At 46.8% G+C, this 52658-nt stretch carries 50 protein-coding genes and 2 pseudogenes; 28 read left to right on the forward strand and 24 right to left on the reverse strand.

Annotation, left to right across the window (positions count from 1 at the left end):
- Nucleotides 1-314 precede the first annotated feature (314 nt).
- Together QUA04_RS12070 and QUA04_RS12075 are read left to right on the forward strand one after the other, a co-directional pair.
- Nucleotides 315-461, forward strand: a pseudogene (locus QUA04_RS12070) (element excision factor XisH family protein); the annotation flags it as partial.
- Nucleotides 449-784, forward strand: a complete 336-nt coding sequence (locus QUA04_RS12075) for a XisI protein (RefSeq protein WP_333257201.1) — start codon at nt 449-451, stop codon at nt 782-784. The pseudogene QUA04_RS12070 and the gene QUA04_RS12075, both read left to right, overlap by 13 nt.
- Before the next feature lie 69 nt (nt 785-853).
- On the opposite strand, the gene QUA04_RS12080 is transcribed toward QUA04_RS12075, so the two are convergent.
- The 3 genes from QUA04_RS12080 to QUA04_RS12090 all read right to left on the reverse strand — a co-directional run bounded on the left by QUA04_RS12080 (nt 854) and on the right by QUA04_RS12090 (nt 3633).
- Nucleotides 854-1396, reverse strand: coding sequence for an S-layer homology domain-containing protein (locus QUA04_RS12080; protein WP_445242316.1), 543 nt, complete (start codon nt 1394-1396; stop codon nt 854-856).
- A gap of 70 nt (nt 1397-1466) precedes the next feature.
- Entirely contained in the window at nt 1467-2210 is a 744-nt protein-coding gene (locus QUA04_RS12085; protein ID WP_333257203.1) for a DUF3747 domain-containing protein, read from the reverse strand.
- A gap of 430 nt (nt 2211-2640) precedes the next feature.
- A complete protein-coding gene (locus QUA04_RS12090; RefSeq protein ID WP_333257206.1) occupies nt 2641-3633 on the reverse strand; it encodes a ribose-phosphate pyrophosphokinase in 993 nt (330 codons plus the stop codon).
- Nucleotides 3634-4242: 609 nt separating this feature from the next.
- Here QUA04_RS12090 and QUA04_RS12095 point away from each other — a divergent pair.
- From QUA04_RS12095 to QUA04_RS12110, 4 genes are all read left to right on the forward strand, one after another.
- Entirely contained in the window at nt 4243-4701 is a 459-nt protein-coding gene (locus QUA04_RS12095; protein WP_333257208.1) for a GatB/YqeY domain-containing protein, read from the forward strand.
- A gap of 374 nt (nt 4702-5075) precedes the next feature.
- The gene (locus QUA04_RS12100) at nt 5076-6758 is read left to right on the forward strand and encodes a protein kinase domain-containing protein (RefSeq protein WP_333257211.1); all 1683 of its coding nucleotides are present in this window, start codon (nt 5076-5078) and stop codon (nt 6756-6758) included.
- Nucleotides 6759-6818: 60 nt separating this feature from the next.
- A complete protein-coding gene (gene bioD, locus QUA04_RS12105; protein ID WP_333257213.1) occupies nt 6819-7526 on the forward strand; it encodes a dethiobiotin synthase in 708 nt (235 codons plus the stop codon).
- A gap of 256 nt (nt 7527-7782) precedes the next feature.
- On the forward strand, nt 7783-8997 hold the full coding sequence (locus QUA04_RS12110) for a M20 family metallopeptidase (protein ID WP_333257216.1): 1215 nt from the start codon (nt 7783-7785) through the stop codon (nt 8995-8997).
- A gap of 128 nt (nt 8998-9125) precedes the next feature.
- Here QUA04_RS12110 and QUA04_RS12115 read toward each other — a convergent pair whose 3' ends face one another.
- The 3 genes from QUA04_RS12115 to QUA04_RS12125 form a co-directional block, all read right to left on the reverse strand.
- Complete coding sequence (locus QUA04_RS12115) at nt 9126-10106, reverse strand: aldo/keto reductase (protein WP_333257219.1); 981 nt, start codon at nt 10104-10106, stop codon at nt 9126-9128.
- 209 nt (nt 10107-10315) lie between these two features.
- Nucleotides 10316-11707 (reverse strand): glycoside hydrolase family 10 protein, encoded by a 1392-nt coding sequence (locus QUA04_RS12120; protein ID WP_333257222.1) that lies wholly within the window; start codon nt 11705-11707, stop codon nt 10316-10318.
- On the reverse strand, nt 11698-11931 hold the full coding sequence (locus QUA04_RS12125; protein WP_333257225.1) for a hypothetical protein: 234 nt from the start codon (nt 11929-11931) through the stop codon (nt 11698-11700). The genes QUA04_RS12120 and QUA04_RS12125 overlap by 10 nt, the downstream gene beginning before the upstream one ends.
- An 8-nt stretch (nt 11932-11939) precedes the next feature.
- Here QUA04_RS12125 and QUA04_RS12130 point away from each other — a divergent pair, with 8 nt between their 5' ends.
- The 3 genes and pseudogenes from QUA04_RS12130 (at nt 11940) to QUA04_RS12140 (ending at nt 14947) form a co-directional block, all read left to right on the forward strand.
- Nucleotides 11940-13205: an FAD-dependent oxidoreductase gene (locus tag QUA04_RS12130; RefSeq protein ID WP_333257228.1), complete on the forward strand. Its 1266-nt coding sequence runs from the start codon at nt 11940-11942 to the stop codon at nt 13203-13205.
- Nucleotides 13206-13355: 150 nt separating this feature from the next.
- Nucleotides 13356-13995, forward strand: a pseudogene (locus tag QUA04_RS12135) (DUF2834 domain-containing protein).
- 199 nt (nt 13996-14194) lie between these two features.
- Complete coding sequence (locus QUA04_RS12140; RefSeq protein WP_333257231.1) at nt 14195-14947, forward strand: gamma-glutamyl-gamma-aminobutyrate hydrolase family protein; 753 nt, start codon at nt 14195-14197, stop codon at nt 14945-14947.
- 4 nt (nt 14948-14951) lie between these two features.
- Here QUA04_RS12140 and QUA04_RS12145 read toward each other — a convergent pair whose 3' ends face one another.
- The 6 genes from QUA04_RS12145 to QUA04_RS12170 all read right to left on the reverse strand — a co-directional run bounded on the left by QUA04_RS12145 (nt 14952) and on the right by QUA04_RS12170 (nt 19203).
- Nucleotides 14952-15140, reverse strand: a complete 189-nt coding sequence (locus tag QUA04_RS12145; RefSeq protein WP_333257234.1) for a CPXCG motif-containing cysteine-rich protein — start codon at nt 15138-15140, stop codon at nt 14952-14954.
- Nucleotides 15124-15585, reverse strand: a complete 462-nt coding sequence (locus QUA04_RS12150; RefSeq protein ID WP_333257237.1) for an SRPBCC family protein — start codon at nt 15583-15585, stop codon at nt 15124-15126. The genes QUA04_RS12145 and QUA04_RS12150 overlap by 17 nt, the downstream gene beginning before the upstream one ends.
- A 12-nt stretch (nt 15586-15597) precedes the next feature.
- Nucleotides 15598-15948 carry a transcriptional regulator gene (locus tag QUA04_RS12155; protein WP_333257239.1) on the reverse strand — a complete coding sequence of 117 codons (351 nt, stop codon included), beginning with the start codon at nt 15946-15948 and terminating at the stop codon, nt 15598-15600.
- 43 nt (nt 15949-15991) lie between these two features.
- Nucleotides 15992-17620 (reverse strand): radical SAM protein, encoded by a 1629-nt coding sequence (locus QUA04_RS12160; protein ID WP_333257242.1) that lies wholly within the window; start codon nt 17618-17620, stop codon nt 15992-15994.
- A 205-nt stretch (nt 17621-17825) separates the two neighbouring features.
- Nucleotides 17826-18338 carry a signal peptidase II gene (gene lspA / locus QUA04_RS12165; RefSeq protein ID WP_333257244.1) on the reverse strand — a complete coding sequence of 171 codons (513 nt, stop codon included), beginning with the start codon at nt 18336-18338 and terminating at the stop codon, nt 17826-17828.
- A gap of 286 nt (nt 18339-18624) precedes the next feature.
- Nucleotides 18625-19203, reverse strand: coding sequence for a biotin transporter BioY (locus QUA04_RS12170; RefSeq protein ID WP_333244950.1), 579 nt, complete (start codon nt 19201-19203; stop codon nt 18625-18627).
- A 382-nt stretch (nt 19204-19585) separates the two neighbouring features.
- Here QUA04_RS12170 and pstS point away from each other — a divergent pair, with 382 nt between their 5' ends.
- The 4 genes from pstS (at nt 19586) to pstB (ending at nt 23805) form a co-directional block, all read left to right on the forward strand.
- Nucleotides 19586-20770, forward strand: a complete 1185-nt coding sequence (pstS, locus tag QUA04_RS12175; protein ID WP_333257247.1) for a phosphate ABC transporter substrate-binding protein PstS — start codon at nt 19586-19588, stop codon at nt 20768-20770.
- Between the two features lie 258 nt (nt 20771-21028).
- Nucleotides 21029-21985 carry a phosphate ABC transporter permease subunit PstC gene (pstC, locus tag QUA04_RS12180; RefSeq protein ID WP_333257250.1) on the forward strand — a complete coding sequence of 319 codons (957 nt, stop codon included), beginning with the start codon at nt 21029-21031 and terminating at the stop codon, nt 21983-21985.
- A 34-nt stretch (nt 21986-22019) separates the two neighbouring features.
- Nucleotides 22020-22913 (forward strand): phosphate ABC transporter permease PstA, encoded by an 894-nt coding sequence (pstA, locus tag QUA04_RS12185; RefSeq protein WP_333257253.1) that lies wholly within the window; start codon nt 22020-22022, stop codon nt 22911-22913.
- 91 nt (nt 22914-23004) lie between these two features.
- Nucleotides 23005-23805 carry a phosphate ABC transporter ATP-binding protein PstB gene (gene pstB, locus QUA04_RS12190; protein WP_333036858.1) on the forward strand — a complete coding sequence of 267 codons (801 nt, stop codon included), beginning with the start codon at nt 23005-23007 and terminating at the stop codon, nt 23803-23805.
- A gap of 230 nt (nt 23806-24035) precedes the next feature.
- On the opposite strand, the gene QUA04_RS29945 is transcribed toward pstB, so the two are convergent.
- Nucleotides 24036-24299, reverse strand: coding sequence for an NblA/ycf18 family protein (locus QUA04_RS29945; RefSeq protein ID WP_445242317.1), 264 nt, complete (start codon nt 24297-24299; stop codon nt 24036-24038).
- A gap of 135 nt (nt 24300-24434) precedes the next feature.
- Here QUA04_RS29945 and QUA04_RS12200 point away from each other — a divergent pair, with 135 nt between their 5' ends.
- From QUA04_RS12200 to QUA04_RS12215, 4 genes are all read left to right on the forward strand, one after another.
- Nucleotides 24435-25031 (forward strand): phycobiliprotein lyase, encoded by a 597-nt coding sequence (locus QUA04_RS12200; protein ID WP_333139497.1) that lies wholly within the window; start codon nt 24435-24437, stop codon nt 25029-25031.
- Between the two features lie 279 nt (nt 25032-25310).
- On the forward strand, nt 25311-26069 hold the full coding sequence (locus tag QUA04_RS12205; protein ID WP_333257257.1) for a phycobilisome rod-core linker polypeptide: 759 nt from the start codon (nt 25311-25313) through the stop codon (nt 26067-26069).
- A gap of 143 nt (nt 26070-26212) precedes the next feature.
- Nucleotides 26213-26350 (forward strand): hypothetical protein, encoded by a 138-nt coding sequence (locus QUA04_RS12210; protein ID WP_333257260.1) that lies wholly within the window; start codon nt 26213-26215, stop codon nt 26348-26350.
- A gap of 39 nt (nt 26351-26389) precedes the next feature.
- Nucleotides 26390-27067 carry an NERD domain-containing protein gene (locus QUA04_RS12215; protein WP_333257263.1) on the forward strand — a complete coding sequence of 226 codons (678 nt, stop codon included), beginning with the start codon at nt 26390-26392 and terminating at the stop codon, nt 27065-27067.
- 234 nt (nt 27068-27301) lie between these two features.
- Here QUA04_RS12215 and QUA04_RS12220 read toward each other — a convergent pair whose 3' ends face one another.
- Both QUA04_RS12220 and QUA04_RS12225 read right to left on the reverse strand, forming a co-directional pair.
- Nucleotides 27302-28267 (reverse strand): RluA family pseudouridine synthase, encoded by a 966-nt coding sequence (locus tag QUA04_RS12220; protein WP_333257266.1) that lies wholly within the window; start codon nt 28265-28267, stop codon nt 27302-27304.
- Between the two features lie 195 nt (nt 28268-28462).
- The gene (locus tag QUA04_RS12225) at nt 28463-29911 is read right to left on the reverse strand and encodes an ATP-dependent DNA helicase RecQ (protein ID WP_333257269.1); all 1449 of its coding nucleotides are present in this window, start codon (nt 29909-29911) and stop codon (nt 28463-28465) included.
- Between the two features lie 168 nt (nt 29912-30079).
- Between QUA04_RS12225 and QUA04_RS12230 the strand changes: the two genes are divergently transcribed.
- Nucleotides 30080-30889 carry a phytanoyl-CoA dioxygenase family protein gene (locus QUA04_RS12230; RefSeq protein ID WP_333257272.1) on the forward strand — a complete coding sequence of 270 codons (810 nt, stop codon included), beginning with the start codon at nt 30080-30082 and terminating at the stop codon, nt 30887-30889.
- Between the two features lie 166 nt (nt 30890-31055).
- Here the strand turns inward: QUA04_RS12230 and QUA04_RS12235 are convergent, their stop codons facing one another.
- Complete coding sequence (locus tag QUA04_RS12235; protein WP_190657649.1) at nt 31056-31436, reverse strand: hypothetical protein; 381 nt, start codon at nt 31434-31436, stop codon at nt 31056-31058.
- 33 nt (nt 31437-31469) lie between these two features.
- Here QUA04_RS12235 and QUA04_RS12240 point away from each other — a divergent pair, with 33 nt between their 5' ends.
- Complete coding sequence (locus QUA04_RS12240; RefSeq protein WP_333257276.1) at nt 31470-31655, forward strand: hypothetical protein; 186 nt, start codon at nt 31470-31472, stop codon at nt 31653-31655.
- A 264-nt stretch (nt 31656-31919) separates the two neighbouring features.
- Nucleotides 31920-32474 (forward strand): M23 family metallopeptidase, encoded by a 555-nt coding sequence (locus QUA04_RS12245; protein WP_445242318.1) that lies wholly within the window; start codon nt 31920-31922, stop codon nt 32472-32474.
- 204 nt (nt 32475-32678) lie between these two features.
- Here QUA04_RS12245 and ftsH read toward each other — a convergent pair whose 3' ends face one another.
- Nucleotides 32679-34613, reverse strand: a complete 1935-nt coding sequence (gene ftsH, locus QUA04_RS12250; protein ID WP_333257281.1) for an ATP-dependent zinc metalloprotease FtsH — start codon at nt 34611-34613, stop codon at nt 32679-32681.
- A gap of 326 nt (nt 34614-34939) precedes the next feature.
- On the opposite strand from ftsH, the gene QUA04_RS12255 reads away from it, so the two are divergent.
- Nucleotides 34940-35485, forward strand: coding sequence for an NADPH-dependent FMN reductase (locus QUA04_RS12255; protein ID WP_333257322.1), 546 nt, complete (start codon nt 34940-34942; stop codon nt 35483-35485).
- 159 nt (nt 35486-35644) lie between these two features.
- On the opposite strand, the gene QUA04_RS12260 is transcribed toward QUA04_RS12255, so the two are convergent.
- On the reverse strand, nt 35645-35875 hold the full coding sequence (locus QUA04_RS12260) for a hypothetical protein (RefSeq protein ID WP_333257284.1): 231 nt from the start codon (nt 35873-35875) through the stop codon (nt 35645-35647).
- A 132-nt stretch (nt 35876-36007) separates the two neighbouring features.
- Here QUA04_RS12260 and psb32 point away from each other — a divergent pair, with 132 nt between their 5' ends.
- Complete coding sequence (psb32, locus tag QUA04_RS12265) at nt 36008-36730, forward strand: photosystem II repair protein Psb32 (protein ID WP_333257287.1); 723 nt, start codon at nt 36008-36010, stop codon at nt 36728-36730.
- Nucleotides 36731-36789: 59 nt separating this feature from the next.
- Here psb32 and QUA04_RS12270 read toward each other — a convergent pair whose 3' ends face one another.
- The gene (locus tag QUA04_RS12270) at nt 36790-37173 is read right to left on the reverse strand and encodes a DUF4346 domain-containing protein (RefSeq protein ID WP_190734275.1); all 384 of its coding nucleotides are present in this window, start codon (nt 37171-37173) and stop codon (nt 36790-36792) included.
- A 28-nt stretch (nt 37174-37201) separates the two neighbouring features.
- On the opposite strand from QUA04_RS12270, the gene QUA04_RS12275 reads away from it, so the two are divergent.
- Together QUA04_RS12275 and dcm are read left to right on the forward strand one after the other, a co-directional pair.
- Nucleotides 37202-37363 (forward strand): hypothetical protein, encoded by a 162-nt coding sequence (locus tag QUA04_RS12275; protein WP_333257290.1) that lies wholly within the window; start codon nt 37202-37204, stop codon nt 37361-37363.
- Nucleotides 37364-37512: 149 nt separating this feature from the next.
- The gene (gene dcm / locus QUA04_RS12280; protein ID WP_333257293.1) at nt 37513-38544 is read left to right on the forward strand and encodes a DNA (cytosine-5-)-methyltransferase; all 1032 of its coding nucleotides are present in this window, start codon (nt 37513-37515) and stop codon (nt 38542-38544) included.
- A 376-nt stretch (nt 38545-38920) separates the two neighbouring features.
- Here dcm and QUA04_RS12285 read toward each other — a convergent pair whose 3' ends face one another.
- Complete coding sequence (locus QUA04_RS12285; protein ID WP_333257296.1) at nt 38921-40729, reverse strand: aspartate kinase; 1809 nt, start codon at nt 40727-40729, stop codon at nt 38921-38923.
- A gap of 305 nt (nt 40730-41034) precedes the next feature.
- Complete coding sequence (locus QUA04_RS12290) at nt 41035-41787, reverse strand: Uma2 family endonuclease (RefSeq protein WP_333257299.1); 753 nt, start codon at nt 41785-41787, stop codon at nt 41035-41037.
- A gap of 111 nt (nt 41788-41898) precedes the next feature.
- Here QUA04_RS12290 and QUA04_RS12295 point away from each other — a divergent pair, with 111 nt between their 5' ends.
- Both QUA04_RS12295 and QUA04_RS12300 read left to right on the forward strand, forming a co-directional pair.
- Nucleotides 41899-42558, forward strand: coding sequence for an HAD family hydrolase (locus tag QUA04_RS12295; protein ID WP_333257301.1), 660 nt, complete (start codon nt 41899-41901; stop codon nt 42556-42558).
- A 407-nt stretch (nt 42559-42965) separates the two neighbouring features.
- On the forward strand, nt 42966-46307 hold the full coding sequence (locus QUA04_RS12300) for a PAS domain S-box protein (RefSeq protein ID WP_333257304.1): 3342 nt from the start codon (nt 42966-42968) through the stop codon (nt 46305-46307).
- A 626-nt stretch (nt 46308-46933) separates the two neighbouring features.
- On the opposite strand, the gene QUA04_RS12305 is transcribed toward QUA04_RS12300, so the two are convergent.
- Nucleotides 46934-49144, reverse strand: a complete 2211-nt coding sequence (locus QUA04_RS12305) for an iron uptake porin (protein ID WP_333257307.1) — start codon at nt 49142-49144, stop codon at nt 46934-46936.
- Nucleotides 49145-49315: 171 nt separating this feature from the next.
- On the opposite strand from QUA04_RS12305, the gene QUA04_RS12310 reads away from it, so the two are divergent.
- Together QUA04_RS12310 and QUA04_RS12315 are read left to right on the forward strand one after the other, a co-directional pair.
- Nucleotides 49316-50047 carry a sucrose-phosphate phosphatase gene (locus QUA04_RS12310; RefSeq protein ID WP_333257310.1) on the forward strand — a complete coding sequence of 244 codons (732 nt, stop codon included), beginning with the start codon at nt 49316-49318 and terminating at the stop codon, nt 50045-50047.
- A 517-nt stretch (nt 50048-50564) separates the two neighbouring features.
- Nucleotides 50565-50930: a DUF6464 family protein gene (locus QUA04_RS12315; protein ID WP_333162698.1), complete on the forward strand. Its 366-nt coding sequence runs from the start codon at nt 50565-50567 to the stop codon at nt 50928-50930.
- Here the strand turns inward: QUA04_RS12315 and QUA04_RS12320 are convergent.
- Entirely contained in the window at nt 50917-51267 is a 351-nt protein-coding gene (locus tag QUA04_RS12320; protein WP_333257313.1) for a late competence development ComFB family protein, read from the reverse strand. The genes QUA04_RS12315 and QUA04_RS12320 overlap by 14 nt on opposite strands.
- Before the next feature lie 74 nt (nt 51268-51341).
- Nucleotides 51342-51650: a DUF1830 domain-containing protein gene (locus QUA04_RS12325; RefSeq protein WP_333257316.1), complete on the reverse strand. Its 309-nt coding sequence runs from the start codon at nt 51648-51650 to the stop codon at nt 51342-51344.
- Between the last annotated feature and the right edge of the window lie 1008 nt (nt 51651-52658).

A 52658-nucleotide genomic window follows, 5' to 3' on the forward strand; every position in this document is an offset into this window, starting at 1 on the left:
AATTTTATATTATCGCTCTATCCAATGGGTATTTCTAAACCCGGTACGCTATATCTAGTGGTCGTGCGTAAGTCCTGATCAGGATTGGAAGTCCGGCTGTTGCTCCGAAACGGCGAGGAAATTCAGACGGATGGCAAATAGGACAACCTCGCACTCCAAGATGTCGGTATCCTGTGGTCAAAAAGGGTAAAGGTCGGTTTCAAAACTCGTCCAAATCGATTAGTTAACCTCTCTACCTCTGTCTAAACTCACAAAATTTACACTCAACTTCTTCTGAGTGAATTTTTGCTTAGTCTAAACTCCAAGTTGAACCCAATCGCAAATTGTACTTGGCAGTACCATTTGAAGTGTATAGAACATTTTTTCAATACGAGTTTACTCAAATTGCGGTACAACAGTATCAGGCGTTGCTAATCGTATACGATCCAACAAATGAGGTAATTATGCAATGGACAAACTAGCTCAATATCGTCAATACGTTCAGACATCAATCACCCGTTATGCCGAAGATGATGTTTCCGATGATGAAGTCGAAGTGCAACTAATATTAGACACAGAACGAGATCATTATCAGTGGATGAATGTCGGCTGGGAACACTTAACCCGGATTTATCGAAGCATCATTCACATTGACATCAAAGATGGAAAAATCTGGCTTCAGCAAAATTTAACCGACCAAAATCCTGCCGAGGAATTAGTTGCAATGGGAGTACCGAGAGAGGATATTGTTTTGGGATTGCAACCCCCATACAAGCGGCCCTATACTGATTACGGTGTAGCGTAAAATGTCCAGCTAAAAAAACAAAATACTCAGATTCCCAACTTCTTGAAGAAGTCGGGTATCTAATTCGCCCTACTTAGCCTTAACGCTTTTCAGCCTCCGCAAAGTAGCAGCGGCGTAATTCTGCTTTGCAGAATCATCGAAAACATACCGATTGCCAATTTCGTTAATAGCGGCAGCAACAGAACAATAAGCAGACAGTTGATTAATAATAGAAGCAGCCCAATAATTCTGAGTGTTTAAAAAAGTTTTAGACGGCTTTTTAGCAACTAAATTCGGCTGAATTCCCCGCGCAGACCAACCAAATTCCGCCGCTATTGCCAGCACCCCTATATATTCAGCGCGAGTGACGGGCTGCGTAGGTTTAAATGTTCCATCTTGATAGCCGCTAACTATCTTTTTGTCCCGCGCAAATAGAACTTTTCCGGTACTCCAGCGAGAAATAGGAAGGTCGCTATAGGGACGGATAGAAACATTGCTAGGAAATGTGATATTAGCATCTTGTATTCCTTTCCAGGATTCCAATACTAAAGATACCAATTGCTCTCTGGTAACAGCAAGTTGCGGTCGAAAGGTATTATTTTGAGAAAACCGGGCTACAAACCTAAAGCCCACAGCTTCTTTAATTTCGGAAGCGTAGATATCATCGGTAGCTATCTCCGCATTGTAGAAAAGCCAGTATTGCCTACGGTATTGGTATTTCCTGCGGTATTGGCTGCGGTATTGGCTGCGGTATTGGCTGCGGTATTGGCTGCGGTATTGGCTGCGGTATTGGCTGCGGTATTGGTATTGGTATGGGCTGCGGTATTGGTATTGGTATGGGCTGCGGTATTGCTTGGGTATTGCCTCCGGTATTGCTTCCGGTATTGCCAATTTCTTCCGGTGCGGGTTGATTAGTAGTGAAATAAAAATGACCTAATGTACGACCTTGGTAAGCTCTTTTACTCAAGTGCCAAGCAGGATCGAGAGTGATTTTCATGAAATCGTTAACATCGCCATTTGTGCGACCGATAACCACAGATTTTCCTTGGTAATCTACCGGAGTTCCTATTAGTAGAACATTGCCCTCAACACTTTCCAAAGTTAGGGTATATTTTAATGCTAAATCTGTGCCTGCCATGCGAATTGAAAAGCCGTTGCTGTCTGTTGCGCGGCCACAAATACCGGTGAAATCAAAATTAACTAATAATGGATCGACTTTCACGGGATTAGAGCCACTTTCGCTCCAGCATTTTCGCTTGTCAGATACTTGTTCTAAAATTAGCAATTGGTAGCCGCCGTAAGGGCGGGGTTGGGCGATCACAATTACTCGGTCTTGGTTAATTTCGGTTTCGTCAAAAGTAAATGCTTTAGCCGAACCGATCGCGCCAAGTGTTAAAATTGCTGAACCTGCCAGTGCGGCCACTGTTCGTACAAGTGAATGTTTCATGATTTTTTCCTATTGGCTCCTTATTGTGATGAGACTTATCTAGAATATAAAAAAGTCGCGCTCTTCAGACAACAAGATAGAATTTTAGCATCTCTTGTTCCGGTGTTACCAAGTGCGATCGAGGGCCGAGCGTCACATTGGTTCGTAGTGAGAACTAAAGTCCGAGCGAATTTTTATCAGGACTTTAGTCTTCACTACAAAGTTATGACCGTTATTTTACCGAGGAACTTTGATAAGCTGTTCGGCATCTAAATTGTATTTTCCGGGCGGGAAGCCCACTCCATAAGAATTTGATGCGACTTGACAGTAAAATTTAGATTAGCCTGGGCTTATTACTTGCGGGACACGATCGCACTATTGAGCAAAAAAACGGTGCGTTACACTTGGTTAACGCACCCTAAAACAAACATTCAAAAAGCGCCTTTCCTGTCTAGCGGAACATACTGCTAACAGAACTATCTTCGTGAATCCGCCAAATAGTTTCTCCGAGCAAATTCGCTACCGAAAGCACTGTCAACTGCTCAAAACGGTTCTCTTCCGGCACAGGAATTGTATTCGTAACAATTACCTCTTCCAAAACCCCGCTAGACAAACGCTCGATCGCCGGAGGCGAAAACACCGCATGAGTAGCACAAGCATAAACCTGCCTCGCACCCTCGCGGCGCAACAATCTCGCACCTTCAGAAATCGTGCCGGCAGTATCGATCATGTCGTCTACCAACACAGCAGTTTTGCCCCTGACATCACCGATAAGATTCATCACTTCTGCCACGTTGTGAGCTTGGCGGCGCTTGTCAATAATTGCTAGGGGAGCATCACCAAGCTTTTTGGCAAAAGCTCTCGCCCTAGCGACTCCGCCAACATCCGGCGAAACCACAACAATATCCGTCAATTGCTTGCTCGCCAGATAATCCAAAAGCACCGGCGAACCGTAAACGTGATCGAAAGGAATGTCAAAATAACCTTGAATCTGAGCCGAGTGCAAATCCATCGCCAAAATGCGACCAGCCCCAGCTTCCGTAATCAAATTAGCCACTAATTTTGCAGTAATCGACTCTCTTCCGGCCGTTTTGCGGTCAGCCCTAGCATATCCGTAATAGGGAATGACAGCAGTAATTTGTCTGGCCGAAGCGCGGCGACAAGCATCGATCATAATTAACAATTCCATGAGGCGATCGTTTACCGGACAGCAAGTTGGCTGAATCAAGTAAACATCGCAACCCCGAATCGATTCTTGAATTTGAACGTAGAGTTCCCCATCAGCAAACCGCTTGCGAACCATCGGCCCCAAATCGATCCCCAGATAGCGAGCCACCTCTTGGGCGAGGGGAATATTAGCAGAACCGGAGAACAGCCGCAGACGGTCATGCGCGGAAATTGGCGGCTCGGGAAGCGGAAGCGGTAAAGTAGCAGAACGGATCACAGCAGGCCTCTTGCAGGACGTTTATTCCATCGCTATCTTACCATCTGAAACTAGAAATATTCAGCCAATTTTTTAATACATTTAACATTCGGGGCGACCACAAGTGTGAAGTTAGGCGAATTGAATAGGACTTGCAGAAATATGCCCGAGAAACCGGGTTTCTAGCCCACTTTCGGCACCCTTAACGGTCACAATCGGTTTTTACTTATTTTTGTCCACTAATAAAACTATAAGTTATACGAGAATACCGTACATTAACGGATAAATTACTTTTTAAAGGCATAATTTATTACTGTAAAGATAGAGCAGTCTGCGTAATTATGCTGTGTGACACCCCCAGGGTGTGGAATGTGGGTTCTAGCGAACTCTGTACAGGCAGAAGTACGATCGCACTTGTGTCCCTGCGTCTAAAAGTTCTAGCGTGAGTCAATTTGGGGCTGAGGCTGCAAGTGCAGCCACCCCAAATTCAGTCGAAAGCCAAAGGCATCCGGGTTCAATGCGATAAAAAAGCCACCAACAGGCAATAAACTTGAAAAATACTGTAAAAAAAGTTAAGAATCGGAAGCATACTTCAGATTTTTGATATCGGGCAAAGCAAGGTAGAAATCGATGAGCTTAAGAGAACGCATTGACGCAGAAATCAAAGCAGCCATGAAGTCCAAGGACAAAGTTCGCTTGGAAACTGTTCGCGGCATCAAGAAATTTATTCTCGAAAAAGAAGTCAGCCTCCGTCCCTCCGGCCAAGACACGCTGACAGAAGCTCAAGAAATGGAAATTTTGATGCAAATAGCCAAACAGCGCCGGGATTCGATCGAACAATACCGCAAAGGTGGCCGCGAAGATTTAGTGGCACAAGAGGAGGCGGAGTTAGCAATTGTTGAAGAGTATTTGCCACCCCAGATGTCAGACGAAGAGGTGAGTCAAGTCGTTGACGAAGTAATTGCCTCGGTTGGCGCTACTTCTGCAAAGGATATGGGCAAGGTGATGGGCAAGGCAATGCAGCAGCTTAAGGGCAAAGCAGACGGTAACAGAATTCAAGACATGGTGAAAGCAAAGCTTAACAGCTAGTTAGCTTAAACTCCAATCTTGCAGCATTGGCGATCGGCATTTCAGGGGCGGGCTATTCGCGCCACAAAAATATTGAACTTTGAACCCAACAGGAATCCGGGCTGTTGCTCAAAGTTGCTCAAACAGTCCAGGACTCATCAACACTAAAGAAACCGGGTTTTTGATCGGATCTGCGGGTTGCAACCTGTGTATTTTCGTGAAAAAACCCGGTTTCTGACCATCATTGCGTCCAAGAATGTCAAAAAAATGTAAAATACTAACTTTGGTCGGGACTGGGGACTACAGAGAGTGAAGTATGCTCAAGAGCATTAAAGACCTAGCATTACTAAGTCTGTGAGCGATCGTCTATTTTTAAACATTGTCTACTTAAACTTATGCAGCCACCTATTGCTATTGGAACTCTCCTACAAAACCGCTACCGCTTGGTGAATATTTTAGGTCAAGGAGGATTTGGCCGGACTTATTTAGTAGAAGATTTGGGACGGTTTCAAGAACGCTGCGCCCTGAAGGAATTGATTCCGGTGCAAAGCGGGCCTTACGTTTTGGAAAAATCGAAGGAATTGTTTCAAAGAGAGGCGGCAATACTTTACCAAATTGGGCACCCACAAATTCCCCAGTTTCGGGCAATATTTGAAGAGAACCAGCGTTTGTTTTTAGTGCAGGATTACGTGGAAGGGATGACTTACCGCGAACTGTTGCTCGATCGAACTTCAAATGGTCGCACCTTCACCGAAGCCGAAGTCTTGGTATTTATCCGGCAAATGCTGCCGGTACTGGCTCACATCCACGCCCGCGGCATCATCCACCGCGACATCTCCCCAGAAAATATAATTCGGCGGGAAAACGACCAAATGCCGGTGCTGATTGACTTTGGAGTGGTGAAGGAACTCGCCACCAAAGTTCAGTCTCCCGAAGGAACAGCCCACGCGACAACTGTCGGTAAAATCGGCTACGCGCCGATGGAACAGTTGCAAAGCGGGCGGGCAACAGCCAGCAGCGACCTCTACGCTTTAGCTGTAACGGCGATCGTCCTGCTGACAGGCAAAGAACCGCAGGAATTGCTCGATCAAACAACGCTGCATTGGAATTGGCAGCAGCAAGCGCAGGTGAGCACGGGTTTGGCTTTGGTGCTGAATCGGATGTTGAGCCGGTCTCCAGGCGATCGATATCAATCTGTCAGCGAAGTCGCCCAAGCACTCGACGCCCAAACTAATCCTAAACCTAGCCAGCCAACTGTACCGCCGGCGCCAGCAGTGGTACAGACAAACCCTTCGCTAATAGCAACAGTGGCCGTGGGCAGGCCGCCGGAGCCCGCCGCCCAGAGTTCCCACCCGCAAAACCAGCCAGACCCGTTAATTGAGCCTGCTGGCGGCTCTTTTTGGGACAATCCCATCGCTGCGATCGGACTGCTGGCGGGCTTAGTAATCTTGACTGGCTTTGGTTCCTGGGCTTTAGTCGGCTCATTTCTCAACAATTCGCGGCCCAAACCCACTCCGACAGCGCCAGCAGTCACCAGTCCGACGCCGACACTAACTCCGGTACCAAACCCGCTACCTTTGCCAACCCCAACCCCGCAACCTTTGCCAACTCCAACCCCGCAACCTTTGCCAACCCCAACCCTAGAACCTTTGCCAACCCCAACCCTAGAACCTTTGCCGGAACCGAGCCCAGAACCCAGCGCAGAACCAAGCCCAGAACCCAGCGCAGAACCCAGCGCAGAACCAAGCCCAGAACCCAGCGCAGAACCAAGCCCAGCGCCAACTCCGACGCCCAAACCGACGCCCGCGCCCAAACCGTCGCCCAAACCGTCGCCCAAACCGTCCCCAACACCAGCACCAACACCAGCACCAACTCCCGCGCCGTCGCCCGCACCCAAACCAACTCCCGCGCCGTCGCCCGCACCAGCACCAACACCCGCGCCGTCGCCAACACCAGCACCAACTCCCGCACCGTCGCCTGAACCTACCCCAACTCCCGCACCGTCGCCGGAACCAGCACCAACTCCTGCGCCTTCGCCCGAACCAGCACCAACTCCTGCACCATCGCCGGAACTCTAAACTTCTGGCAAAATTCCCCTAGACTGAGGTTGAGGCCAATTACTTTTTAGCTATTTGCCAATGAACTCGCTGCTAATTGCTGGAACTGATACCGACGCGGGCAAAACTGTTTTGACCAGCGCTCTGGCTGCTTATTGGCAAATGTATTTTCCCGATCGCAGTTTGGGAATTATGAAGCTGTTGCAAACGGGAACGGGCGATCGCGAACTCTACACCCGTTTGTTTGCCCTCGACCAATCCCCCGAAGAACTCAATCCGCTGCACTTTGATGCGCCTCTAGCACCGCCGATTGCTGCGGAACGGGAGGGGAGACGTATCGAACTCGAAAAGGTCTGGACGGCGTGGCAAAGCCTCTCTGAGCGCAAGGATTTTGTGTTGGTGGAAGCTTTGGGAGGACTTGGATCGCCTGTAACGTGGGAACTGACTGTGGCCGATATTGCCAGGGATTGGCGGCTGAGGGGGGTTTTGGTAGTACCTGTGAGGTTGGGGGCGATCGGGCAAGCTGTGGCGAATGTTGCTCTCGCCAGACACACTGGTTTTAAGCTGAGAGGAATTGTGCTCAATTGCGTTAAAGCTTATTCGGAACAAGAAATTGCCGATTTAGCGCCCGTTGATTTGATCCAGTCGCTGACTCAAATACCTGTGTTGGGTATTTTGCCCCATTTAGATGACCCGAATGACCTTGCTAAATTAGCTAAAGTTGCTTCAGATTTAGATTTAGAGCGGTTGCTACCAGGGGTTAATTTAGTTGCTCAGACTTCTAAATAACCCTATTCTAAACACCTCTCTTTCTCATTCTTCTCTTCCTCTGCGTACTCTGCGCCCTCTGCGGTTCATTTAAAAAAAATCTCCTGCACAACTCAGATAGGATTGAAGAAGATTTTATTTTAACCGCAGAGACCGCAGAGACCGCAGAGAAAGATAAGAGAGAGTTTCACAAATTATTCAGGGTTGCTATAATTAGTAATTACCATTTATTAAGTGACTAAACGTCAAATTTAATAAAAAAAAAGGAGAATAAAACATGGTTTCTACTTTACCGAATTTAACCTCTGTCGATTTGTCTCAATTGCGGCTGGAGATTAGAAATTTGCAGCCTCAGCTAGTCGAATGGCGTCGCCTTTTGCACCAAAAGCCGGAGTTGAGTTTTGATGAAAATTTAACGGCGCAGTTTATCTCACAAAAGTTGCAGGAATGGGGCATTGAGCATCAAACTAATATTGCTAAAACTGGTATTGTCGCCACTATAGACAGCGGCAAACCGGGGCGGGTTTTGGCAATTCGAGCTGATATGGATGCTTTGCCTATTCAAGAAGAAAATGAGGTGGATTATCGATCGCAGCATGATGGAATTATGCACGCTTGCGGCCACGATGGCCACACTGCGATCGCCCTCGGTACTGTCTGTTATCTCGCAAAGCACAAACACAGCTTTTCGGGTAAAGTAAAATTTATCTTTCAGCCCGCCGAAGAAGGGCCAGGGGGCGCAAAACCGATGATTGAAGCGGGAGTTTTGAAGAATCCTGATGTTGATGCGATCGTCGGCTTGCATTTGTGGAACAATCTACCTTTGGGCACTGTAGGCGTCCGCAGCGGCGCTTTGATGGCGGCTGTCGAAGTTTTTGACTGCACGATTTTTGGCAAAGGTGGACACGGCGCAATGCCACATCAGACTGTGGACTCGATCGTAGTTACAGCCCAAATTGTCAGCGCTTTGCAGGCAATTGTCGCGCGGAACATTGACCCGATCGACTCAGCGGTAGTAACTGTCGGCAAATTCCACGCAGGCCACACCCACAACGTCATTGCCGACACCGCTCAAATCGGTGGCACGGTGCGCTATTTCAACCCATCATATCAAGGTTATTTTGCCAAGCGAATCGAGCAAGTAATTGCCGGAATTTGTCAAAGTCACGGGGCTAATTACCAATTAGATTATTGTGCGCTTTATCCGCCAGTTATTAATGATTCGAGAATAGCTGAATTGGTGCGCGGCGTGGCAGAATCCGTTGTCGAAACTCCTGCAGGAATCGTTCCCGAATGTCAAACAATGGGCGGCGAGGATATGTCGTTCTTTTTGCAAGAAGTCCCAGGTTGCTATTTCTTTTTGGGTTCGGCAAATCCAGAGAAAAACTTGGCTTACCCGCACCATCACCCGCGCTTTGACTTTGATGAAACTGCGCTGGGGATGGGTGTAGAAATGTTTGTGCGGTGTGTCGAAAATTTTTGTGCGGTGTAAATCAGGCTTTCAGGGGCGGGCTAGAAGCCTACCCCACCACAAAATTTAGTTTTTCTAGAACAAGCAAATTCATGTCTTGTGGAACAGGCATCTTGCCTGTTCCTGAGAATGGTACAACATCTCAGATATTACCGAGTTTGAAAGATATTCTGCACCATTTTTTTATCTACACTCGCCGCCGCCTTATCCAATTCGGCAATCTCCCCGGAGTCTAACTCCCAGCCCAAAGCACCAATATTATCCGTCGCCTGTTCCACAGATTTAGCCCCAGGAATGGGAATAGTTTCTTTGCAAATGCACCAGTTGATTGCTACCTGCGAAACAGTCTTGTTTCTGAATGTCGCTATTTCTCGCAAACATTCCAAAAGCGATCGCATTCCCGGAAGTAGCTGCTTGCACGCCAAACCTCGGATACCTTTAGGAAGAGAGCCGTTTTCAGAATATTTACCCGTCAGCAAACCCAAGGCTAGAGGACTGTAAGCAATCAATTTTATCCCCAATTCATCGCAAACATCTTTCAATCCGAGTTCTGTCACCGGATAGGTAGAAAGTAGCGAATATTGCACTTGTAAAGTAACAATAGGAATTTGGCGATCGCTAAATTTCCGATGCACCCATTTCAGCCGTTTCGGCCCGTAATTAGACAAGCCCACTCCCTTGACCAATCCTTGCTCATAAAGGTCAGCCAAACCATCTAAAAGAGCCCCCTCTTGCCAAGGAGCGTAATTGGCTGTAGACCAGTGCATTTGTACCAAATCTACATTTTTTCCGAGGCGCGCAGCAGAGGCTTTGCAAGCCGATATCATTGATTGTCGCGTCAGTCTCCAAGGATAAGCAGCCAGTTTTGTCGCAATACAAATACTGTCTTTATTTGCACCTTGATATTCTTGAGAAAACTGACCCAAAAGCTGTTCGCTGCGTCCATTTAATTTCCCTGTGCCGTAAGAGTCGCCGGTATCGAATAAAGTGACGCCGTTACTAACACAAAGATTGAAAACGGCTTGCAATTCGTCGTCCATACTTTCATTGTAGCCCCAGAGAAATCTGTTGCCCCAGGCCCAAGTACCGCAGCCCATTTTTGGCAGTAAAATTTTTGGCTTTGTTTGCATTTTTATTGAGGGTTGTTATATTAACTCCGGTTAAACTGACATCTTGCACCTCTGTTAGGAACAGGCATCTTGCCTGTTCCACAAAGAGTGGATTTTATTGTGGGCCGTTGCTCCTAGCCCGCGCCTCAGAGCGTTATTGTTGTAAAACCCGCCCCTCCGAATTAATGGTTTCTAACTAATGACTAATGACTCATGACTCTTTCTTATTTTTACGTGGTTGGCGAGGGCGAAGGTGGGCTGTTTTTGGTAGGTTGCTCTGGCTTAGATTTGGGGTCTGGTTTGGGTGGCGCAGGCGGAGGGAAAGTCGCCGCGCGTCTGGGTATTTGTAGCGCTGTTCGGAATGCAGAAGACGGGAAGAAATCGCTAAATTGAGAAAGTCGAACTGCTAGGGGTTCTGGCGCATCTTCCCACAAGCTTTCGTAGTAGAAGAAAGCGACGCCTAAGCCGTATTCTTGGACTGCTTGCACTTGAGATTTAATTTGCTGAATCGGTACGGGGTTATTTCTCAAACCTGTCATAATCCCAATGCCGGTGGGAATCTTTTGCTGTGCTTCTTGCATTTCTGGACGGTTAATCTTGTCTACAAATGATTCTAAATTGGGACGGTACACTTGCACGATTAGCTCGTCGGCAATATCCAAACGCACCCAAGCCAGCCAATCTTGCAGGTGATGTTTGTAAGCAAACTCGTAGTAATTGGGAGAAATTGAGAAAATGGCATGGGGTTTGACTGCTTTGACGGCTTGATTTAGCTGCGACATAAAAGCTGTGATTTTATTGGCTCGCCACTGCACCCATGCTGGATTTTGAAAATCTTTGGGCGGAGCTTGTTTTGTTTCTTTGGTATACAAAGCAACTGTGTAGTCATCGTAGCCAAATTCCGCCGGCAAACTCATGTGATCGTCAAATTGAATGCCGTCGGCGTTATATTGAGTGGTGATTTCTAGTACAAGTTCGGTAATGAATTGCTGCACTTCTGGATGAAAGGGATTGAGCCAAACTACTTCGCCGCCCGCGTCGTTTGATGTTTGGCTGCCGTCTTGTTTTTGTGTCAGCCAATCGGGATGATTTAAGGCTAATTCTGATGTGGGAGGAGCCATGAAACCAAACTCAAACCAAGGAATTACTAGCAGACCTTGGCGGTGAGCTTTATCAATTAAATCTGCGAGCATATCTTGTCCGTCTAACCCTCTGTAAACAAAGGGTTGAATGTCTCTTTGCTGCGCTACATAGCTGGGATACATTGCATAGCCAGAATTCCAGGCTACAGGATAAATAGTGTTGAAATTTAACCGCTTTAATTGGCTGACAGCATCTCCTAGTTTGCGACGATCTCTGAGGATGTCTTTGTCGTTTGTCGTCATCCAAACGCCGCGAATTTCCTGGCGGGGTTGCTGGGCGATCGCCGGAATGAAGTTGTTCGCCAGCAATACTATAATGAATGAAAGGGCAAACAGAAGCGGAAAAAGAGTTTTTATCGATCGCTGCCAACTGCGCGGAATGATGCGTAATGTCATAGTTTTGAATGGTGAGTTAGCTATTGAAACACACCCCGGCATAATTTGGTGATAAAATTTGGTCGCTCTACAGTCTACAGCCATTTGCGCTGATTTTGGAATCGGTTAAGTGAAATGGGTGGATTGCTGTTATGCGATCGCAACTGAGCTAAGTATAATCTCTGAGACAGAGGGTAAGTGACAGCATTCTGTTTAACTGCTGGGAAATCATCATTAATTACGAACTGCAAGCTTTCCTTACCGGACAGTGCGGGCCCAGGAGTGCAAGTGCTGTACAATATTGGTGCTGGAACATCTCGATCGAACATCTGTAATTGTGAAACATTTAGTGTTAATTGGCGGCGGTCACAGTCATGCTATCGTATTAAAAATGTTCGGTATCAAACCGCTACCGGGAGTGCGTTTGACTCTGATTAGCGACGTGCTGCACGCGCCTTATTCGGGGATGCTGCCGGGACACGTTGCCGGGTTTTACGATTATGATGAATGTCACATCGATTTGCGATCGCTCGCTGAATTTGCCGGGTGTCAAATATTAATCGATCGGGCGATCGCGATCGACATTAACAAAAATTTAGTTATTTGTCAAACTCGCCCTCCGGTTAATTTTGATTTGCTTTCTGTGGATATCGGCAGCACTCCTGCGACTTTATCTGTACCGGGTGCAGCTGAATATGCAATTGCAGCTAAACCCGTACCGCAGTTTTTAGCTAGCTGGAATCAGTTAATTTCCGAAAGGCTAAACCATCCCCACAAACCGCTGCGGATAGCCATTGTAGGCGGCGGTGCAGGCGGCGTAGAATTAGCATTAAATATGCAATATCGATTGGGGAAGGAAGAGGGGTTCGGCAACGAGCAGTGTACGGGATTTAACGGATGGATATTAAGGTACAGCGAAAGACGTAAGAGAGAAAAGAGAAGGGGGAAGAAAGAAGAAGAATTAGAAATTCATTTGTTTCACAGCGGTGCTGAATTGATGCAGGGACACAATCAGCGGGTGCGCCGCCGCCTTAAAGAAATTATGATTAATCGTGGCGTTAAAGTGCATTTGCATGAAAAAGTCTGTGCTGTAAAAAAGATTGAGAGAGAAACCAATCCTCAATTCCCTACCGATTACCAAATTTCCTGTAAATCAGGTTTAGAATTAGAGTGCGAGCGCATTTTTTGGGTAACACAAGCATCGGCAGCCAATTGGATAAGAGAATCTGGTTTAGCAGCCGACTCAAACGGCTTTATGCAAGTCAACGATTGCCTGCAATCAGTCTCTCACCCCAACGTGTTTGGGGCTGGCGATATCGCTGCGATGGTTAATTATCCCCGTCCCAAAGCAGGGGTGTTTGCCGTGCGTCAGGGCAAACCGCTGTTTGAAAACTTGCAGCAGTTTTTATTGGAAAAACCGCTGAAACCCTTTGCACCGCAGGAACAATACTTAGGGTTAATTGGTACTGGAAATAAAAGAGCGATCGCATCTCGCGGAGCTTTCATGTGGGAATCGGCGCTGCTGTGGTACTGGAAAGATTGGATCGATCGCCAGTTTATGCAAAATTTTAGCAATCTGCCAAAAACAGGCGATACCAAATAGCAATACATTCAGATATTCTCCTCTCTTCCTCTGCGTCCTCTGCGTCCTCTGCGGTAAATAAAAAAAGTCTTATTCAAAAACCATTTAAGCTTGCTATAGTAATATCAGAAGTAAGAAAAACTAACTATGTTCAGAAAAATTTGATTTTGGCTGATTTGGATTGCATTTATCACCTACGCCTTTGTATTTGCACCACCCGACAGCCCAGAAACCATGACACTAATTACCAATCTTTCCACAGGCAAAATAGCAGACATCAACCCTTTAATTGTAGCGTTGTTCTACATCATGGGAGTCTGGCCGCTCATCTACAGTTGCGTCTTATTTGCTGACGGCAGGGGGCAGAAAATACCTGCATGGCTATTTGCCACTTTATCCTTTGGCGTCGGCGCGGTTGCCTTGCTGCCTTATTTATTTAGCCCTGCGCGAACCGAATCCTGAATTTCCCGGTCATAAAAATATCTTTTTAAAGATATTAGACTCCCGTTTTACTGCTATTTTCCTAACATTGGGCGCTGCTGCTTTAGTTTCTTTTGGCTTGACAAGAGGCGATTGGTCTGATTTTATTGGACAGTGGCCAACCAGCCGTTTTATCCACCTAATGAGTTTAGATTTTTGTATGCTTTGCCTGCTATTTCCTGCCTTATTGGCAGACGACATGGCGCGCCGAGGAATGCAGAATGGCGCAGCATTTTGGGCAGTGACATTAGTGCCGCTGTTCGGGCCGCTGGCTTATCTGTGCACGCGCAAACCGCTGCCGGAAACTAATACTGAAACTGTTACAAATTAGACAGCAGTTCAGGGAATGCTCACTTTAATCTAGGAATCAATCACAAGTAATCATATAAGAAACAGGCAAGATGCCTGTTCCACAATAAGTAAGTAAGTTTTATTGTGGGGTGGGCTTCTAGCCCGCCCATGAAACACTGATTACAAATAGTGCCAAATCAGAGTATTAATCTAAATAATTATCTCCCAGTCTCTAGCAAATGAAAAAAAATCCGATTGTTGGCATCACAACATACAACCGCTGTTCAGCAGGCGAGTATCGCTTAAATGGAACTTATATTGATGCAGTTCAGGCGGCTGGTGGAATTCCGATTTTGCTGCCGCCCAATCAATTAGACCCCAGTAGTATTTTTGATGCAGTAGATGGTTTGATTTTTTCCGGGGGCGGAGATATCAACCCAGAACTTTATGGCGGTTATGTCGATCGCACAGTTTACTCGGTTAATGCAGAACGCGACAATTTTGAATTAAACTTAGCAAAGCTAGCTTTGAAGGCTGACATACCTGTGTTGGGGATTTGCCGGGGAATGCAAATCCTGAACGTAGCCAGCGGTGGCAGTTTGGTGATTCACGTACCGGATGCTTACGGAGACGAGATTAATCACGGATCGGGAATTCCCCCGCGTGCGATCGAGCATACCATTGAAATTGAGCCAAACAGTCGGCTAGCAAAAATTATGGGAAAAACTTCAACAACAGTTGTTTCCTGGCATCATCAAGCAGTGAAAAAGGTAACATCCGATTGGCGAATTGTAGCCGATGCACCTGACACTTTGGTAGAAGCAATGGAGCACTGCTATCACCCTTGGATGATAGCAATTCAATGGCATCCGGAAATGTCGCCAAACTGCTCGGTAAACTCTCGAATTTTTCGGGCTTTCGTAGAAGCAGCCACTTCAAGATTTATGAATTCTACCAAGTCAGCATCAAAGGCAATTCCGACATTTTTATAGTCACTTATTCTTGATAGTCAGTATCTATTTCAATATCGAGAGTATCTTCATCTATTCTGACATACAGAACATTCGGGCGACAGCAAACCTCACAATCTTCGATATAAGATTGCTCCATACCACCGCTGGTATCAACAAAAGTTGTATTCGGTTCGCCGCAGAAAGCACAGTAATATTCAGCCGTTGTTTGCATCTTTCTCGCACTCTCTTTTTGTGACTTCGTGGCGGTAGCGAAACATATCTGTTAACCGCATTTCCACCCACCAACCTAACAACAAATCGACAATCGGGCCACCCGGTATCGAAAATACGATCGCATCTGTCAATCTAGTCTTGCCATTTTCTGAGGTAAACTCGTGTCGGTGAACCCAACGTGCCATCGGCCCCTCGGTTTGTTCATCAACAAACAAGCGATATTGTTCGCACTCAGTGTGAGTTGCCACCCATTTTACAGGAATCGGCCCCAATAACAGGCGAAATTCTGATACAGCACCCACATCGAGTCCCCCTTCGCGGCGAATGATTTTCACCGGTTGCCAAGGCGGAGTCAAAAGTTGCAGAATATCCGGCCTTTCGTGAAAGTTCCAGACTGCTTCAACGGTGGCATTAATCAGCGACGAATATTTAAAATTGGGCATTGTATCGTTGAGCTAGACAGTTAAGTGCGATCGTGTTTCAGCATTTGCAGTATTATCCTCTGTATCAGTACAAACAGCAACAGTTAGTTTCAATCCCAAAGCCTTCAGCCAAGTTCCCAGATTATAAATCGCATCACTTCCTTGCTGCGACAGCAATTCATCCAGTTTTTTTAAGTGCAATTCATATTGTTCGGGAGACATCTGCTGTTTGCCAAGAGCTTCTGCTACATTGCTAAGTACCATTTGTAGCAGTTCGGTCTCCGGGTTTTCTTCTTCAAAAAAAGCCTCTAGATACATAGCAGAATCTATTGGCTTTTTGAGAGATTCTATTAGAAAGGGATGGTAAGGTAAACTTTTAGGCATTATCTTCACTCATATAATCTGTTAAACAGATGCGCTCCCTTTTTTAGCCTACGGGCAATTTTGCGAAATAACTCCTAGCCTCAGCCAAATGCTTCTTCAAAGTCGCCTCCGGTAGCGGCCCTTTTAAATGACTCCAAGGCAAAACCTGATCCAATTCCCACTCTTGAAAAACATAAAAATCCATCTCCGGCAACTGTCCCCGCAACTCCTTAAAAGCCCGTCGATAACTGCCCAAAGTATCGCCGTAATGCCGCACTAATTCCAACAGCCGAGACAACCGCCGATCGCCCTTTGACAACAAACCCTGAATCACCGACCAGTTATAGCTTTCCGGTCTAAATTCTAAACCCAGCTTCCGCAATTCTTTATCTAAAAACTTCAGCCTCTTCTCCGCATCTTTATTCACTCCAAACCACTGAAAAGGAGTGTGAGATTTCGGGACAAAAGTGCTGCATCCCAGAGTCAACCGCAAACCGGGAACAGCTTTTCTAATCCCCCGCATCATTGTCACCGTTTCCTCTAAATCCTCCATCTCTTCGCCGGGAATTCCCGCCATCCCGTAAAGTTTAATTCCCTTTAAGCCGCCCGCCTTAGCATTGATAGCAGCTTGGATAATTTCGTCATTGGTGAGTTTTTTGTTAACGATTTTGCGGATGCGATCGCTCCCGCTTTCCACCGCAATTGTCACAGATTTGCTGTCTCTGTTTGTCAAAATTTCTGCCAATTTAACTGTCACCGTATTCGTCCGTACCGAAGAAAGACTCAGCCGCACGCCGTCGTATTTCGGATGATTCAAATGATCCAGCAACGCTTCAAATTCCGGGTGCTGAGTGACCGAAGCACCCAACAAACCCAAACGATTAGTCACAGCTAAACCGCGATCGATCGCCGGAATTAGCGAACCCTCCAAACTCGCAGTTCTAAACGGCAAAGTCAGATAACTTGCCAAACAAAAACGACACATTTCTGGACAACTCCGAACCACTTCCACCATGTAAATATTTTCCCAAGCCGCTTTTTCTGTCACCACAGTGGAAGCAGATAAAGTATTGCCGCGATAAGTCTGTTTTTCAACCATAGTGGGAATTCCCGAATCGACTGGCTGAATCGATTTAATACCCTCAGCGGCATCCAGATAAGTTACTTCGTACAAACTGGGGACGTAAACTCCCGGAACTTGGGCTAAATGCCGCAATTTAGTTTGTCGGTCGGCGGTACGGACTTCTTTATAAGCATCAATAAAATTGTCTATGAGATGTTCGCCATCTCCCAGCAAAATCACATCAAAAAAATCTGCAAAAGGTTCGGGATTAGCAGTAAAAACCGGGCCACCGCCGAAGACGATCGGATGATTATCAGTTCGTTTTGACGCCCAAATCGGAATTTCTAGAGATTCCAATAAATTTAGAATATTTACATAGTCTAGTTCCCAAGAAAGCGAAAATCCCAGTAATTCTGGATGTCGGGGAAGCTGTTCGCGGATATCAGTAAATAAACGACCCACTTCAATATCCGATCGCACAGCCAAAGTTGCCCACACTATCTGATAGCCGAGACTGGTAATACCCACCGTGTACTCGTTGGGAAAAGCAAAAATAGTCGGGATAGCATCAGGATCGGGGGTTGCTGGGGCAAATAATAAGCGTTCTTGAGCAAATGGATTAGGGTTCACGGGCAAATTTAGTTTTAACAATAGGTCTGTTCTTATCTCATTTTAAGCCATTTCCAAAGTCATTGTAGGGTGCGCCAGGGTTGAATGTGGCGACCACAAACTAAGGAGCTCTCCCCTGACGCACCCTACAGTTAGTTAGCTGTTACATCCGTTACATCCGAAGAAAGCGAATCAGTTGGCGAACTTCCTTCTTGTTTCTTCAAATTTACTCTGAAATAGAATTGCGATCGTCCTGAGTTCTCGGAGTAGGCGGTGCACTGTGAAAAGTTGCAATCAGCAAACAGATAATCCCAGCATTAATAAACACATCGGCTAGATTAAATACCGGGAACCGAATGATCCGAAAATCGATAAAATCTACAACGTGGCCCGAAACAAATCGATCGATCCCGTTTCCCAGTGCTCCCCCCAAAATCAAACCGTAGCCAGCTTGTTCCCAGCGGTTAATTCGTGGCCCGAACCAAGCCAGCACAATCAATCCCACACTAACGCCCAAAGACAGCCACCGCAACCAAATCGCCCCGCCATTGCTGAACAGACTAAAAGCCGCACCGGTATTAACAACATAAGTGAAGTGGAACACCCCAGGTAACAGCGCCTGCGTCTGCGGAGGAACCGTCAAGTCAAAATTTTGCACCACCCAAAACTTAGTCAGGTGGTCTAAAACTAAACTGATAACAGCAGCCACCCAGAACAAGGGATTTCTTTTAAAACGCATGAATTAAACAATAGAAAATGGGGCATCGGGCATGAGAGAATTTACTCCAATCTCACTTGTCATTGCGAGCAGAATGCAGTGCAGCAAAGCAATCCCAGCCGCAGCGAGATTATTTTCCCGTTTCGCAATGTATAGTATAACCTTATTTTGCACAATTACCAGTTACCTCTTCCTCCTTCCTTCTTCCTTCTTCCTCCTTCCTTCTTTCTTCTTCCGTCTTCCTTCTTCCTTACATCCGTTACATCCCGTACATTGCTCGTTGCCGAACTTCCTTCTTTCTTCGCAATTAATAAAACATCAAGCGACGCAAAGTAAATGACAGCACTGCGATCGCACAAACTACCGCCAATTGCCCCGGCAGAGGGTAAACCGAATATTTAAGAATCTCATCGAATAAAGGTGTTTTTTTTGCTGGAGGCAGCAAGTAAGTAAAAATTAGATAAATTAAGCCGATCGCGTGAACAGTGAACAAACCGCACAAACAGCTAAAAGCCATAGATTCCAGCCGCGAAGCCACCTTAAAAGCCACCCAGCCGCACACCCAAGCACCAGGCACAAAACCCAGCAAATACCCAAAACTCGCTTCTTTGAGATAGCCGATGCCGCCGCCTTGAGAAAAAACTGGCCACAAAGTTAATCCTAATGCCAAATAAGCAATTTGCGAGAGAGCCGCAGCATTTTTCCCCCCCATGCAGCCTACTAGCAAAACGGCTCCAATTTGATAGGTAACACCTAAAGAGTACGCCTGAAGTCCTCGATCGTCCCACAAACCAATAGGAATTGTGACAGATGCAGGCAAAAAAGTGCCTCCTATCGTCAGGAGCAAACCAATAACAGCCCAGATTAATTCAATAGGAGCAGGCATTATCATCAAACGGCATTCGTCAGGAGGTATAAGGCAGAAGGCATTTGTCCGAGGCAAGCTTCAATGCCCGCAGCTTTTAAATTCTTAATACTAGCACTACTGTCAAAAAAACCACCATTGTATGGTTTTCTGGTTCTCAAGCCTGGATCTTGTGATAATTTAATGGGGAATTTTTCGCCCGAGGGCGATCGACTGCTTGTTTCCGTAGCTATTTCTATGCCATTATCTTATAAATTCACAATTGTCAAGCTCATAAATAACATTAATAATATTAATTAATATTAAATTGCGATTAAGTGTAAAGATTCTTAACCTAACCTTTACTTTTGCGCGCTATGCTGATGCGGGACACCCATATAACGATCGCAGATTTTTTATACCTATGCTTTTTCGTCTCAACTTGATTAATCCAAACCGTCTGACTACAGCAATTTCCGCAATGGCGATCGCCCTCAGTTTAGCAGCTTGTGGCGGCGGCAGCACAACCACAGGCAGCACCCCCACTCCCGGCGACACTGCAGCATCCCCCGGCGCTTCCCCCGTTGCAGCCACCGGCACAGCAGCAAACACCAAACTCGCCCTAGCTTCAGACGTAGCCATCACCGCAGCCGGCGCCTCATTCCCCGCTCCCCTGTACCAGCGTTGGTTTCAAGACTTCAACAAAATCAACCCCAAAGTACAAATTAACTATCAATCAGTAGGCAGCGGCGCCGGAGTCGAACAATTTACCAAAGGCACAGTAGACTTTGGGGCCAGCGACACCGCCATGAAAGACGACGAAATCGCCAAAGTTCCAGCAGACAAAGGCGTGATCTTGCTGCCCATGACAGCCGGCAGCATCGTCATCGGCTACAACCTGCCAGACTTAACCGAACCACTAAAACTGCCACGGGATGTTTACGCAGATATCTTCGCCGGTAAAATTACCAAGTGGAACGATCCCAAAATTGCAGCCGCCAACCCGACGGCTAAATTGCCAGACCAAGCCATCACCATTGTCCACCGTTCCGACGGTAGCGGTACCACCGCCGTCTTCACCAAACACCTGAGTGCCATCAGCCCCGACTGGAAAAGTGCAGTAGGCGACGGCAAAACCGTACAGTGGCCCGTAGGCGTAGGCGCAAAAGGCAACGAAGGCGTCACAGCCCAAATTCAGCAAACTGCAGGCAGCATCGGCTACCTAGAATACGGCTACGCCAAAAACAACAATGTCAAATTTGCATCTTTGCAAAACAAAGCAGGCACATTTGTAGTACCTACCGATGAATCAGCTTCTCAAGCTTTAGCGACTGCGCCCCTGCCGGAAAACCTGCGAGCATTTATCGAAGACCCCGAAGGCGCTCAATCCTACCCAATTGTCACCTACACTTGGATGCTCGTCCCCAAAACAGTTACTGACCCCAACAAAGCTAAAGCCATCGAGGCAATGGTTGAATACGGCTTGAATGAAGGTCAAAAAGTTAGTTCCGAATTGGGCTACGTTCCTCTGCCCCAAAGCGTTAAAGAAAAAGTAGCCGCGGCCGCTGACGGCATCAGCCCAGACTACAAGATTGAGGTTGCCAAATAGTAATTGAAGGAAGAAAGAAGAGGGAAGAAGGAACAGAGAAAAAGGAAGAAGGAAGACTGAAGACGGAAGAAGGAAGACTGAAGAAAAAAAGAGAGATTTTTCTGTAGAGGCGGGTTTTACCAGAAATTTTTGTTGAAAACTCAGGGGATTAATAAACCCGCCTCTCTTTGATTTTATTTATGGTCTTTCTTTCTGCTTCCTTCAAGCTTTTTCCGAAACAGGCTATTTTCCACTACTATATATTTGGTTTTTTTTTCTATGATTTCAGATAATCACAGCGCTCAATCAGAGAGCCGATCGCGCTCTGGGGCAGAAAAATCCTTAGACCAAGGCTTTATCTGGCTGACTCGGATTTTGGGCATAGGAGTTGGTGTAATTTTGCTGGTAATCGCACTCACCGTTGCTTATCGGGCTTTACCTGCGATTCAACAGTACGGTTTGGGCTTTCTGTTTGGCAGTAGCTGGAATCCGGTTAAAGAAGAGTACGGCGCGCTGCCGATGATTTACGGGACGATCGTCAGTTCGGCGATCGCGCTCCTAATTGCAGTACCATTAGGAGTAGGGACTGCCATTTTCTTGAGCGAGGACTTTCTGCCGCTACCAGTGCGTACAGCTTTGGTTTTTTTAGTAGAACTTTTAGCCGCCATTCCCAGCGTAGTCTACGGTTTGTGGGGAATTGCTGTATTGATTCCCATGATTACCACTCTCGGCAAGTTTCTCAACGGCACTTTCGGATGGCTGCCGATTTTTAGCACCTCGCCAGTTGGGCCGGGAATGTTACCAGCCGGAGTAATTTTGGGAATCATGACTTTGCCCATTATTACTGCTATATCCCGCGACTCTTTGGCAAGTCTCCCGCCCGAATTGCGGCAAGCATCTTTAGGTTTAGGAGCTACTCGCTGGACAACAATTTTTAGAGTGCTCGTACCGGCGGCTTTTTCCGGCATTGTCGGCGGAATTATGCTCGGGCTCGGTCGCGCGATGGGAGAAACAATGGCTGCAACTCTGTTAATTGGCAATTCCAATCAGTTAAGTCTTTCTGTGTTAGCTCCGGCAAATACTATTGCTTCTCTGATGGCAAATCAGTTTGCGGAAGCCTCAGGGTTGCAAGTAGCAGCTCTGATGTACACTGGGCTAATTCTGTTTATTATGACACTGATTGTTAATATTTTGGCAGAGTGGATTGTTTCTCAAGTAAGAGCGAAGTACAACTAGAAGTTTGCCGCAATTTCCTACATAGTTTTAGTTTATGTCAAATAGCGTCTCCGATGAGAATCCTTTGGTATCGAAAACAGGTAGTTTGAAGAAGGTTAAAAACAGCCCGCAAGCGCTGTTTAGTCTGGGGATGACTCTACTGGCTGGAGCTAGTCTGGTAATCACTCTGCTGCCTTTGTTTGCAGTGCTTTCCTACGTCACCGTACAAGGTTTTAATCGCCTGAATTTAGACTTGTTTACCAAGCTGCCACCGCCGCCCGGACTATCGGGAGGCGGTATTGCTAATGCAATTCTCGGTACATTGATGACGGTGGGAATTGCTTCTTTAATTGCTGTTCCTTTTGGTGTATTGGCCGCCGTTTATTTGTCGGAGTTCAGCAGTGGCCAAGTAGCTCGCTGGGTACGCTTTGCTACTAATGTCCTCAGCGGCGTTCCTTCGATTATTGCCGGGGTATTTGCCTACGGTTTGTTCGTGGTAAATATGGGAGGTTTTTCGGCAATTGCAGGGGGCGCGGCGCTGGCTGTGCTGATGTTGCCGACAATTGTGCGGACTACTGACGAAGCTCTACAAATCGTCCCGCAAGATATTAGATGGGCGTCGGTTGGTGTGGGTGCTTCTAATTATCAAACGGTGTTGCAGGTAGTTTTGCCTGCGGCAATTCCGGCTATTTTAACCGGTGTGACTTTGGCAATTGCTCGTGCTGCTGGAGAAACTGCTCCTTTGATTTTCACGGCGCTCAATTCGCCTTTCTGGCCTGCAGGATTTGATAAGCCAACTCCGAGTCTTTCGGTTTTGGTGTACAACTTTGCAACGGTTCCTTTTAAGGCACAGAAAGAATTGGCTTGGGCTGCATCTTTGATTTTGGTGTTTATGGTTTTATTGACGAGTATTCTTTCTCGCTGGGCTACTCACAAAAAAGTGTATTAAAGGGTGAGTTTTAAAAAGGCATTCATGCACTTATGGTGAAGGCCGAATGTAACCCAGGTCTTGAGTAAAATTTGAGAGGATTGTTACCTGTATGATGATGGATTTAGACAAGCAAACGGAAACAGTTTTACGGACAGAAAATATCAATATTTTTTACGGCGCTTTTCACGCGGTTAAAAATGTTTCAATGGAGATTCCTAAAAATCGCATTACTGCCTTGATTGGGCCGTCTGGCTGCGGTAAAAGTACAATTCTGCGATGTTTTAACCGCCTCAATGATTTAGTTAGCGGTTTTCGTTTAGAGGGTAGGATTGATTACCACGGCCAAAATCTTTACGATCCTGATATTGATGCTGTGGCGGTGCGCCGCAAGATTGGGATGGTGTTTCAAAAGCCGAATCCTTTCCCGAAGTCGATTTATGACAATATTGCTTACGGTGCGAGGGTGAACAATTATAAGGGGGATATGGATGAGCTGGTGGAAAAATCGCTCAGCCAAGCTTATTTGTGGGATGAGGTGAAGGATAAGTTGAAGCAAAGCGGTTTTTCTCTTTCGGGTGGCCAGCAGCAGCGTTTGTGTATTGCTAGGGCGATCGCGATTAATCCTGATGTTGTGTTAATGGATGAACCTTGCGCTTCTCTTGACCCGATTTCTACGATTAAGATTGAGGAGTTGATGCGGGAACTCAAGGAGAAGTATACGATTGTGATCGTTACTCACAATATGCAGCAGGCTTCTCGGGTTTCTGACCTGACTGCTTTTTTCAATGCTAAACTTTCTGACGATGGGAAGCGGTTTGGCTATCTTGTGGAGTGTGACAAGACTGAGGTAATTTTCCAAAGTCCGAAGGAAGAGTCTACTTTAGATTATGTGAGCGGCCGTTTTGGTTGAGTCCCCGACAGGTTGAAACCTGTCGCTACAAAAACGAAGTCCCTCTCTAGGAGACTAAAAACATTTAATTTGCTGAGTTTGGTAGCAACAAAAAAACTGCGTAAAACTTTTCTGAATTTAGAATCCCGCTTTCTTGGAGAAAGCGGGATTCTGGTTTTTATGTTTAATAGGTCGATCGTACTTTTTGCAGAGAGAAGCCACTGATTTTTGTGAAGAAATGCTCGAAGAGTTCACATATTCTTCATCCAATGCTTGAACAGGTTTTCTTTTACCATGTTTTGCCGCATAACTTCGAGCAAGTATTCCTGAGCTTGGTCTTGGCTTAACCTTTTGACTTCTTCGCGCAGCACTTGAAGTTTGAACTGCTGTTCCATGCTGAGGCTGGTTGTAGGCATATCCATAAATCGCTCCTCCAGTTTGCTGAGATTGATGCGAAATTGATCGAAATGACGTTTCGCAGGATTTGTTGTGTCTCCTACATTGTAAACTATCATAACATTCGCTTGACAATATGTCCAAAGTAGACATTTTGAGACTAATTTGTGTAGCAAAAGTACATCTAAGTGGGGGGAGCCTTATCATAAAAAGGCGTAAAGACAGGGAAGCCTAAGCCAAAGGAGCTAGTTCGTATGGATGCAATGGAGTTTTTTCAAAGCAGTGCTGGGGAGTGGCGTTCTCAGCGCAGCACTCACCACCTCGCTTTCCGCCAGGCGGAGATTGGGGATTCAAATATTCAGGTAACGGCGCTGGGTGCGGATGACGCGCGAGTCGCCGATATTTGCAAGATGCACGAAGTCGATCCGAGCCGGGCTGCTGGGGGGGCTTTTGTGACTTGGCACGGCTCGATGGCGTGGGATAAGGATGATGAGAATCATAAAGGGTCTACGGTGTTCGCGATCGTCCCCGATCCTGAAAATCCCCGGCAGGGCTTGATGTTGCGCGAACGCGGCTATGCGGAAATTGTGCCGGTGGCTGGCCGTTTTGAGATGGATGATGAGGATGGGCTGCTGCTGATTACCGAATACGAGACGATGAGTTCGATCGAGCGTTTCTGGTTTGCTAATCCAAACGTGCGGATGCGGACGAGTACCGTAAAGCGCTTTGGCGGTTTCAGCACTTCGACTTTTTGTACCGAAATTCGGGTGCAACCAGACTCGGATGCAACATCAGAAGCAGCCGCAGATCAAGTGGCCGCCAGCGAGTTTTATTCGGCTCTGGGTTGGTAATTTGGCTGTTGGATGTTGACTGTTGACTGTTGACTGCTGACTGTTGAGTGTTGATTGTTGAGTGTTGACTGCCCACTGCCCACTGCCCACTGCCCACTGCCCACTGACAACAGTCAACTGACAACAGTCAACAAATGTTACAGATTGTTGCAAAAATTCAGGAAAATCAGATTTAGATTGCGGGAATCCCCTAATCTGTATGTTGGTTAGTTGTATCCGTTTTGCTGGCAGCTCACGGTGTCAACTATTTCTAAAATTTGAGATAACGGAGATTTTAACGTGGCGCTACCTTTGTTAAGCTACGCCCCCAAGAGCCAAAACCAGCGCGTTGCTGGTTTTGAAGTGGGGAGCGACGAGAAGCCCAGAATTTTCACAACTGAAAATGTGCTCTCGTCTGGAGACATGGAAAATTTGATTTGGGCTGGATATCGCCAGATTTACAGCGAACACCAAATCCTCAAGAGCAACCGCCAAAAGTCTTTGGAGTCGCAACTCAAGTTCGGCCAAATTACTGTGCGGGACTTTATTCGCGGTTTGGCGACTTCTGCTCCTTTCCTAGAGCGGAATTATCAAACTAACAGCAATTACCGGTTTGTGGAAATGTGCGTGCAGCGCGTTTTGGGCCGGGATGTGTACAGCGAGCGCGAAAAGATTGCTTGGTCGATCGTGGTAGCCAATAAGGGGCCTCAAGGCTTTATTGACGAGTTGGTCAATAGCGAAGAGTACCTGGAAAAGTTCGGCTACGATACCGTACCTTACCAGCAGCGCCGAATTTTGCCTCAGCGAGTTGGAGGGGACACTCCTTTCAACTTGAAGACGCCCCGCTACAGCGAATACCACCGTTCGCAGCTTGGCTTCCCGCAAATCATCTGGCAGACTGGCGTGCGCCGTTTTGTTCCTCAAGAGAAGCAACCGAAGGCTGGCGATCCGTCGAACTATTTGGGTATGGCGCGCAATATGCCCATGCCTGCTACTCCGCCGCAGCGCGTGCCTCTGGCTAATATCAATATCGAGACGATGGTTCCCCGTCGCCGGTAATTGATGCTGCCCTGATGCAATTATTTGTGTCGGGCGAGCGACTGAATCGATCGGCTTTTAGGCTGAGAGAGTTTTGAGTCTTGAGTTTTGAGGTTTGAGTTTTTTGATAAACTTGGAATCCAAAACTCGGGACTCATAATTTTTTGTCATTAGGAAGAAGGAAGAAAGAAGAAGGAAGTTCGGCAACGGATTCTGTAACGGATGTAACGGATGTAACAGATGTCAGGAAGAAGGAAGAAGAAGGAAGAAGGAAGAAGGAAGAAGGAAGAAAAATAATTTGACCTTTTCCCATTGTCAACTATAAGTGCATAGGTGCATTTATGCAGCCGCAATATAACGAAGGTGCTGGAAAATCATTGCGTCGCCATGCTAAACAGCTTCGTACCAAAGCCTTATACAGGTACGGTGCCGCGACAGGGCTGGTGTTGTTGCCACTGCTGGTATACGCGGTAGCACCTTTTGCTCCTTTATTTTTGGTCGCAGCTCTTTTGATAGGGGCATTAATCGCCCTTCCGTTGATTGAGGACGGGAAAACGTTTTGGAAGTCGTCTCAGAGATTTGACCAAGGGGCCTGTGGTGAAGAAAAGATTCAGCAAGTTTTGGAGTCCCTAATCCAATCTGGATGGATAGCTGAGTACAATTTAAGATTGCCGCAAGTAGGCGATATCGATGTGTGGCTGCGATCGCCTAAAGGAGTCAATTTTATCCTTGATGTGAAGTCTCACTCAACCGTAGTTCTGTTGGATGGGGATGTGCTCAAGCGTCTATCTTACGGGAAATTGAGAGATTTTGAGAAAGATTTTCTGGCACAGATTGCCAAAGAAGTTACGGCTATCAAAAAAGCTAAGAAGTTAACCAAGGTCACTCCAGTAGTTGTATTTAGCGATGCCAAAGTGAGTTTTAGCAACAAAAAGAAGATTAGGGGTGCTTACGTTATGGAACTGGGCAATCTGGTGTCAGGATTGCAAGAACTCGATCGCACCTATAAAAGTAGATAAGATGGGGAGAAATGAGAGCAAGAGCTACAGTAATATGTTGGAGATCAACAAATTTGCACACAGCAGTACCATCCCAGACTTGCACTAGCATCTAAGTGATACTTGTGCTATAAAAAAAATTAAGGTACAAACAATATGCTGGACGGAATGTTGAACAAAGCAATCAAGGTAGATAAAATTCTCAACGCCTGATGGGACTTGTCATAACAGCTTTGGCGAATGTTATACCAATTATCAAATATTAGCCCGCAACCGCAATATTTTTAACAAGGTGTGGAATTGATCGGGCAAAGGTGCGATCGCCTCTATTAATTCTCCTGTTACGGGATGCTGCAATGTCAGCCGCCATGCGTGGAGGGCTTGTCCGGTTAAATTGACGCCGATCGAACGGTTGGAACTGTACATCGGGTCGCCGACAATGGGATGTTTTATCTCCGCTGTATGCACGCGAATTTGATGGGTGCGGCCGGTTTCTAATTGATAGTGCATTAAGCAATAGTTGCCGATTCTTTCTTTGATTGTCCAGTGAGTAACTGCGGGGCGACCCCCTTTTTCTACTGGTACTACCGCCATTTTTTTGCGGTCTGTGGGATGCCGCCCGATGGGTAAGTCTATTGTGCCTGTTTCGGTGTTGGGAGCACCGTAAACTATGCCTAAATATTCGCGGCGGGCGGTTTTGCTTTTGAGTTGGGCTTGCAGGTGTTGGTGGGCAATGTCGGTTTTGGCGATCGCGATCGCACCTGTTGTATCTTTATCTAATCTGTGCACGATTCCCGGCCGCTGAACTCCGCCTATTTCTGCTAGGGGACAGTGGGCTAAGAGGGCGTTGACTAATGTACCGTCTTGGTGTCCAGCGGCTGGGTGGACGACTAATCCGGCTGGTTTGTTGATGATAATTAGGCTGTCGTCTTCGTAGAGGATGTCGAGGGGAATTGCTTCGGGCTGCAACTTTGTGGGCTGGGCTTCTGGTAGTGTGAGGTGGATGCGATCGCCCGTTTTTACTGATATTTTTTTCGATGTACAGGTTTCGTCGTTGACTTTGACGTTGCCTTGTGATATGAGGCTTTGGATTCGCGATCGGGATAAGTCCGGTATCTGGTTTGACAGCCAAATATCTAATCGCTGATTGACATTACTGCGATCGAATTCCTCTGTATTTTCTACTGTGTAAATCTGTGCCGCAGTGTCTGTTTCTATCATTTACTTTTTACTATTTTTTGCCAAGTGTGTAAAGCAAATATCTTAATCATAACATCTGTGAGTTAGTTCGCGATCGCACGGGTAGCGAGAAACCGGGTTTTTTCACAGCAATACTTCGTTTCTGCCCGCAGACTCGGTAAAAAACCCGGTTTCTTTGGTCGGAGTGGTTAAGTCCTTTGAGTATAATCGTCTTTTCTATCGACAATTGTCGCAATGGCCACAGCGCATTGATGTAGCTTCCTTGGCAAACCCAAAAGCTTGCAGCAAAAATTGCCACCTACACTCGCGATGTTTGAGATATTTTGCCATTTCTTCCGCTGCGGTAAAGTTTTGTTTTTCGCCTTTTTGCTGTGCGGATTTGTCGATCGCATAATTAAAAGGATCTCGCCATGTTAATTGTCCGCTGCTGTGCAAGATTGAAAGGGCGATCGCGCTTTCGGGAAATTCGCGGGAAACTGCTTCTATATCACCTTTAACTGGTAATTTTTTGGCTAATTGCTGAGCTTCTCGGTATTGCGATCGCAATTTATCTTGAAAAAATTCCTTTCTTTGTTTATCTTCGGGATAAAGCAAACCCGTCGGTTCGCTAATCAATGTCAGGGCGATCGCCGATTTGCCGTCCCGTCCGCCTCTACCAATTTCCTGAATGTATTCCGATAATAGCAAAGGTGCTTGAAAGTGAACAACCCACCGGACATCGGGCTTGTTAATTCCCATCCCGAATGCTGAGGTACAAGTCACGAATTTAAGTTCATTGTTCAGCCAAGCTGTTTCTATTTTCCGTCGTGATTCTGGACTCAAACCTGCATGATATGCTGCTGTTTCATAACCTGCTGTTTCCAACAAATCCGCCAAGTTCTCGCTATCTTTTCTGGTGCGGACATAGACTAAACCTGCTTGTTTTGGTCGAGCTTTGATAAAATTCAATAACTGCTGCTTGCGTCCTCTCGGCGTCCAGACTGTCTGCACTTGCAGGTGCAGATTAGAACGGTAGGGACTTAGGAGAAAGGCTTCTGGTTTTTGCAGTTGCAAGACATTTTTGATTGTCTGCTGTGCTTCCGGGTTGGCGGTAGCGGTGAAAGCTGCGATCGCAATTTTACTGTTTGCTGGTTTAGCTTTCAACAAAGCCGGCCGCACTGTTCCCAAGCGGCGGTAAGCGGGTCGAAAAGTATCACCCCATTGTACTAAACAGTGAGCTTCATCTAATATTAAACCGTTAATTTGGATGTGTGGCTGACTGATAATTTCCCAAACAGGTTTGCTGAGTAATGTTTCGGGAGACAGGTACAGCAATCTTAATTTGTTTTGTTGCAGCGACTGCATAGTTTGTCGGCGCTGCGCTGTTGGCAATTGACTGTGGAGGAGGGAAGCAGGAAGATTGCGATCACGCAATTCTTGTACTTGATTTTCCATCAGTGCGACTAACGGCGAAACTACCAACGTTAAGCCTGTTTGTAACAAAGCTGGCAGTTGAAAGCAGATTGATTTGCCGCCACCTGTTGGCATAATTATAATTGTATCTTTTCCGGCTAATAAACTACCGACGATTTCTCCTTGGGGTGGTCGAAAGTCGTCGTATCCCCAGATTTTTTGGAAGGCGGTGCGGGCTTGATTTAATGATATTGGTTCTGGTTGGTATTTCATTTTATTTATTCCCAAATCAGACGTAATGTGAGCAGTGCGTGTCTAGATAATTAAATTTTGTGTAAGCCTTGATGTACCAAGAAACCAGGTGGCTAGTTTCATAGTATGCAAGTATCGAGCAGAATAAGTGTTAATTTAATAACAGTTAATAATTTTACTTTTTGAATTATGAACGCAAGCACGTTAAGCGAAGTTTTCAGCTATCGGCAAAAGACTTGTGATCTTTTCGACACAGCAGGGGCGGTAGAAGCAGTTCATGAAGATGGTTTTGCGCTGATTCCTGGTGTACTCAGTCCGTCGGAAGTGGCGCAAGCCAAGGAAGCACTCGATCGCCTCCAACCCTTCGGACTCGATGGTAGCAGTTGGAGTGAATTGAACCAGCATTTTAAGTGCGTTTTTAATCGCGATCGCCTGTGGCTCTCCTATGCCGATCGACCGGGTATAATTGAGTTAGCCGAAGCATTAATGGGCAGCGATTGCCATATTATCGGCATGACTGCGTGGAAAAGCGGGCCCGGTTATGATGGTTGGCGCGTCCACGTCGATCAGGTGTTTGTACCCGTGCCCGAAAGCGTGTTTGCAGATCGCACTTTTCAACTACCAGTATGGATTTGTACAGCCCATTTCTATCTCAGCGACATCGCAGAAGACCTCTGTCCTACCTACATTATTCCTGGTAGTCACAAATCTGGTCGAAAACCCGATCGCGGGGAAGAAACTTGGAACGGACACTCGCCCGAACCAGTTTTGTGCAAAGCAGGAGATGTGTTATTTTTCCGCAGTGAAATTTGGCACTCCGGCGGCAAAAATACGACAACAGATGGAACTCGCTACTTACTGCAAGTGCATTATTCCCACCGCAACATCGCGCAGAAATTTTCGCCTTGGCCGTGGCAGTTTAACCCCGAAATTATCGCTACGGCTACTGAACGGCAACTGCGGCTTTTAGGTAAACATCCTGAGTCAAATTACGGTTGAAATACATTGCTAATTTTGTTTGAGGCGCGAGTGATAATAGACGGGAAATTTCATATTTATTTTAGATTTTGAGTTTTGGATTTGAGATTACGATCAATTCTAGAGGCTGGTAAATCTCCGAATATCTTGAGCAATCCAAAATCCAAAATCCCAAATCTAAAATCGCCTAAGATTGACCGTCACGGCGGCCGAGCTCGTACACGCCGCCACCAATACAGGCGATCGTACCCATAGATACCGCCCAACCTGTGCCCAGAGAAAATTCTACGCCCCAATTGCACAATCCGCCCGCAATCAAAAAGGGCACAATGCTCAACAGCGAAGCGTAAAACGCATTTTGAGCTTCTCTCGCTTGGCGGGTTCTTTCAAACTCGGCTTCCGAGGTGTAGAGGGATCTCTCGGCAAAATTCATCCAGCGGTTGAGTTGCAGGATTACCCATTCTGTTAGGGGCGACAGGCCCCAGTATAGGGCCAAAGACCACAAGGACGCACCGGCGATCGCAGTTGCGTCTATGGCAAAACTAAAGGGAAAAATTTCAGTAAGCATTGCTTGATGTGTGTTAAGAATTTGAGATTTTGGATGTCATCCAAAATCCCCGAACTTAACTATAGTGTCAAGCAAAAGCTCGATCGAATTCAACCGCAGCACGAATTCCTCGGCCAATTTTTTTTTATCACCCCTGGGCATTTACCCGGAAGCCTTGACACGGGTTTTGGATGGAGTAAGATACACGTTGTTATTAAACTGATTCGCGATCGCGGGTAGAGCTCAAAGCCAATCTTGCAGCGAATTGGCATAACTTACATCTTGCACCTCAGAAACGGGCTTTCGGGCCCGTTCCACAAAGAATGATTTTTTTGTGGAACGGGCCCGAAAGCCCGCCCCTGAAAGCTTTATTGACAAGGGTGCAAGATGTGAGCCTAACAGACAACGCACACTCGCACACACATTTAACTTTGAGCCGTGAAAAAAATCCTGCAAGACTCTAGAGGCCCGCTGACGGCAAAACGCTTTTTTCGTCTCAGACAGATGCTGCTGCTGGCACTTTCGATCGGCATTGTGTTGATCAGCCCTTATTTGCAGCAGCAGGTGGTCAAAGCTCAGTCAGGCTTACCAAGCAGAGTAGCGACGGGTAATTTGTGGCAAGAAGCTTCTTTTCCAGTCGAAAACTTTGAAACATACACTTCCCCCTTCGGCCCCCGTGGCGGGGATTTTCATTACGGTTTGGACATGGCGGCCCCGGAAGGCAGCTATATCCGCAATTGGTGGGGTGGCCAAATTGTGGAAGTTTGGGAAGATGGCCGGTGCGGCACTGGTATGGTGGTGCGATCGGGAAATTGGGAACACATCTACTGTCACCTCGGAGGCCGAGTGCTAACGGCTAACGGCGGGCGTTATTATACCGATCGCGAAGGTACCGTGCAAATTTGGCAAGGTCAAACAGTGCCTGCGGGTGCGAGAATTGCCAGAGTTGGGATGACCGGCCGCACGAGTGGGCCTCACTTGCACTGGGGATTGAAGTACGGCGGCCGCTGGGTAGACCCGGCTTTGGTACTCCGGGAAATGTACGCGCAACAATCTTAAACAGTTGACTGTTGACTGTTGACTGTTATTACCAATAATATATTGTCCGGTTAAACACTTGTCATTGCGACCGTAGAAAAGCAATCGCAGAAACATTGCGATTGCTTCGTTTCACTCCCTGCGGACATATCGTAAGTGATTAGGCGGACATGATATAACTAATGACCACTGCCAACTGCCAACTGCCAACTGCCAACTGACTCTTTATGTTGGTGCCAACTCTTTTTTGTTCAACTCGGTGTACCGATCGACAATTTGGCGGAATTCGTCGCCGTCGATCGTTTCTTCATCCAACAGCGCTTCGACAAGTTTGTCTACCAAAGCGCGGTTTTCGCGGATAATTCGGCGAGCTTCTTCGTAGCACTCAAAGGCAATTTCCCGGACTTGGCGATCGATCTTGATTGCCATGTCTTCGGAATACTCGGATCGCGAATTCCAGTTTTGACCCAAAAACACCTCATTGTTCGGACTTTCCAAAGCCACAGGCCCCAAATCCGACATTCCATAAAGCGTTACCATCTCCCTGGCGAGACTGCTAACTTTTCTGAGATCACTACCAGCACCGGTGTCGATTTCAGCATCGCCATAAATTTCGGCCTCCGCCGCGCGTCCCCCCAAAGCTACTTTAATTCGGTTTAACAGCAAAGCCCGACTCCTCAAACCTTCGCTGTCGAGCATTTCGTCGTCGAGCACAAAGCTAGTAAAGCCTTCGATGCCGCCGGAACGGGGAATAATCGTTACTTTTTCCACCGGGTCGGCATTTTTGAGCATTGTCGCGACTAGGGCGTGTCCGACTTCGTGGTATGCTGTCATCCACTTTTTCTTACTGTCCAGCAGCGGGTTGAGCGTAAGCCCGATCGTGATCCGGTCGATCGCGTCGTGAACTTCTAGGTTAGTAATGGTGTCTTTGCGACGCCTCGCTGTGAGAATTGCTGCTTCGTTGAGCAAGTTTGCCAAGTCAGCGCCGGAAAAGCCGGGAGTGCGGCGGGCGATCGTGTCTAGAGCAACTTCTGGGTCGAGTTTTTTGTTGCGTGCGTGAACTTGCAAAATCCCCAAACGCCCTTTGTAACTGGGCAAATCTACCGTTACTTGCCGATCGAACCTGCCTGGCCGCAGCAGGGCGGTATCGAGTACGTCGGGCCGGTTTGTAGCTGCAATCACAATCACGCCACTGTTACCCTCAAAGCCGTCCATTTCTGTCAGCAACTGGTTGAGAGTTTGTTCGCGTTCGTCGTTGCCGCCGCCGATACCAGCGCCGCGCTGCCTTCCTACGGCGTCTATTTCGTCGATGAACACGATGCAGGGCGAATTTTCTTTAGCTTTCTTGAACAAGTCGCGGACGCGGGAGGCGCCAACTCCGACAAACATTTCGACAAATTCGGAACCGGAGATGCTGAAGAAGGGGACGGCTGCTTCGCCTGCGATGGCTTTTGCCAGCATTGTTTTGCCGGTTCCGGGAGGCCCGATTAACAGAACTCCTCTGGGAATTTTGGCGCCGATGGCGTTGAAGCGTTCGGGTTTTTTGAGGAAGGTTACGACTTCTTGCAGTTCTTCTTTAGCTTCTTCGATGCCTGCTACGTCGTCGAACATCACGCCGGTTTTGGCTTCCATTTGGAAACGGGCTCTGGATTTGCCGAAGTTCATGGCATTTCCTTGAGATTGGGTCGATCGGCGCAGGATTGCCATCAACACTGCCAACACTGCAAAAATCACTAGCAAGTTTATTACTAAACTTACTGCGGCGGCGTTGTCGGCTGTTTGTTTGACTTCAAAGTCAATCTTTTTGGCGCGGATTTGCGAGTACAGTTCTCGGTTGTTGTAATCGAACAGACTAACTGATTGGGTTTGATCGCTTTTTTGATTTTTTAGTTTAACTTTGGCAGTTTTTTGAGTTTCGTCTACTTCGATTTTACTGACTTGCCCTTTTTCTATGTTGTCGATCAGTTGGCTGTAACTCATGGTGTTTGGCGCGCTGTCGGCAAACACCGGGGTCGAGAGCAATATTCCTTGAGAAATCACCAAACTGCCCAGGATGCGCCAAAGATTCCGTCCTGGAATTGATTTTTTAGGATTCTGGCTCGACTTGTCTTTATTTACAGCTAGATGCCCCAGCCATGCGTGTTTCCAAGAATTTTTCATATTGCTTTGCCCAAGGTTGAAGACTGCCAAGATTGACCGCTTTTGGTTTGCTACGTTCATTTATTTTAACAAGATGGCGGGTGTTGGATGGGTTTATCTCTGGCGGGCATCTTAAGAAACGCCTCAAAATAGTTGCTTGTGAACGATCCGAGTGTGTTTTCCCTGACCGGGCTTATGAGCACTCACCCCTCCTACCCATAACCTTCTGTTCTTCCTTCTATTTTCTACATCGGAAACTTTACTTGACAGTTGCCGATCGAACTTGTTATGTTAATCATACTCGTAATGAGTACGTTTTAGAAAAGCAGTTATTGTTTTTAAGCTTTATGGTAAAAATTGTCGGCATTGGTGGAAGTTTGCGGGCTGGCTCCTACAGCAAGTTAGCGTTGAAGGTGGCAGCAGAGCGGGCGCAGGCCCTGGGCGCAGAAGTTGAAATATTCGATTTGCGATCGCTCAAGCTGCCCTTTTGCGACGGCGAGAATGATTATCTAGATTACCCGGATGTGGAAAAGCTGCGAACTGCAGTTAAGCAAGCCGACGGCTTGATGTTGGCAACGCCGGAGTATCACGGTAGCGTCAGCGGTGCTCTCAAGAATGCCCTGGATTTGATGAGTTTTGAGCATTTGGACGGGAAAGTTGCGGGTGCGATTAGTGTTTTGGGAGGGCAAGTTAACAGCAACGCACTCAACGATTTGCGCGTGATTTTGAGATGGGTGCACGCTTGGGTAATTCCCGAACAAATTGCGATCGGACAAGCTTGGAAAGCTTTTAGTCCTGATGGTAAATTGTTGGATGAAAAACTGTCTGAAAGGTTCGACGAATTTACTCGGAGTTTGGTGCAAAATACGCGGAAATTGCGAGGAATTTCGTAATTGTATTTCAGGAAAAACGCACCCCAGGACGCAACTGGCATATTATTCGGATGCGTCAGTTGCCATAATTGCTCGATTTGAAGAGGTTTTTTCTCTAGTAGAGTACCCTACAAGCTGTAATGTAACTGTTAACAGTCAACAGTCAACAGTCAACTGACTTCAAAATGGCATATCGATCATATCTCCGAAAGGATGGGGTACGTCGAGCGCCATTCTTCCGGGTTTTGACTCATATTTGTCTATCCACTTTTTGGCCAATTCCAAAGCTTCCTCCTCAGTCTTGGCATTTTGGACGGCGACGTGGCGGTTGCCGCGGCTATCCCAAACCTCGACGTAGAAGACTTTCTGGGATTGAATAATCCAACCTTTATAAGTGTCTGCTGGTTCCATAGTTAGAATCCTAAAATAATCGGGCGGAGAGTTCCACTGGCGAGCTAATTGTAAATATTGCCCTGCATAAAATGAATTTTACGGGGGTTTCTATAGTATTTTTGGAAAAAAGTCAGTTTTACGGTTAACCTCATGACTAGACTCCTGAAGCAATTATTTAACTGGAGAAAATATCTCCAACCTTTGGCCGCGACGATCGCGATCGTCCTAATTGCATCCCAGATGGCGGTATTGCCGGCATTGGCGACTGGCGTTTACGAAATACCGGTGTTGTCGGCGGGCGATCGAACTTGGGTGTTCGACAAAGGCGACGTGCTCAGCCGCAGCAGCGAAAGCAATATCAGCAGCGTGCTCGACAACCTGGAAAACAAAACAGGGAAACAAGTCAGATTTGTCACCATCCACCGCTTAGACTACGGTGAAACGACTGCTACTTTCACCGACCAACTGTTTGAACAGTGGTTTCCCACAAAAGAAGACCAGACTAATCAAATTTTACTCGTTCTCGACACTGTTACCAACAGTGCGGCAATTCGGACGGGGGAAGGGGTGAAATCCCTGCTAACCGATGAAATTGCCCAGAGTGTGGCTGGGGAAACCGTGCAAGTGCCGCTGCGGGAAGGCAATAAATACAACGAGGCATTTGCGGCTGCAAGTACGCGCATTGCAACTGTTTTGTCGGGCGAACCCGATCCGGGTCCTCCTGAAGTTGTTGACAACATTCAAGTTGAAGGCACGTTTAAAAAAGCTGAAGAAACAGACCAAGGCAATGCCACAGTTGTTGTGGTTGTGCTGTTGGTATTGGCGACAGTGATTCCGATGGTGACTTATTTCTGGTATCAAGGTTTTTCGTGATCGGTGCTGCTTCCATCCGATCAGTTGCCGTTTTGTCCAGAAATTCTGGCAGGGCTGCACTAATCTTGAACGTATTCTCGATCGCTCAACAATGCAATTTCTGCCCGTACAAATTCCCGTCCCAGATAAGCCGCGTGATCTAACATTGTCACCGGGCTGGGGCGGGTTTCTTCTAGGATTTTGACACAAAGTTCTTTGGCGGTTCTACCTGTAAAAAGTGTGACCTCAGTGCGTTCTACTTTGCCGCGGGCGGGGATTGGTTTACCAGTTTCGGGATCGACGGCGAGGCCTCGATCGTCGATGATGTTGGTGAAATGTTTGGCACAGATTAAGCTGGTTTCGCGATCGAGATAAATGATGAAGTAGCCGCCCGGATCGAGGTCGATGTGGCGTTTGGATAGCTTGTCATCGATTGCGGTGAGATTTTCCAAGGTTTGACTCATGGTTGGTGAAAGAAAGTAGACAATAGCTGTGATTTGTTCTGCTATTTCTAGTTTAGTCGGCTTCGGGACAAGTTTGGCAGGTTGGTGGGTTGAATGCGGGGGGAAATTTCGGACGCTCGACAATTCCTGCAATTTGCCGATCGCTCCTATGCTACAGTCGATCGGGCTCGACAGAGAAATTGATGAGTGAACTTAAGACGCGATCGCTGTTAGAGCATCAACTTCTTGAAGAAGTGAGGGATCGGGGTATTGTGTTTTTTTAGTCGTTGCTCACTTATCTATGATGGAAAATCGGCTATTATTGTATAGATGATTTGTTAGTGTTAAAGCTGAGCCAAAATGAAATTTATAGATTTGTTTTCAGGAATAGGAGGTTTCAGACAAGGGATTGAAAAAATAGGCTTTAAATGCGTTTTTTCCTGCGAAATTAACAGTAAATGCCGACAAGTTTACACGGATAATTTCGGGGAGGTTCCTTTTGGAGATATCAGTAAAATTAATCCCGTCGAGTTAGCAGACTTTGATATTTTAGTCGCCGGATTTCCGTGCCAACCTTTTAGCATCTGTGGCAAAAAGCTGGGTTTTGAAGATACTAGAGGCACGCTCTTTTTCGAGATTTGTAAAATTATCAAAATCAAGCAGCCTAAAGTTATCGTCCTCGAAAATGTCAAGCACTTAATCCATCACGACAAGGGAAATACCTTAAAAGTAATTATTGCCAGTCTGGAAGATTTAGGATACAGCGTGAATTACAAAATGCTGAATGCTAAAGACTTTGGAATTCCTCAACATCGTGAAAGAATATTTATTATTGCAACTAAAGGTAAACCATTCAATTTTTCTCGGCTTAAAACCCGGTTGACTCCAAAGCTCAGGGAATTTCTAGACAAGACAGGGGATTTTGAAATATTGGATAAATCCGAGTATACTTTAATTGAGTCTCCGAGAAAGCAAGATTCGGGACTGGTATTTGTAGGTTACAGAAATAAAGGTACTTGGAAAACTGGCGTGAGGCCAAATACAGAACATTTATCGAGAGTTCACAGACAGCCAAATCGAATTTATTCGGTAGATGGAGTGCATCCCACAATTCCTTCGCAAGAAACATCGGGTCGGTTTTTTATCTACATTCCTGAGCAAGATATTGTGAGAAAATTGACGCTGAAGGAATGTTACCGTCTTATGGGTTTTCCTGAAGATTTTAAGAGTTATCCGAGTGCGGGGGAAAGTTACAAGCAAATTGGGAATTCGGTTTGTGTGCCGGTTGTGGAGGCGATCGCGCAAGAAATATTAAGTCAAAATTTATTGTATGATGAAATTAAGGAAGTGCCAACAGGAATAAATGAATATTTACAGCTTGCTCTTTTCTAAAAGCACTTACGCAATTGTCACACTCCAATCGACTTGTAAGGTGCCTCAGACGGATGTAGAGAGCGATGATCGAGGATTTTGGTTCTGACGCACCCTACTAATACAGGACTAAGATTAAATCCCTTAATTCGATCGCCAATTTCATTTTAACATAGCCTCATGCTGTACAATTTGCACTCAAAACTCCGATCTTTGGCTGTCGATCGATATTTGTATGAACACGGCAGTGCGGTGCCCAAATCCGAATATATTTGTAGGGATACAGCATTGCTGTGTCCGCGATATTTGCAAGGACACGGCACTGCCGTGTCCCTACCGAAAACCGCCATACAAGCACCGATCGGACGCAATCTTAATTCCCGACGGCAAACAAGTATTAGGCTGGAACTTGGATTCTTTCAGTGCCGGCAAGTTCAAAGGCTGCGTGAATAGCCTTCAAAGCAGTTACGGCTTGTCCTTCATCCACAACGCAGCTAATTTTAATCTCGGAAGTGGCAATCATTTGAATGTTGATTTGCTGGCGGGAAAGCGCTTCAAACATTTTTGCCGCTACTCCCGGATGCGCTACCATCCCGGAACCGACAACGCTAACTTTGGCAATTTGTGTATCGACTGCTACTTCGCCCCAGCCGAATTCGGGGGCGGCTTTTTCCAGGGCTTTTTTAGCAGCTTCGGCGTCAATTTGGGCTACGGTAAATGCAATGTCGCGAGTTAATATGCCGTCGATATTGTGGCAGCGCTGCGACTGAATGATCGTGTCTACGCTGATATTTTCCTCGGCTAAAAGTCCGAACAGTTTTGCTGCTACTCCGGGTCGATCGGGCAATTGGCGAATTGCTAGACGCGCTTGATTGAGATCCAACGCAACGGCGCGGACTGCGGGCGGTTTGTGGGATGCTGAATGCAGCCCAATAGGGGAGTTGGCGACATCAAATGCTTTGCAGAGTTCGGCAACGGCCCGATCGCAATCTTCGGCATTGATGGCACAACTAACTTTCACCTCGGATGTAGAAATCATTTGAATGTTAATCCCCGCATCCGCTAAAGTCTTAAACATCTGCGCCGCTACCCTCGGACGACCGATCATTCCCGCACCCGCAATGCTAACTTTAGCTATTGGCCGCTCTTCTGCTTTCACTTCCGGTTCTCCCAATTCTGGGCGAGAATTCTTGCCGAGGGTGGGAATAATTGCATCTGCAACGGCGGTGGCTTGTTGCAGAGATTTTCGCGTCACGGTGAAGGCAATATCGTTAGTATTTCCTTCATGAATTGACTGGATAATTAAGTCTACATCGAGGTTTTGTTGGGCGATCGCACCAAACAACCGCGCTGCTACGCCGGGGCGATCGGGCAAACGCAGCAGCGACACCCCTGCCTGATCTAAGTCAAATTCCACCGCATCCACCGCTGTTGCGAGCTCCAAACCCTCCAAAGGCCGAAGTTTCGGGGGTGGGGACACTACCCGCGTACCGGGGGCGTCACTCCAGCTAGAAAGCACTACCAGCGGCACGCCGTAATTCTTCGCAATTTCTACCGCGCGCGGGTGGAGGACTTTTGCCCCCAAACTCGCCAATTCCAGCATTTCGTCGCAAGTGATTTCGTCCATCAATTGCGCGTCGGCAACCAAGCGCGGATCTGTAGTCAGAATTCCGGGCACGTCGGTATAAATTTCGCACCTGTCTGCCCGCAGCGCAGCAGCGAGGGCAACTGCTGTTGTGTCGGAACCGCCACGGCCCAAGGTGGTAATTTCCAATTCTCCGGCATCGGCGATACCTTGGAAACCTGCAACCACAACGACTTTACCGCTTTTTAACTGGCTTTCAAGCCGATTTGGGTCGATTCGCAAAATCCGGGCACGGGTGTGGGCGGCTTCAGTGACAATGCCAACTTGGGCGCCGGTGAGGGAAATTGCCGGCTGTCCCATTTCCTGCAATGCCATGCTCAAAAGTGCGATCGAGACTTGTTCCCCAGTGGAAAGCAACATATCCATTTCCCGCTTGTTGGGATTTGGGGAAATTTCCTTGGCGAGTTTAACTAAACCGTCGGTGGTTTTGCCCATCGCTGAAAGTACGACAACGAGAGAGTTGCCGAGCTGTGCTGTTTTTACAACTCGTCGGGCTACTTCCAAAATGCGATCGACTGTGCCAACCGAGGTGCCGCCATATTTCTGAACAATTAGTGCCATAGGACTTACACAAAAAGTGATGCAATACTTAAGTTAATATACGCAAATTTTTGATAATAACCGATGAATGTTTATATCGTTTCTGAGGAGGCTGCTAGGCGATCGGGTTTTTACAGCACATGATATTCCTAGGGACACTGAATTGCCGTGTCCCTACCGGAAGCGGCGACTTATGCGACTTTAGCTTTTTGATTGAAGAATTGAATAATCGCGAATAACTTATGAAGAACCCAATCCCGATAATCATCAGTCATCCCCAATCTAAAATCTAAAATCTACAATCTACAATCGAATTACTCGCCTTCTCACTCTCGCAAACGCGCTTCTAAAGCTTGAATTCGCAACTCAGCTTCTATGCGCCTTTGTCGTTCTCGTTGTGCCACTAATTCGGCTTGTTCTGCCCGTTCCTCGGCCGCCGGCAGCAAATTCCCGGAAGCATCCCACCAGCGCAGCCAAGGCAGCTCTACGCCCTGATAAACCCCTTGCCAAATGCCTAATTCCACTCCTATTTGTGCGATTTGGTAATGTCCGCGCTGATTTTCCGGCAGTAACTCAAATCTATCTTCTACCAAATGATACACTTCAACTTGGGCTTTTTTGACTTCATAAATGCCGTAAAAAGCAGGTCGAATTATCCGCTCGTAAATCCAAAATTTGCCCTGGCGAGGAGTCCTATCTCTTTCTTCACTGCCATCGCCAGAAACAAATTCAAGTACAATTAGAGGCGGCATTAATTCCCGCCACATTACATAGGAACGGCGCAGATTTCCGTCTAGAGTTGGCGGCACGTCGGGCACGTAAAACCAATCAGGTGCTTCGGCTGCTCTTTCTGGCGGTTCCGGGGGCCCGGCCACTCGCCAGTAAATACCGGAATCTTGACCGATGCAGTATTGTCCGTCGGGATGAACTTGGTCTAAAATCGGTCTAATTGATGTTGTTAACAGGATGCTTTGAGGATGTTCTTGAAAGTTTTTCACAAAAGTACCGTCGGAGTCGGGTAATTGAGTGTGGTCTGGGAAATCTGTGGCTAGAATTTCTGATTTTTTGGTGATACTCATATTGACCTCTTGAATGTTGAAAAATTATACTTATAATTGGGGAAGGAAAGACTAATAATGCTATTATGTGAGGGAAAACCTCCGGTTGCTATATAGAATATATTAAATAATATGAGTCAGTACAAGTTAATTATTTTTGACTTCGACGGCACTTTAGCAATTACTCACAAAGCTATTGTATTTTGCTTTACCAAAACATTTGAAAGTTACAATATTACCCCGCCTAGTGCTGATACTATTATAGGTACGATCGGCATCAATTTACCAAATAGTTTTAAAATCCTCCATCCGGCGATCGAGGAAAGCGCAATTCCTGAATGGGTGGAAACTTACCGCTCTTATTATCGGACGGAAGGTGAAAAGCAGGTAGAGTTATTTACCGGGACAAAGCAAGTCTTGCAGTTGGCGCGCAAATCGGGATTGAGCTTGGGAGTTTTTAGCAACAAACACGTTAGTTTTGTGAATTCGTTACTGCAAAAATTGAAAATTCACAGTTTTTTTGATTTGATTTTAGGTGACAACGGAGAAATGGTTATGAAACCCGAAGCGGCGGTGTTTCACTCAATTATTAAACCGCTGTTTCCGGACTTGGATAACAGTCAAATTTTAATGGTTGGCGATACAGCGATTGATTTGCTGTTTGCTAAAAATGCTGGGATAGATGTTTGTTGGGCGGCTTACGGATATGGCGATCGCCCTCAGTGTCTCGCCCTAGAACCGACTTTCGCGGTCGACGATATTTCAGAACTTGCTGTGTTCGTTCAACATTAATTTTTCCGGTTTTTTTATTGGATATTTGGAATCGTTTAAATCCTATGTCTTTTATTCAAAATATTTCAATAGAGACTCCGGGCATCAGATTTTGATTCAAGCGGAAAAATAAATGCGCGAACTGGTAAGCTGCCTAAACTCTGCCAAGTAAACCATACCAAAGATAGAGTGATCCCTGGAACAGCTATTATAAATTAACAAGTAGGATTCCTTTGAATGTAGAAAGCACAAGGCAGAAGCAAATAGGAAAAAAACGAGGGAAGCCAGATTTTTTTTAGGTAGAATTTACCTCCCAAATTTTGCATGATAGCCTTCTAACTTCTGCCTTCGGAAAACAGGGCAATTCTGTTAAAATCTAGGGTGTGCTGGCAGTCGGTATCTACAATAAACTCAATTTATAGAAACTCATGCAGATCGATATAAGCATTCCTTCTGAAACGCTATCGCCGACTCGTACTGGCGGCACACCGAATTTAATAGAAGAAGTATTTCGGCTGTACGATCGCGCCCTGGCAGCTACCAGCAACGGCATCGCGATCGCGGACGCTACCCGGCCGGACAAGCCTATAGTCTACTGCAACGGGGCTTTCGAGCGGATTACAGGCTACGATCGCAGCGAAATAATCGGGCAGAACTGTCGCTTTCTGCAAGGCCCGGATACCGATGGCGCTGCCGTTGATCGAATCCGCGTGGCCCTGAAAGAACAGCATGACTGCAAAGTAGTTCTGAAAAACTACCGCAAAGACGGCACCGCCTTCTGGAACGAACTCACCATTTCGCCGGTGCGCGACAGCAGCGGACTGGTTACCCACTTCATAGGCGTCCAATCTGATATCACCGATCGTAAACAAGCAGAAGAAGCCCTCAAACAAGCCGAGGCAAAATACCGCAGCATCTTTGAAAACGCCACCGAAGGCATATTTCAAACCGCCCCAGACGGGCGCTACCTCAGCGCCAACCAGGCACTCGCCCGAATGTACGGCTACGATTCCCCGTCAGAACTGATCGCAAAATGTTCGGCAAAAAACCTTTACGCCGATCGCACCCGCCGCGCTTCCTTCATGGCAGAAATTAGCAAAAATGGCTCCCTGAAAGAGTTTGAGTCCTGCGTCCGCCGCAAAGACGGCAGCACTACCTGGATCTCGGAAAACGTGCGCGAAGTCCGCGACAAAGATGGCGAACTCCTTTACTACGAAGGAACAGTCGCCGAAATCGCTGATCGCAAGCGCGCCGAAGCAGCCCTGCGAAATCAAGAATACTGGTTGAAAACCGCGATTAATGCCGTCCCCGACGCGATCAACCTCACAGACAGCGAGGGGCGTTGGCTGATTGCCAACGACTGCGCCCTCCAACTTTTGGGCTGGGAAACCGCAGACTACCAGGGTAAAACTACTGCCGAACTCGCTGCCGCCGCCGATCCGAGAGTCAGAGAAATTCTGCTAACTTGGCAGGAAACCGACGAAACCACCTGGCAAGCAGGCACTCTTACCTCCAGCCGCCAAATTGTCCCCTTGCCCACAGGCGGCAGCAATTTGTTTGAAGTGCGGAAAGTGCCACTGTTCAACCCCGACGGTTCGCGCAAAGGTTTGGCAGTGGCGGGGCGGGACATCACCCAGGAAGTGGCAGCGGATGCAGCTTTGCGAGACAGCGAACAGCGGTTTCGGGCAATTTTTGAACGCGCTGCGATCGGGATGGTAGTCGCTACCCTCGAGGGTGTTGCGATCGCCACTAATCCGGCATTTCAAGCTATGCTGGGGATCTCGGAAGCTCAACTGCGGGGTGTCGGCCTCGACGACTGCGCGCACCCGGAAGACGCAGAAGTTTCGCGCGAGTTGCGCCAACAGTTGGCCGCGGGCTTGCGCGAAGCTTACCAAATCGAGAAGCGCTACCTCCGCCAAGACGGCAGCATCAGGTGGGGACGCCTCAGCGCCTCTGTCATCGACAGTAGTCAGGGAACGCCACAGTTTATTTTGCAAATGGTAGAGGATATTACCGATCGCAAAGAAGCCGAGTCAGCTTTGTTCCAAAATGAGGCTAAGTGGCGATCGCTAATTCTCAACAGTTCCGACATCATTACTATTCTCGACGCCAGCGGTCACATTGTTTACGAAAGCCCGTCTGTAGAAAGAGTTTTAGGCTACGAACCCGATGAAGTCGCCGGTCAAATTGCTCTCGATTTGATCCACCCTGACGACCTGCCCTCGGTGATGTCCGACGGCGAAAAACTGATCGCAAATCCAGGCGATCCGATCGCCCTAGAAGGTCGGTTCCGGCGCGCTGACGGTTCTTGGTGTTTTCTCGAAGGTGTCGGCATCAACTTGCTAGCAGACCCCGCTGTGAAAGGAATTGTGATCAACTCCCGCGACATGACGGCGCGCAGGCAAGCAGAGTACCGCCTCAGCAAAATTAACGAGTGCTTTTTGGGATTCACCACCGACGCCGCTGAGAACATCCAGCGGCTGACATCTTTAGCCGGCGAGCTTTTGGGCGGAAGCTGCGCCATCTACAGCCGCTTAGGTGGCGGACTGCTGCACGCGATCGGGACTTGGCAAGCGCCGCCGGACTACCCGCTAATTGATCGCGCCGAGGGCCGCATCTGCACCGATGTATGCAGCAAAGGAAGCGATCGGGCTGTTGCCATTCCTGACTTGCAGAACACGATCTACGCCCAAACCGATCCCGCTGTCATCCGCTACCAACTGCGAAGCTATCTGGGACAAGCAGTGCGGCTGGGCGACGATTACGTGGGTGCGGTGTGCGTTGTCAACACCGAGTCGATCGCCCCCACAGAAGCCGACTGCAAGCTGATCGGAATTATTGCTGGGGCGATCGGAGTTGAGGAAGAACGGGCCGCCGCCGCCGATCGCGATCGGCAAAAATCCCAAGAACTGCAAACAGCTTTGAGCGACTTGCAGCAAACTCAAATGCAGTTAGTACAAACCGAAAAAATGTCTTCCCTCGGACAGGTGCTAGCAGGAATTGCCCACGAAATTAACAACCCAGTTGGCTTTGTCGCAGGCAACCTCTGCCACGTCCGAGGCTACGTTCTAGACTTATTAGAAATCGTACAGGTGTATCGAGAAGAGTACCCAAATCCACCAGCAAAACTTCAGCAACAAGCCGAGGATATAGACTTAGAATTTCTAGCAGAAGACCTGCCAAAATTGCTCAATTCCATGCAGACCGGATGCGAGCGCATTGTAGAAATTATTCAAACTCTCCGAAATTTCTCGCGGGCGGACGAAGCCAAAATCAAGACTGCCGACATTCACGAAGGTTTAGAAAGTACCTTGTTAATGTTGAACAGCCGCCTGAAAGCCAAACCCAACTGGCAGGGCATTAAAGTGATTAAAGAATACGGAGAACTACCGCAAATAAACTGTCATCCCGGACAGTTAAATCAGGTATTTATGAATGTATTGGCAAATGCGATCGACGCCTTGGAAGAAAGCAGCAGCCAAGCCAAAGACACCGGAAATTCTATCTGTCCTACTATTACCATTCAAACTGAAACGATTGATGACAAGAGCATTTTAATTCGGATCAAAGACAACGGTCTGGGTATTCCCGAAGATCAGATTGTGCGTTTGTTTGACCCGTTTTTTACCACAAAACCCGTAGGTAAAGGCACAGGTTTGGGTTTATCAATTTCGCACCAAATTGTCGTTGAAAAACACAACGGCAAATTGCAGTGCCTCTCGGAACCCGGTAAAGGCACTGAATTTATCATCGAAATTCCCATTCGTTGACATCAGGACGACGCTAATCAGGATATCATGCTTGATATGCTCGGTATTTGTCCAAATCCGCTTTAAAAACCCCTTGATAAGACTGGTTGCAACCGCTCCTACCAATCGAAGTCAGAGTCCAGACTGAGTAAGAAATAAACGGGGTATTTAAGCCGGATTTGGTATGAGACGGACATGAGAGGCAACAAGTGGTTTGATATCAAATCTGTTAGCATCGTAATTATTCCTACCTCTTCTCGACCTCTGCGTGAATCAGCGTCAATCTATTGTCATCGGCAGCCAGAAAAATTATCTTTTTTTACTGCAGATACAGGCAGATAAACACAAATTAACGCAGATGAATTCTATGAATTTCGGTTGCACCATCCATGCGTGATTGTTGAGTGTTGACGGGATTTTACTATTACGATATCCTTTTTATACTGAGTCACGTAATCTAGAGTCAGCGCCCCATTACCCATTATTAATGTGTACCTGACTCCAATGAAAAATACTATAGCAATCCTAAATCATTTGTGAATTTCTTACTTCCTCAGAGCGGGTTCGGGGAGGGTTGGGATGGGGTAAAAAATTTATGACTCATTGAGGATTGCTATATCATTATGTTCAAGCCAGCCCTAATTTAATTAAAAACTAAACTGCGTCCGCAAATTGCCCACAAAAATTGTCGGGTTGTTATCGAAATTATTGGCATTCCAGATCGCATAAAATGCCGGTACTATCGAAATATGCTCGGTGAGAGGCCAATAATAAGTGGCTTCAATTTCGTACTGCTTGCCACCATTTCCCCCGCCCGAAACCAGAAACCTCCGACCGCCAGTAACGTCAAAAGGTACTAAAAATGAGCCCGTAAACACAGCTCCTTTTTTGAACAAATCAGGCAGTGCAAATCCTAACATATAAGATTGAGTTTTGATCGTGCCGTCGGGTCGGTCAGTCTTGGGAAATATATTGGTTTCGGCGTAGCCGTAGCGGCCGAAAAGACCGAAACGGCGGCTGAGCAACCAATCGAAATTAAAGCTATAAGTATTGGCAGTAGCATTGCCGAGACGGCCACCGAAACCGTCATCTGCCAAACCGTTAAGCGGCCTGCCATTCGGTGCTCCAATTAGCCCGCCAATTTGCTGGATGTTGGAACGGCTGTACAAAAACCGCAAATTTGCCCGATCGCTCGGACTGAATGTTAGTTCGGCGGTACTCGTATTTGTCCCACCAAACAAGCCTTGAGACGGATTGGAAGCGGAATTAAACACCGAAGTGGGCAAAAATTCCATACTCTCGCCCAAATAGCCCAAACGCAGTTTCAATCGGCGGCCGATATCCCACAAAGCCAAAGCACCTGCGCCGCGTTTGGTAGCAGTTAACAAAGTGCTATTGTTAGAATCAAAGCTGCTGGCACCGTTCACGAAAAAGCTAAAGTTATTGTTGTCAAAGTAGCGGTAGAAATTAATTCTCGGGCCGATTACTACTTGCAAGCTGTTGCTAACCGGGAACTGATAAGAAAGTTCTCGCAGGATAACTTCATTGGGATTCACCCCAGCAGTCTGCTCTAGAAAAGGAGTGCCAAAGGTATTAAAAAGACCCGGAGAAGTATACTGATTGGCTGGTGCAGTTCCGTTACCTACAGCTAGCTGTGTAATCAATTGGTCTTTCCCTGTAAAAGAAGTAGTGAGGGTTAACCAAACTAACTGGCTGAAAGTAATTTCTGGGTCGTCCACTGTCTGCACGATCGGTCTGTTGGTGACAGGATCGCGTCCCGGTACTCGATCGAGCGGAGCAGCATTTGCATTTATTGCTTCAACTCGGACTCGCTTGCTCGCAAAAGCTCCACTCAGGTTAAACCAAGCAAATGCGTTTAGTTTAGTCGTCGTTGAAAATTGGTTGGCTTCCAATTCGGCAGTGCGGGCTTCTAAAGCATCTACTCGACCGCGCAATGTAGCTAATTCTGCTGCAAATTCTTCTTGCAATCTTTGCAAAGCAAGTAAATCTTCTCGCTTGACTAAATTACCAGTAGAACCGCCAAGTTGTTTGGTAATTTGGTCTAAGCAAGCATTTAATCCGGCGGCGAATTCATACCGAGTCATTGCTCGATTGCCTCGGAATGTGCCGTCTGGATATCCCGCAATGCAGCCGTATCTTTCTACTAGGGATTGCAAGGCTTGAAAAGCCCAATCTGTCGGCCGCACGTCGGATAGTTGGGAAACAGAGGTGACTTGTGCTGCGTCTTCTTGTATGCTGAGGTCATCAGCGATGCCCGTCTCGCTGCTGATGTCGGCAACTTTGCTGGCTTCAGCAACGTTTTGAGATTGAGGAGAGTTTGCAATTTCTAACTTCTGTGGGGGCAATTCGCCAATTGCCTCCGTTATTTCTGGGGTTGTTGTTGGGCGATCGCCTGTTACTTTGTCTTGTTTGGGTAAAGCGGGATTCACCGATGCTATATCTGTTTTAGGTAAAGCACGATCGACTGCTGCATCTGTTTCGGGTAAAGCGCGATTCACCCATGCTATATCTGTTTCGGGTAAAGCACGATCGACTGTTGCTGCATCTGTTTCGGGTAAAGCGCGATTCACCCATGCTGCACCTGTGTTGGGTAAAGGGCGATCGACTACGGAGTTAGTCTCTGCGGTAATCGCCGCTAACTGCGGTATCTCAATCTTACCTGCAGCCAGCGCTGCGTCTGGGGTAGCCTCCGGGACGGCACTCGCTTCTAGCGCAACTTCTGGAGTTGAGGTATCCTGAATTTGAGCTGTTGCTGCGATCGGCCCCAAAGGCACTGCCGCACCAGAAATCAAGAAAGACAGCCAAAAAGCTTTAACGGAGGTTGCATTATTCATCATAAAACTCACACCACTTGCTGAAAATTAAATCTGGCCAAGCTTAACCGATAAGCTTGCTTATAAATGTAGTTGGTTTAACAAATTCTTATAAATAGTTAAAATTATTTTAGGAAGCGATCGATTCCCAATCATTAATCACTGATGACTACTGACTCCTGACCAATTCCCCAAATGAAGTTTTTATTAGGTACAGATTTAGACAACACGCTAGTCGGAGATGACGAAGCAACTCAAGTTTTCAACCAGCGCTTGCAATCACAGCGATCGCAAATTTGTTTGGTTTACGCTACCGGGCGTTCTCATGCTTCAACTTGCGAATTAATTGCCCAAAAGCAACTGCTAGAACCCGACTATTTGATCGCAGGTGTAGGCAGCGAAATTTACCAAGACGGAATCCTCGATTTAGATTGGGCGGAGTATCTTTCTCAAGACTGGGATAAAATGGCGATCGCCTCTTTAGCTCAGCAGTTTTCCCAGCTTAAACCCCAATCCCTAAAAGAACAAAATCCTTGGAAAATCAGTTATTGTTTGGAGCCAGCAGCAGAAAATAGCTCGACTGTCCAGGCTTTGCAGCAAAAGTTAACTGAATCGAGACTGCCAGCTCAAATCATTTTTAGCAGCAATATTGATGTGGATATTTTACCGCAAACTAGCAATAAAGGCAATGCCCTTACTTATTTACAAAAGCGCCTACAAATTCCATCTGAGGCAACATTAGTTTGCGGTGATTCTGGCAATGATATCAGTATGTTTGAACAGGATGTCCGGGGAGTAATTGTCGCTAATGCTCTGTCAGAACTCTTAGAATGGCATCGCGAATGCGGCACTGAAAATCATTATTTAGCTGGTTCTGCTTGCGCTTGGGGAATCATGGAAGGAATGGCATATTTTTGGAAATTTTGATTGCCAAAAATTCGGTTTGGTTTGTAGTCAGCAGTGAAGTCCTCAGTACAAACGCACCCCAAGCACCCCAAGCGCCCCAAGTCTTGCAAACCGTTAAAATCTGTTCAGGAATCTCAACCGCGTATTGATCGAACCTAATCGAACTTAACTTTAGTTACCTCAAGCGAGTTGAAGTTTATTTCCTAGCCTGTTGGGCCCAACGTAGTGGAGGGAGTCGGCTATCCCAAGATAAGTCGGCTATTCCCCGATCGCCAAAGGTTCTATAGTTAAGTTTAGCGCCTCAACCGAAATTACTTTCTCTAGAAGAAGTTATTTTTATAGATGAAGAAAATGTAGGTTTAGCTCACATCTTGCACCATTCTCAATTAAAAGGCCTTTCGTGCCTGTTCCACAAAGAGTGAAGTTCTGGTGGGATGGGCAGGAGATCCCGCCCATAAAAGGCTTATTTAGAAGGGTGCAACATCTCAGTTGAGTCAACTATTTGCCCCTTTAGTTCAGTTCGCGAACGCACCGCCACATGGAACAAAATACTTTACCCGTAGAGGTGATTCTCTCTCACCCCCGCCAATATTTAGGTAGCATTCGGCTGGATTGGACGCCACAACCGGGGAACTATCTAGATTTAGAGGGACAAACCTACGCTGTCTTGGAACGCCACCACCGCTATCAACTCAAATCCGGCCGCTACCGACTGCAAAAAATTGCCCTGTACGTGCAGTCGGCCACACCGCCGACGGAAAGAACTTTTGTAAGCGGCATCTGGGTTATCGGAGATGCTAGCTGTCGCTTTAATGCTCGATCGGAAATTCTGCGCTGTGCTGTCAATCCCAATGGCCCGTGCAACTGCTGCTGCGATTACCAAGAAACTATCAAAACCAACTAGCAACTCTCGAATCAAATTTAACTTCTTCAGGCAGGCGGTAATCTATCTTCTGATAGCTGTGGAGCACCTCGCGAATGCCAGTATGAATCAAATTTTCTATGTGCAGCAACTGCTCCGAAGAACACCGAACCTGAACTGTTTGGTTTGAGACAGACTCGCCGGAGTCGATCGCAGTATATCTATTAGGAACTCGGCTGAGCACATAAGCAATTAAATCTTGTCGCAATCCCGAAGGCGAAAAAGCTTGTTGGTATGGGTGCTTCGGATAAGACTCCAAGATAATTTCTACTTCCTCTGTGACTACAGCTAAGGTAATATTGACAAGATTTTTCTGCATTTTCCCCGTCCCCAAACACTCGTTAACTAATATTTTCGTGGCCGTTCTCGATCTCGTCTGATTTCTCATGAATTTTAACCGGCTAATACCGCCAATCGTTCTTCGGTCATCACCAGCTCGAACTCGGAACTTACCTCTTCTATAACCCGCAGCACGTAGCAGGGAATCTTGTCCGATAAAATAGCACTTGCCACCGTACCAGTGTGAATTTCTAAGACTGCTTCAGCAGCAGCTTCAAACATCAGTCGCTGTCCCGGAAACATCACTCTTTCAAAGTACCAATTAGGAATGTTCCCAATCCGAACCACCTGAACTAGGTTGGTAACATTTGCGTAATAGCACAGAATCTGGTTGTTACCTTTATAAGATAGCTGCTCAGACATTTAAAAAATCTCCACACTCTTTCAAAAACTAACTGAGACTTGGCTTTGCCTGTTAGTGGCAATTGCGATTTGGGATCTTGATCAAACGACAGACTTATTTTTGGGGTGTTATTCGAGAGCGCCAATCACATCTTCAGTTATTAATTTTTGTAGCATTGAGTTATCCTGCCAACACTTAGAGGTATGGCGCAGAAACTCCGTTTTTCCCAGTTAAAAACCAGGTTTTTATGGTAGGCACTGCCTAACCCCTGACTTATTGAGGTTGGCTGTGCTGTGGCACCCGTTAATCGAAAGTACCGTCACTTTCCCGAACTCTCCTGACAAGAGATTCACTCTTTGGCAGCGGAATGGTGCTGAGAGTGCGATCGACCTTCAGATCCAGAGCTTGGAGTAAACTTTATCTAAAAAATATGAGGAAATTATGAAGACCATCATTTTTTTTGATAAATATAGTTTTGCCGAAGCAGAGATTACAACAGTTAGGCAAAAACCTGGTTTTTTACCCAAAAACTTGGCTGCATCTGTGCTCCCGCGTTAAAAAACCCGGTTTCTCAGGGAACTCTGCCTAAATCTTGGATTAGCCGGCCCAAACGGAGTTTTTTACCAAAAAACTTCGCTGCATCTGTGATCCCGGGTAAAAAAAAACCCTTCTTGAGGCAAGTGTGCGTAACTTCTGGAGGAGTTATTCTGCCTGTAAATACGGTGGGTGATAGCCGATCGGCTTTGCAGGTAACAAAAAACCCCGACTCCCTGAGATCATCTCTAGAACTTCTAGGGAATCAGAGTTTAAATTAACCAATCACCGATCCATCTCAAAGCTAAATCAAAAAAATGAGGAAATTATGAAAATAGCAGGAAAAACTAGAACTTTCCTGGACGTATAAACCCGGTTTTATAACATAATTGCGTGATTTTTGCAATTATCAAGGGGACTAGTACACCTCGGCGTAAATACACAGACTATTAGACAGCCAAGACTTTACCCTTATATGTCCACTTAAAAGGTTT

This window comes from Microcoleus sp. S13_C5, from assembly GCF_036700845.1.
In the GTDB taxonomy this organism is placed as follows: domain Bacteria; phylum Cyanobacteriota; class Cyanobacteriia; order Cyanobacteriales; family Microcoleaceae; genus Microcoleus.

Coding starts and splice junctions, on each gene's coding strand:
- QUA04_RS12075 (WP_333257201.1), top strand. CDS start 449: ATGGACAAACTAGCTCAATATCGTCAATACGTTCAGACATCAATCACC.
- QUA04_RS12085 (WP_333257203.1), bottom strand. CDS start 2,210: ATGAAACATTCACTTGTACGAACAGTGGCCGCACTGGCAGGTTCAGCA.
- QUA04_RS12095 (WP_333257208.1), top strand. CDS start 4,243: ATGAGCTTAAGAGAACGCATTGACGCAGAAATCAAAGCAGCCATGAAG.
- QUA04_RS12100 (WP_333257211.1), top strand. CDS start 5,076: ATGCAGCCACCTATTGCTATTGGAACTCTCCTACAAAACCGCTACCGC.
- bioD (WP_333257213.1), top strand. CDS start 6,819: ATGAACTCGCTGCTAATTGCTGGAACTGATACCGACGCGGGCAAAACT.
- QUA04_RS12110 (WP_333257216.1), top strand. CDS start 7,783: ATGGTTTCTACTTTACCGAATTTAACCTCTGTCGATTTGTCTCAATTG.
- QUA04_RS12115 (WP_333257219.1), bottom strand. CDS start 10,106: ATGCAAACAAAGCCAAAAATTTTACTGCCAAAAATGGGCTGCGGTACT.
- QUA04_RS12120 (WP_333257222.1), bottom strand. CDS start 11,707: ATGGCTGTAGACTGTAGAGCGACCAAATTTTATCACCAAATTATGCCG.
- QUA04_RS12125 (WP_333257225.1), bottom strand. CDS start 11,931: ATGTTCGATCGAGATGTTCCAGCACCAATATTGTACAGCACTTGCACT.
- QUA04_RS12140 (WP_333257231.1), top strand. CDS start 14,195: ATGAAAAAAAATCCGATTGTTGGCATCACAACATACAACCGCTGTTCA.
- QUA04_RS12145 (WP_333257234.1), bottom strand. CDS start 15,140: ATGCAAACAACGGCTGAATATTACTGTGCTTTCTGCGGCGAACCGAAT.
- QUA04_RS12150 (WP_333257237.1), bottom strand. CDS start 15,585: ATGCCCAATTTTAAATATTCGTCGCTGATTAATGCCACCGTTGAAGCA.
- QUA04_RS12155 (WP_333257239.1), bottom strand. CDS start 15,948: ATGCCTAAAAGTTTACCTTACCATCCCTTTCTAATAGAATCTCTCAAA.
- lspA (WP_333257244.1), bottom strand. CDS start 18,338: ATGCGTTTTAAAAGAAATCCCTTGTTCTGGGTGGCTGCTGTTATCAGT.
- QUA04_RS12170 (WP_333244950.1), bottom strand. CDS start 19,203: ATGCCTGCTCCTATTGAATTAATCTGGGCTGTTATTGGTTTGCTCCTG.
- pstS (WP_333257247.1), top strand. CDS start 19,586: ATGCTTTTTCGTCTCAACTTGATTAATCCAAACCGTCTGACTACAGCA.
- pstC (WP_333257250.1), top strand. CDS start 21,029: ATGATTTCAGATAATCACAGCGCTCAATCAGAGAGCCGATCGCGCTCT.
- pstA (WP_333257253.1), top strand. CDS start 22,020: ATGTCAAATAGCGTCTCCGATGAGAATCCTTTGGTATCGAAAACAGGT.
- pstB (WP_333036858.1), top strand. CDS start 23,005: ATGATGATGGATTTAGACAAGCAAACGGAAACAGTTTTACGGACAGAA.
- QUA04_RS29945 (WP_445242317.1), bottom strand. CDS start 24,299: ATGATAGTTTACAATGTAGGAGACACAACAAATCCTGCGAAACGTCAT.
- QUA04_RS12200 (WP_333139497.1), top strand. CDS start 24,435: ATGGATGCAATGGAGTTTTTTCAAAGCAGTGCTGGGGAGTGGCGTTCT.
- QUA04_RS12215 (WP_333257263.1), top strand. CDS start 26,390: ATGCAGCCGCAATATAACGAAGGTGCTGGAAAATCATTGCGTCGCCAT.
- QUA04_RS12220 (WP_333257266.1), bottom strand. CDS start 28,267: ATGATAGAAACAGACACTGCGGCACAGATTTACACAGTAGAAAATACA.
- QUA04_RS12225 (WP_333257269.1), bottom strand. CDS start 29,911: ATGAAATACCAACCAGAACCAATATCATTAAATCAAGCCCGCACCGCC.
- QUA04_RS12230 (WP_333257272.1), top strand. CDS start 30,080: ATGAACGCAAGCACGTTAAGCGAAGTTTTCAGCTATCGGCAAAAGACT.
- QUA04_RS12235 (WP_190657649.1), bottom strand. CDS start 31,436: ATGCTTACTGAAATTTTTCCCTTTAGTTTTGCCATAGACGCAACTGCG.
- QUA04_RS12240 (WP_333257276.1), top strand. CDS start 31,470: ATGTCATCCAAAATCCCCGAACTTAACTATAGTGTCAAGCAAAAGCTC.
- QUA04_RS12245 (WP_445242318.1), top strand. CDS start 31,920: ATGCTGCTGCTGGCACTTTCGATCGGCATTGTGTTGATCAGCCCTTAT.
- ftsH (WP_333257281.1), bottom strand. CDS start 34,613: ATGAAAAATTCTTGGAAACACGCATGGCTGGGGCATCTAGCTGTAAAT.
- QUA04_RS12255 (WP_333257322.1), top strand. CDS start 34,940: ATGGTAAAAATTGTCGGCATTGGTGGAAGTTTGCGGGCTGGCTCCTAC.
- QUA04_RS12260 (WP_333257284.1), bottom strand. CDS start 35,875: ATGGAACCAGCAGACACTTATAAAGGTTGGATTATTCAATCCCAGAAA.
- psb32 (WP_333257287.1), top strand. CDS start 36,008: ATGACTAGACTCCTGAAGCAATTATTTAACTGGAGAAAATATCTCCAA.
- QUA04_RS12270 (WP_190734275.1), bottom strand. CDS start 37,173: ATGAGTCAAACCTTGGAAAATCTCACCGCAATCGATGACAAGCTATCC.
- dcm (WP_333257293.1), top strand. CDS start 37,513: ATGAAATTTATAGATTTGTTTTCAGGAATAGGAGGTTTCAGACAAGGG.
- QUA04_RS12285 (WP_333257296.1), bottom strand. CDS start 40,729: ATGGCACTAATTGTTCAGAAATATGGCGGCACCTCGGTTGGCACAGTC.
- QUA04_RS12290 (WP_333257299.1), bottom strand. CDS start 41,787: ATGAGTATCACCAAAAAATCAGAAATTCTAGCCACAGATTTCCCAGAC.
- QUA04_RS12295 (WP_333257301.1), top strand. CDS start 41,899: ATGAGTCAGTACAAGTTAATTATTTTTGACTTCGACGGCACTTTAGCA.
- QUA04_RS12300 (WP_333257304.1), top strand. CDS start 42,966: ATGCAGATCGATATAAGCATTCCTTCTGAAACGCTATCGCCGACTCGT.
- QUA04_RS12305 (WP_333257307.1), bottom strand. CDS start 49,144: ATGATGAATAATGCAACCTCCGTTAAAGCTTTTTGGCTGTCTTTCTTG.
- QUA04_RS12310 (WP_333257310.1), top strand. CDS start 49,316: ATGAAGTTTTTATTAGGTACAGATTTAGACAACACGCTAGTCGGAGAT.
- QUA04_RS12315 (WP_333162698.1), top strand. CDS start 50,565: ATGGAACAAAATACTTTACCCGTAGAGGTGATTCTCTCTCACCCCCGC.
- QUA04_RS12320 (WP_333257313.1), bottom strand. CDS start 51,267: ATGCAGAAAAATCTTGTCAATATTACCTTAGCTGTAGTCACAGAGGAA.
- QUA04_RS12325 (WP_333257316.1), bottom strand. CDS start 51,650: ATGTCTGAGCAGCTATCTTATAAAGGTAACAACCAGATTCTGTGCTAT.